The organism is Pseudomonas sp. LAP_36 (assembly GCF_019456785.1).
GTDB lineage: Bacteria > Pseudomonadota > Gammaproteobacteria > Pseudomonadales > Pseudomonadaceae > Aquipseudomonas > Aquipseudomonas tritici.
This window is the reverse complement of record NZ_JAHZMS010000001.1, coordinates 1,086,830-1,142,659: the sequence shown is the minus strand read 5'-3', so window position 1 is coordinate 1,142,659 and position 55,830 is coordinate 1,086,830. Positions and strand designations below refer to the sequence as shown.

The following is a 55,830-nucleotide window of genomic DNA, read 5'->3' as shown; positions in this document are numbered from 1 at the left end:
TGGGCGTGTACGCAGCACGCGCGCTGCCATTGTCCTGCCGCTGCTGGGTGCAGTCGCCGCCTCCTCCATCGGCACCTGGGCTGAGCTGAGCCGCGTGACCGCACGCTTCAGTGAGGAATGGGTGTGGGCAGGTTTGCTGATGGTGTTGAACTTGTTGGTGCTGGCTCACGCCGCGCTGGCTTTGAGCGCGCGGGAAGGCTGGCGTGAGCGGGCGTTCAACTGGCTGGAGCAGCGTGCAGGCTGGCTAGTGGCGATCGCCGGGTTTGCCGGCGCAGTGATGATGTTGGCGTTGGTGTTCGACCCGCGTTATCGCAGCTTCCCGAGTGCGGCGCTGGTGTTGCCTGCCCTGATATACTTGGTACGTCCGGTGACGGGGCCGCGTCGGGAGATTGCGCTGCTGGCTTTTATCATCGGTGCCGGCATTGCGCCGCAGTTGTACCGTGAAGGGTTGTTGAACCAGCAGGCTTGGGGTTGGGCGGTGGCCAGCCTGCTCATGGTTGTGGCTTTGTGGCGTTGCTTGCGGGTGCGTAAGGCTTAAGACCGCTTTCGCGAGCAAGTTGAAGCGTCGAACCGCCGCTTCGACTTACTCGCGAAGAGGCCCTATCAAGCAGCCCGAGGCTTCCTGACCAATCGCAACCCCGCAATCACCACCGCAAACACCGCAAACGCAGTGTTGTACAACGCCAGCGCCGGCAACCCGAACACCATCCCCAGCACTGCCAACCCCCATCCCGCACGACCCGGCACGAAAAACGCCAGCACCGACGTAACCAACGCTGCCCAGCCAAGCACCCTGAAGTGAATCATCAGCCCCAGGTTCGAACGCAGCTGACATTCCCAGCGGCTGGCTTCATCGGCGCAGATGCCAACCCACCGGCCATCTTCCATAAAGCCGTAACGCGCGCCATAACTGGCGGCCAGCCACAACGGCAAGGCAATAAGCAGCAAAATCAGCGGCAAACGACGGGACATGGGGTACTCCGATAGGCAAAAACGGCGCTCAGCTTAATGCTCCGGCGGCCGTTAGCAAGGTGTACGCGCAGATAACTGTTCACCAATGCGCGGCAAAGTGTATCTTCTCGCTACTATTACCCCGATTCCGACGTTATTTTCCGACTTTTCGTGCCGAGAGCTGGCACTTCGGTGGCAACGCGGTGGTCATAGCCTGCGAACTTTATTAAGCACGTTTCCTCCTAGGGATTAAGTCATGCTCCGTTCCTTGCGCTGCGCTGCCTTGTTGGGCAGCCTTTTTTTGAGTGCGTCAGCACTGGCCGTCGACATCGACCAGGCCACCTATGGCTTCCCTTTGACGAATCCGTTCGAAGCGACCATCGCCACTACCCCGCCTGACCTTCGGCCGAAATTGCCGAGCGATGACGAGATCAACCAGTCCGACTACACCCTGAACATGCGCCCCGAGCGCGAGTTCAGCCTGCCGGACAACTTCTGGGCGGTGAAGAAACTCACCTACCGCATCGCCAAGCAGGATCGCGCCGCGCCGTTGATCTTCCTGATCGCGGGCACCGGCGCGCGGTTTGACAGCAGCATCAACGAATACCTGAAAAAGCTGTATTACCAGGCCGGTTACCACGTGGTGCAGCTGTCGTCGCCCACCAGCTTTGACTTCATCAGCGCCGCCTCGCGCTTCGCCACCCCGGGTATCACCCAGGAAGACGCCGAGGACATGTACCGCGTGATGCAAGCCGTGCGCGCGCAGAATGCCTCGCTGCCGGTGACCGACTTCTACCTCACCGGCTACAGCCTCGGCGGCCTGGATGCAGCGTTTGTCGCCAAACTCGATGAGACCCGCCGCAGCTTCAACTTCAAGAAAGTGTTGCTGCTGAACCCGCCGGTCAATCTCTACACCTCGATCACCAACCTCGACAAGTTGGTACAGACCGAAGTCAAGGGCATCAACAACACCACCACCTTCTATGAGTTGGTGCTGAACAAGCTGACCCGCTACTTCCAGCAAAAGGGCTACATCGATCTGAATGACGCCCTGCTCTACGACTTCCAGAACTCCAAGCAGCACCTGACCAACGAACAGATGGCCATGCTGATCGGCACCTCGTTCCGCTTCTCGGCCGCTGACATCGCCTTTACCTCGGACCTGATCAACCGCCGCGGCCTGATCATCCCGCCGAAATACCCGATCACCGAAGGCACCAGCCTCACGCCGTTCCTCAAGCGTGCGCTGCAATGCGACTTCGACTGCTACCTCACCGAACAAGTGATCCCGATGTGGCGCGCGCGTTCCGACGGCGGCAGCCTGTTGCAACTGGTCGACCAAGTCAGCCTGTACGCCCTCAAGGACTACCTGCACACCAACCCGAAGATCGCCGTCATGCACAACGCCGACGACGTGATCCTCGGCCCAGGCGACCTCGGTTTCCTGCGTGAAACCTTCGGCGATCGCTTGACCGTCTACCCGCTGGGCGGCCACTGCGGCAACCTTAATTACCGCGTCAACGCCGACGCCATGCTGGAGTTCTTCCGTGGCTAAATATCTTCTGCTGCTTGCCGCCTTGATGTGCGCAGGCGTGGCCAATGCCGACAACAGCAAGGCTCACGAACCCACCGTGGTTGGCTCAGACGGCTTCAAGGAGCCACTGACCAAGCTCAAGTTCAACCCGGGCCTGGACCAGCGTGAATTCGAGCGTTCAACGCTCACCGCGCTCAACGTCTACGACCCGCTGGAAGCGTGGAACCGTCGCGTGTACCACTTCAACTACCGCTTCGACCAATGGGTGTTCCTGCCCGTGGTCGACGGTTACCGCTACGTCACCCCAAGTTTCCTGCGCACCGGCGTGAGCAACTTCTTCAACAACCTGGGCGACGTACCGAACCTGTTGAACAGCCTGCTGCAGCTCAAGGGCCACCGCTCCCTGGAAACCACCGGGCGCCTGTTGGTCAACACCACCATCGGCATCGCCGGCCTGTGGGACCCTGCTACCGCCATGGGCCTGCCGCGCCAGAGCGAAGACTTCGGCCAGACCCTGGGCTTCTACGGCGTGCCTGGCGGCGCGTACCTGGTGCTGCCGGTCTTCGGCCCCTCAAACCTGCGCGACACCGGTGGCTTGCTGGTCGACTACACCGCCGAAACCCAAATCAACTTCCTCAATGTGGCTGAAGTCAGCTCCAACCACCCGGAAATCTGGGCCCTGCGCGCGGTCGACAAGCGCTACCAGACCAGCTTCCGGTATGGTCAGATGAACTCGCCGTTCGAGTATGAGAAGGTGCGGTACATCTATACGGAATCGCGCAAGTTGCAGATTGCGGAGTAATCAGCGCCACAAAAAAAGGCCATTCGATTGAATGGCCTTTTTTATTGCGATTGGATCAAGCCTTCGCGGTTTTCCAGAGCTTACCCACTGCGCTGACAACGGCCAGCACCACCGCCCCCGCAACAATCCCCGCCACGCCATTCAGCAGCGTCGGCACCAACCATGCCACGCTACCCGCGCCCTGGCTGACCGTCTCGATCCAGTGATGCACCACGGGTACGCCATGGGTGAGAATCCCACCGCCCACCAGGAACATCGCTGCCGTGCCGATGACCGACAGGCTCTTCATCATGTAAGGCGCCGCGCGCAGGATGGCACCACCGATACTGCGTGCCACCTGGCCAGGCTTCTGGGTGAGCCACAAACCCAGGTCATCCAGCTTGACGATGCCGGCCACCAGCCCGTAGACGCCCACGGTCATGACGATGGCAATGCCCGACAGCACAACCACCTGCTGCATCAATGGCGCGTCAGCCACGGTGCCAAGGGTGATGGCGATGATTTCGGCGGAGAGGATGAAGTCGGTGCGGATTGCGCCCTTGATCTTGTCCTTTTCGAAGGCCACCAGGTCGGTCGCCGGGTCGCCAACAGCTTCGACCAACTGGGCGTGTTCAGCTTGATCTTCATCCTTGCTGTGCAGGAACTTGTGCGCGAGCTTCTCAAAGCCTTCGAAACACAGGTAGGCACCGCCAAGCATCAACAAAGGCGTCACCGCCCAAGGCGCAAATGCGCTGATCAACAGTGCGGTGGGCACCAGGATCAATTTATTGATAAACGAGCCCTTCGCCACCGCCCACACCACGGGGATTTCCCGCTCGGCCCGCACCCCGGAGACCTGCTGGGCGTTGAGTGCCAGGTCGTCACCCAGCACGCCGGCAGTCTTCTTCGCCGCCATTTTTGTCATCAGGGCAACGTCATCGAGTACGGCGGCGATATCGTCGATCAACACCAACAAGCTGCTTCCTGCCATGAATCGGACTTCCGTAAGAGTGAGATGGCGCGAGCATAACGCGGCGCACAGCTTTGCGGGCACATTGTTGAGGCTCGCGGATGGCCGGTGCTACCATGCGCAACCGCCTGTACTGGCAAGGAAACCTCTGGTTTATGAGCACCATTCGCGAGCGCAACAAAGAAAAGATCCTGCGGGCGGCCAGCGAGGAGTTTGCCGACAAAGGCTTCGCCGCGACCAAAACCAGCGACATCGCCGCCAAGGCCGGGCTGCCCAAGCCCAACGTGTACTACTACTTCAAGTCCAAGGACAACCTCTACCGCGAGGTGCTCGAAAGCATTATCGAGCCGATCCTGGCCGCTTCCACGCCGTTCAATCCTGAGGGCGAGCCTTCGGTGGTGCTGAGCAACTACATCCGCTCGAAGATCCGCATTTCCCGCGACCTGCCGTTTGCCTCAAAGGTCTTCGCCAGCGAAATCATGCACGGCGCGCCGCACTTGAGCGCTGATCAGGTCGAACAACTCAACGCCCAGGCCAAACACAACATCGCGTGCATCCAGAGCTGGGTGGATCGCGGCCTGATCGCAGCGATTGACCCCCATCACTTGATGTTCAGCATCTGGGCGGCGACGCAGACGTATGCGGATTTTGACTGGCAGATCTCGGCGGTGACCGGGAAGACCAAGTTGGATGAGGCAGATTATGAGGCGGCGGCATTGACGATTATTCGGTTGGTGTTGAAGGGGTGTGAGTTGGACTGAGAGACCGGGGGTGCCTGTGCCATTCGCGAGCAAGTCGAATCGTCGCACCGCTGCTCCCACAGTTGATCCGCGCCAGACACACAATGTATGAACACAGCAGATCCAATGTGGGAGCGGGCTTGCTCGCGAATGCGCCCTCCCAGACACATCCTGCCAAAAGCCTGCCATTCAGCATCAGCCACCTGGATCTAGCCTCTCAGAACCCCCACTGAAGAGAGGCCATGGAATGCCTGATTTAGCTACGTCACATCGCCTGCGTATCGGGCTCTTCAGCGAACCCAACCGCATTTACCTGATTACCACCAATACCCACGAACGTGTGCCGATATTCAGTGACTTTCATCTGGGCCGTTTGGTGGTCTGGCAATTCAGGCTTGCCCAGTATCAAGGATTAGCAAACTCGCTAGCCTGGGTGGTGATGCCCGACCATTTCCACTGGCTGCTCGAACTACAAAAAGGCTCACTGGGGGATCTGATGTGCCAAGTGAAATCCAAAAGCACTCGAAGCGTAAACGGGGCTACCGGGCGCAAAGGTCGGCTTTGGCAAACCAGCTTTCATGATCGCGAGCTGCGCAAGGAAGATGACTTGGTGAAAATGGCCAGGTATGTGGTGGCCAATCCATTGCGCGCCGGGCTGGTGACGCGGATTGGCGACTATGCGTTGTGGGACGCGATTTGGGTTTAGAGCCGGGACCGAGCTGCCGCCTTCGCGAGCAAGCCCGCTCCCACATTTGACCGTATTCACAAATATAGATGTGTGAACCCAATCAAGTGTGTGCGGGCTTGCTCGCGAAGAGGCCATATCAGTCAACCAAAAATCAAGCAGACACCCCCGCATCCGCCATCAACCCCACCCCCTCAATCGCTGTAATCGCACACTGCTCATCAATATCCGACGTATCCCCGCTGATCCCGATCGCCCCCAGCACCACACCCTCGTGACTTCGAATCAACACCCCGCCCGGCGCGGGTACTACGCTGCCCTGCCCCAAACTGTTCAACGCCGCGATAAACGCCGGGCGCTGCTGCGCGTCCAGCGCCAACAGGCGTGAGCCTTTGCCCAGGGCTATCGCGCCCCAAGCCTTGCCGATGGCGATTTGCGGGCGCAGTAGGCTGGCGCCGTCTTCGCGTTGCAACGTGACCAGATGGCCGCCGCTGTCGAGTACTGCGATGGTCAGCGGCGCCGCCGCAATGGTGCGCCCTGCGCTGAGGGCCTGGCTGACCAGTTGGGTGGCGAGTTTCAAGGTTAAAGCGCTCATGGTGCCGTCCTTCTTTTGTTATTGGGAAAGCGGTGGAGGTCTGAGAGATCAGATGCTCGATCAAGAAAATAGAACACAATTATATTTATTTTTGTATACAATATTTTCAAACAAAGTCGCCATACGTCGATAAAACTCGCTCTTAAGGCCATCCGACGAACGCGCAGGCCAGAAAATAAAATGCATTGACCTGCGCGGGCGGCCGTGAATACACTTCAAGCAGAAACCACTTGTATACAATTACAAAACGCAAGAGGCACCAAAACAATGAGCAAAATGAGAGCAATCGAAGCCGCCGTCCTGGTGATGCGCCGTGAAGGCGTGGACACCGCCTTCGGTATCCCAGGCGCCGCGATCAATCCGCTGTACTCGGCCTTGCAGAAGGTGGGTGGCATCGATCACGTCCTTGCTCGCCACGTTGAGGGCGCCTCGCACATGGCGGAGGGGTACACTCGCACCAAGGCCGGTAATATCGGCGTGTGCATCGGCACCTCGGGCCCGGCGGGCACTGACATGGTCACCGGCCTCTACAGCGCCTGGGCTGACTCGATCCCGATCCTGTGCATCACCGGCCAAGCACCCCGCGCCCGTATGCACAAGGAAGATTTCCAGGCCGTCGACATCACCAGCATCGTCAAGCCAGTGACCAAATGGGCGACCATGGTGATGGAGCCCGGCCAAGTGCCTTACGCGTTCCAGAAAGCCTTCTATGAAATGCGCTCCGGCCGCCCAGGTCCGGTGCTGATCGACCTGCCGTTCGACGTGCAGATGGCCGAGATTGAATTCGATATCGATGCCTACCAACCGTTGCCACTGGCCAAGCCACGGGCAACCCGCATCCAGGTCGAAAAAGCCCTGGCCTTGCTGGACCAGGCCGAACGCCCACTGCTGGTCAGCGGTGGCGGCGTGATCAATGCCGACGCCAGCGAGTTGCTGGTTGAATTTGCTGAGTTGACGGGTATCCCTGTGATCCCGACGCTGATGGGCTGGGGCACCATCCCGGACGATCACCCGCAGATGGTCGGCATGGTCGGCCTGCAAACCTCCCACCGCTATGGCAACGCGACGATGCTCAAGTCGGACGTGGTGCTGGGCATCGGTAACCGTTGGGCCAACCGCCACACCGGTTCGGTGGAGGTCTACACCGAAGGCCGCACATTCATTCACGTCGACATTGAGCCGACGCAGATTGGCCGCGTGTTCACCCCAGACCTGGGCATCGTTTCCGACGCAGGCTCGGCACTGACGATGTTCATTGAAGTGGCCCGCGAGTGGAAAGCCGCTGGCAAGCTCAAGGATCGCAGCGCCTGGTTGAATGACTGCCAGCAGCGCAAAGCCACCCTGCACCGCAAGACCCACTTCGACAACGTGCCGGTCAAACCGCAGCGCGTGTACGAAGAGATGAACCAGGTGTTCGGCAAAGACACGTGCTACGTGAGCACCATCGGCCTGTCGCAGATTGCCGGCGCGCAGTTCCTGCATGTGTACAAGCCACGCCACTGGATCAACTGCGGCCAGGCCGGCCCGTTGGGCTGGACCATTCCGGCGGCGCTCGGCGTAGTCAAAGCCGACCCGAGCCGCAAAGTGGTGGCGTTGTCCGGCGACTATGACTTCCAGTTCATGATCGAAGAGCTGGCGGTGGGCGCGCAGTTCAAGCTGCCGTACATCCACGTGGTGGTGAACAACTCCTACCTGGGCCTGATCCGCCAGGCCCAGCGCGGGTTTGAAATGGACTACTGCGTGCAGTTGTCCTTCGACAACCTCAACGCCCCGGAACTCAACGGTTACGGCGTGGACCACGTGGCCGTCGCCGAAGGCCTGGGTTGCAAGGCCCTGCGCGTGTTCGAGCCAAGCCAGATCGCGCCTGCCTTGCGCCGCGCCGAGGAAATGATCGAAGAATTCAAGGTCCCGGTGATCGTTGAGATTATTCTGGAGCGCGTGACCAATATTTCCATGGGCACCGAGATCAACGCCGTCAACGAATTCGAAGATCTGGCACTGGTCGGCAACGATGCGCCGACTGCCATTTCCCTGCTCGATTAAGGAGAACCTTATGCCGCGTTTCGCCGCCAACCTGTCCATGCTGTTTACCGAACAGGACTTCCTTGCTCGCTTCAAAGCGGCCGCCGATGCTGGCTTCGAAGGTGTCGAGTACCTGTTCCCCTACGAATTCAGCTCCGCTGAAATCAAGGCGCAACTCGACGCCCATGGCCTGACCCAAGTGCTGTTCAACCTGCCGGCCGGCGACTGGGCGAAGGGCGAACGCGGCCTGGCCTGCCACCCGGACCGCGTCGAGGAATTCCGAGCTGGGGTCAAGCTGGCGATTGCCTACGCCGAAGTGCTGGGCAATACCCAGATCAACTGCCTGGCGGGCATTCGGCCACAAGGCGTGGATGATGAAACCCTGGAAAAAACCTTTGTCGCCAACCTCAAGTACGCCGCCGACAAGCTGCAAGCGGTGGGCATCAAGCTGGTGATGGAAGCGATCAACACCCGCGACATCCCGGGTTTCTACCTGAACAACACGGCGCAGGCCCTGTCGATTCGCGAGCAAGTGGGCAGCGCCAACCTGTTCCTGCAATACGACATCTATCACATGCAAATCATGGAAGGCGACCTGGCCCGCACCATGGCCGCGCACCTGGGTGAGATCAACCACATCCAGCTGGCGGACAACCCGGGGCGCAATGAGCCGGGGACTGGGGAGATCAACTACCGCTTCCTGTTCGAACATTTGGACCGGATTGGGTACCCGGGGTGGGTTGGCTGTGAGTACAAGCCGTTGACCACCACCGAGGCGGGTTTGGGCTGGCTCAAAACCCACAACGCCATCTAACAGACACAACACAAAACAATGTGGGAGCTGGCTTGCCTGCGATAGCGGTGTAGCAGGCAATCAGTCTGTAACTGAACGATTGCCATCGCAGGCAAGCCAGCTCCCACAGTAGATCTTCGGTGTTTGGCAGACCGAGCTGGGCCTGCCTATCGAATAACAAGAGGATTTTCATCATGGCTAAAATCGGATTTATCGGCACCGGCATCATGGGCCAACCCATGGCCGCCAACCTGCAAAAAGCAGGTCACCAACTGTTCCTGTCCGAGCACCACGGCAAGGCCCCGCAAGCGCTGATCGACGCCGGCGCCGTGGCCCTGGCCAACCCGCAGCAAGTGGCGCAGGAAGCCGAGTTCATTATCGTCATGGTCCCCGATACCCCGCAGGTCGACGACGTGCTGTTCCGCGCCGACGGCGTGGCCGCAGGCCTGTCGCCCAACAAGGTAGTGATCGACATGAGTTCGATCTCTCCCACGGCGACCAAGGCTTTCGCGGCCAAGATCAACGCCGCTGGCGCGCAGTACCTCGACGCGCCGGTATCCGGTGGTGAAGTCGGCGCCAAGGCCGGCACACTGAGCATCATGATCGGTGGCGAGCCACAGACCTTCGAACGCGCCCTGCCGCTGTTCCAGGCCATGGGCAAGAACATCACCTTGGTGGGTGGCAATGGCGATGGCCAGACCGCCAAGGTCGCCAACCAGATCATCGTCGCGCTGAACATCCAGGCGGTGGCCGAAGCGCTGCTGTTCGCCGCCAAGAACGGCGCCGACCCGGCCAAAGTGCGTGAAGCGCTGATGGGGGGCTTTGCGTCATCGAAGATCCTCGAAGTGCATGGCGAGCGCATGATCAAGGGCACCTTTGATCCGGGCTTCCGCATCAATCTGCACCAGAAGGACCTCAACCTGGCGCTGGCCGGTGCCAAGGAGTTGGGGATCAACCTGCCGAACACGGCGGGTACGCAGCAGGTGTTCAGCACGTGCACGGCGATTGGCGGCGGGAATTGGGACCATTCGGCGCTGATTAAAGGCTTGGAGCATATGGCGAATTTTTCGATTCGCGATAAGTAAGACACACAGCTCCCACATTTGATCGCATTCCAATACTCAAGTTTGCTGCACACCTAATAACAAGACCCCCCCGGGAGCCCGCTTATGTCGGTCGATCCGCAACACCTGCTTCGCGAGCTGTTTGCCACAGCTATCGACGCCGCCCACCCCCGGCACGTGCTTGAACCCTGCCTGCCCGACGACCGCAGCGGCCGTGTGATCGTGATCGGCGCCGGCAAGGCCGCCGCCGCGATGGCCCTTGTGGTCGAGAATTGCTGGCAGGGCGAAGTCACTGGCCTCGTCGTCACCCGCTACGGTCACGGCGCGCCGTGCCAAAAAATCGAAGTGGTCGAAGCCGCTCATCCCGTGCCCGATGCGGCCGGCCTCGCCGTGGCCAAGCGCGTGCTGGAGTTGATCAGCGACCTGACCGAAGACGACCGCGTGATCTTCCTGCTGTCCGGCGGCGGCTCGGCGTTGCTGGCCCTGCCCGCCGAAGGCATCACCCTGGCCGACAAGCAGGCCATCAACAAAGCCCTGCTCAAATCCGGCGCGACCATTGGCGAGATGAACTGCGTGCGCAAGCACCTCTCGGCGATCAAGGGCGGCCGCCTAGCGAAAGCGGCATGGCCCGCGACGGTCTACACCTACGCGATTTCCGACGTGCCGGGTGACCAGGCCACGGTGATCGCCTCCGGCCCCACGGTCGGTGACCCGAGCACCTCACAGCAGGCCCTGGCGATCCTCAAGCGCTACAACATCGAAGCCCCCGCCTCGGTGCGCAGTTGGTTGCAGAACCCAGCCTCGGAAACCGTCAAGCCCGGTGATCCGGTGCTCGCCCGCAGCCACTTCCAACTGATCGCGCGCCCACAGCAATCGCTTGAAGCGGTCGCGGTAAAAGTCCGCCAGGCCGGTTTCAGCCCGTTGATCCTCGGCGACCTTGAGGGCGAAGCGCGGGACGTGGCCAAGGTGCACGCCGGCATCGCCCGGCAGATCGTGCAGCACGGCCAGCCACTGGCAGCGCCATGCGTGATCCTGTCCGGCGGCGAAACCACCGTGACCGTGCGCGGCAATGGCCGTGGCGGGCGCAATGCGGAATTCCTGTTGAGCCTGACCGACAGCCTCAAAGGCTTGCCCGGCGTGTACGCCCTGGCCGGTGACACCGACGGCATCGACGGTTCGGAGGACAACGCCGGCGCCATCATGACGCCGTGCAGTTATGCCCGCGCCGAAGCCCTGGGCCTGTCAGCCAGCGACGAGCTGGACAACAACAATGGCTACGGCTATTTCGCCGCGCTCGACGGTTTGATCATCACCGAGCCGACGCGCACCAACGTCAACGATTTCCGCGCCATCCTGATTCTTGAGACTGCCCACCATGACGCCTGACAAGAAGGTCAAAATCCTCGCCACCCTGGGCCCGGCCACCGACGGTATCGATGACATCCGCGAGCTGGTGGAAGCCGGGGTGAATATCTTCCGGCTCAATTTCAGCCACGGCGATCACGCCGACCACGCCCAGCGCTACCAGTGGATTCGCCAAGTCGAACGCCAGTTGAACTACCCGCTGGGCATCCTTATGGACCTGCAAGGACCGAAGCTGCGGGTCGGGCGTTTTGCCGAGGGCAAAGTGCAATTGGTGCGCGGCCAGGCCTTGCGCCTGGATCTCGACGAAACACCCGGCGACCAGTGTAGAGTCAACCTGCCCCACCCGGAAATCATCGCGGCGCTGGAACCCGGCATGGACCTGCTGCTGGACGACGGCAAACTGCGCCTGCGGGTGATCACCAAGCACGCGGACGCCATCGACACCACGGTGCTGAACGGCGGCGAATTGTCTGATCGCAAAGGCGTCAACGTCCCACAAGCTTTGTTGGAACTCAGCCCACTGACCGCCAAGGATCGGCGCGACTTGAGCTTCGGCCTGGAGCTGGGTGTGGACTGGGTGGCGCTGTCATTCGTGCAGCGCCCGGAAGATATCCGCGAAGCCCGCGAGTTGATCGGCGACAAGGCATTCCTGATGGCCAAAATCGAGAAGCCCTCTGCCGTGCAACGCCTGCGGGAAATCGCCGAACTCAGCGACGCGATCATGGTGGCCAGAGGGGACCTCGGCGTGGAGGTGCCGGCAGAAAGCGTGCCGCAGATCCAGAAAGACATCATCAGCACCTGCCGCCAGTTGGGTAAGCCGGTGGTGGTGGCCACACAGATGCTTGAATCCATGCGCTTCTCCCCAGCGCCGACCCGTGCCGAGGTAACGGACGTCGCCAACGCCGTGGCCGAAGGGGCGGACGCGGTGATGCTGTCGGCCGAAACCGCGTCCGGCGAGTACCCGCTGGAAGCCGTGCAGATGATGAGCAAGATCATCCGCCAGGTGGAAAACGGCCCGGATTACCAAACCCAGCTGGATGTCAGCCGGCCCAAGGCGGATGCCACGGTGTCGGACGCCATCAGCTGCGCGATCCGCCGTATCAGCAGCATCCTGCCGGTGGCGGTGCTGGTGAACTACAGCGAGTCCGGCAGCTCCAGCTTGCGCGCGGCGCGGGAACGGCCGGTGGCGCCGATCCTCAACCTCACGCCGAACCTGTCCACGGCGCGGCGGTTGAGCGTGGCGTGGGGCGTGCATTCGGTGGTGAATGATCGGCTGCGCCAGGTGGATGAGGTGTGTTCCACGGCGCTGGAGATTGCCCAGGCGCAAGGCATGGCGCAGCGCGGGGATACCTTGGTGATTACGGCGGGGGTGCCGTTCGGGCAGCCGGGCTCGACCAACTCACTGCGTATCGAGACGTTGATTTAGCGTCTGTAAGGGCCCCTTCGCGAGCAAGCCCGCTCCCACTTTCGACCGCGTTTTACCTGACTGAACGCGATCGAATGTGGGAGCGGGCTTGCTCGCAAAGGGGGCAACTCGGTCTGACTGAATGACCCCAAATGCACAACCCATCCTGCCCCGACTGGGCCGAAGCCCTGCTCAACGGTTTCAGCCAGATCTTCCTGCAGCGCCAGCCGCTGTGTGGCCTGCTGTGCCTGCTGGCCATCCTGATCGGCGCCCCCACTTTGTTCGGCGGGGCGTTGCTGGGTGGCGTCGCGGGATTGCTCACGGCTCAGCGCCGCGGCTATCCCAAGGCTGAGCGCCAGGCCGGCCTTTATAGCTACAACGGCGTGTTGCTGGGCGTATTGATCAGCCATTGCTTCGCCTGGTCGGCCTTGTTGCCACCGCTGATCCTGGCGTGCGGTGGCTTGAGTGCGATCCTGACCCGGCAATGGTTGAAGCGCGCCAGTCAGCCCGATGACTTGCCAGCGTATACCGCGCCTTTTGTCGTACTGGGTTGGTCGCTACTGGGCATGGTCCCGGAGAGTACGCTTACCCTGAACGAACCCGACACCTTGAACATCCTCACGGCACCTTTTATCGGACTCGCCCAAATCATGCTGCTGGACCAGCCCATCGCCGGGGCCCTGATTGCGCTGGGCTTGTGGCTGGCCAACCGCCGCGCCGCCGTGTGGGCCTTGATTGGCGCCAGTGTCGGCGTGCTGATTGCGCTGTGGCTGGACGAACACGCCAGCGCCCTCCTCGGCCTGCACAGCTACAACCCTGCATTGGCAGCGCTGGCATTGAGCCAAGTGCGCCGGCAACCCTGGCTGCCGCTGCTCGGCATCGTGCTGGCGATCCTCCTCACGCCGGGCTTTGCCGCCCTGCACCTGCCCGCGTTGACCGCGCCATTCATCCTTGCTTGCTGGCTGGTGCGCGCAGGCGGTCGCGTGCTACGCAAACCCTGCATGGACAGGCCCTTCGAATCCCCCTAGGCTTGCCCGATATCAGTTTCAGGCGGGATTTATGGACAGCAACAACGACTGGCGCCAGCGGCTCTACGTCATGGTTTTTCAAAGTGACACCAAGGCCGGGCGGCGTTTTGACGGCATCCTGCTGCTGATCATCCTCGCCAGCCTGGTGATCGTGATGCTCGACAGCATCGACCAGATCCACCAGAACTACGCTGACGTGCTGGCCTATATCGAGTGGGGGTTTACCCTCATCTTCCTGATCGAGTACGGGCTGCGGCTGTACTGCTCGCCCAAACCGTTGCGCTATGCCTTCAGCTTTTATGGGCTGGTGGACCTGCTGGCCATCGTGCCCGGCATCCTCGCGCTGTATTACAGCGACGCGCAGTACCTGCTGATCATCCGCATCATCCGGATGCTGCGGATTTTCCGCGTGCTCAAGCTCAGCCCGTACCTCAAGCAGGCCAATTACTTGATGGCGGCGCTGCGCGGCAGCAAGCAGAAGATCGTGGTGTTCCTGGTGAGCGTGTGCACGCTGGTCACGGTATTCGGCACCTTGATGTACGTGATCGAAGGCCCGGAACACGGCTTTACCAGCATCCCCAAAGGTATTTACTGGGCCATCGTCACGCTGACCACCGTGGGCTTTGGCGATATCGTGCCGAAGACGCCGCTGGGCCAGGTGATTTCGTCGCTGGTGATGATCACCGGTTATTCGATCATCGCCGTGCCTACCGGTATTTTCACCGCCGAACTGGCGAGTGCCATGCGCGGCGAACAGCTGCAGACCGACTGCCCGGTGTGCAAGAAAGACAGCCATGAGCCCAACGCCGCGTTCTGCTCGCGGTGTGGGAGTAATCTTTTTCGTAAAGTGGAATAAGCAAAGTGCGTTTTAATCTTTAAACGTCTATGCGGAGCCCGCTATAGTCGCTGGCAAAATGCCCTCACGCATACAGCAACCTTCTCGAATAACAAGGAATGAGCAGTGAAAAAACTCGTTAGCGCCTCTCTTCTGGCCGCCGGCCTTGCCCTGGCGGGCGCCGCACAGGCTGCCCCGGTCACACTGCTCAACGTCTCCTACGACGTGATGCGCGATTTCTACAAGGACTACAACGCCGCCTTCCAGAAACACTGGGAAGCCGAGCACCCAGACGACAAGCTGACCCTGCAGATGTCTTTCGGCGGTTCCAGCAAACAAGCGCGCTCGGTCATCGACGGCCTGCCGGCTGACGTCATCACCATGAACATGGCCACCGACATCAACGCCCTGGCCGACAACGGCAAATTGGTGCCGGACAACTGGGTCACCCGCCTGCCGGACAACAGCGCACCGTTCACTTCCGCCACTGTATTCATCGTGCGCAAAGGCAACCCGAAAGCCCTGAAAGACTGGCCGGACCTGCTCAAGGACGGCGTGCAAGTGATCGTGCCCAACCCGAAAACCTCGGGTAACGGCCGCTACACCTATCTCTCGGCCTGGGGTTATGTGCTGAAAAACGGCGGTGATGAAGAGAAGGCCAAGGCCTTCGTCGGCAAACTGTTCAAACAGGCGCCTGTGCTGGACACCGGCGGCCGTGCGGCTACCACGACCTTCATGACCAACCAGATCGGCGACGTGCTGGTGACCTTCGAGAACGAAGCTGAAATGATCGCCCGTGAATTCGGCCGTGATCAGTTCGAAGTGATCTACCCAAGCGTCTCTGCCGAAGCGGAGCCGCCGGTGTCGGTGGTCGACAAGGTGATCGAGAAGAAAGGCACCCGCGTGGCTGCCGAAGACTACTTGAAGTACCTGTGGTCGCCGGAAGGCCAGGAGATCGCGGCGAACAACTACCTGCGCCCACGTGATCCGAAAGTGCTGGCCAAATACACCGACCGCTTCCCGAAAGTTGACTTCCTGTCGGTGGAGAAGACCTTTGGTGACTGGCGCACGGTGCAGAAGACTCACTTCAATGATGGTGGGGTGTTTGACCAGATCTATTCCGGTCAATAAGCCCTGGTTCAAGAGCCCCTGAGTTCAGGGGCTTTTGCTTTATGCAGGGATACACCACACACCCTCACTGCCTGTACCCTTCCTGGGAAACGGCGCATCGACTTCAAACCCAGCCCCCTTCAACCGCAGTCGCCCGGCCGGACCGTTCGGGAACTCACTCGCGGCGATGGGCACCACCACAAAGCCACTCTTCTCACCGCAGGCCTCGCTGACGGCCAGTGCTACCGTGGCACGATCAAACGTGACACGACCTTTTGATGGTGAGAACTGTGCCGAGAAATCCACGAGCATCTCGTCGGGCGCCTCTTCAACCTGATAGCTGCCGCTCATGCTGATAGACCCGGCCACAGCGCTCATGGGGACCATGAGGCGTACCGTGTCGGGGTGCTTCAGCTGTGTAATGACAGGATCAATGACCCGCGCCAGGTGCCGATTGCGCTCGCTAATCTCCTCGGCGATCCGTCGATTCAGCGCTGCATCAGGCACATCGACGCTCTGCCTCACGTTCGCCAGCAAACGTTGGACGGGAGTTTGCCCCTCGATGATTGACTGCCACCCATTGGCGTCCAGACGGTCCAGGATATAAATGGCCAATGCGCCCAACGCGTAGCTTTCGCCATCCAGAGACAAGGCTGCAGCGCTCGGGAAGCGTGCCATCACGCCTTGCGCCCAGGCTTCAGGCTCATCCGCAGCAACACTCGCAAAAGTCCGAGCAAGCCCTTCTATGTATTCGGCGGTGCCTTCGAGAATGTCGTAGTAGCGAATGTCCTGAGCCTCCAGGGCAAATTCGGTCTGCCAACGGTCATGCCAATAGCGCGCCTTGCCCAACGCCTGGGGATCACCTTGCAGCGATGCATATAAGGCGTTGATCAAGTGTTGCCGGTACTGCCTGGGCTGGGCCTGAAGAGGATAGCGCCCGGCGCGCGAGCCCGAAATCAATTGCCAACCGGCCTGACCAAAGAAATGAAAGGCTTCATGGGTTGCCAGTGCAAACAATGCTGGCACTGCGCTGAGATTGTTGAGCATGTTGCGCGCTTCAACCTCTGGCAAGGTTTGACCCAGGCCCATATAGACGGTGGGTCGCCCCTCCCACAGCAGTTCCTTGAAGGATTTGTAATCCGACGAAAAACCAAGCGCGTGTACAGGTCCCGCCGCAATCGCCCGATAACCGTTTGCATCGATCAGCCAGGCCGAAACGCCGTCGTACACCAGAATCTGCGCCTGAGCATAAAATCCGGTCTGGCCTTTCAGGCGCTCCATTGTCGCCAGCCTCGGCCAGGCGGATGCGGTAGCCGCGGCCATCCGCTCGACGTAAACCGTGTAAGTGATCGTTTCGAGCTGTTTTTCAGCGGCGACTGTGATGACCGGTATGAGCAGGCAAGGCATCAACATCTGGATAATCCGCATAGTGAGGTTCCTGTCTTGATTCAGCCTGCGAGCGTGCATGCGTCGAATCTACGACAGGCAGCCCCTGCGGCCTTGCCAGACAAGTCCTGTAACTGCGTCGGAACCAGCCTATATGAAAAAGCCAACTACATAGGGGGTGTTACGCCATCTTTGCCGGCCGAGATGGCCTGGGCAGTGACCGTCCCATCCGCCCCCTGCGCCGCAAACAACACCACCTTCACCCCCGCCTTGAGCAAGCTGCGATCCCCTGGTTCCAGGTTGACGATCGGCACACCCTCCGGCACCACGATCTTCTTCTCGCCGCCTTTGTACTTCACGGTCAGGGTACGGCCGTTGCTGACCACCAAGTCGCCAACGGTGCCGTTGGTCATGCTGCTGCCTTCTTTCAAATCAAACGCGCGGTGCCCGTCGCCCGTGCCGGCCATGGCCGGTGGGAACACATGCACTTCAAGCGCAGTCAACGTGCCATCAGCATTGGGCATGGCCGCCGAACCGATGTAACTGCCGGGCTTGATCTCGTCGATCTTGGCCAGGGTGACGGCGCGTACTTGAGTGGCCTGTGTCAAATGCACCGTGACGTCTTCGCCGCTGTTGACCTTGACCTGCATCGTATCGCCGTCCATGGCGGTGATGGCGCCGCGCACGCCCACGCGCGGGGCCTCGGCAGCCTGGGCCAGCCCTACGGCCATGGCGGCAGCAAGCGTGGAAGCCAGGAGCATCTTGTTCAACGTGATCTTCATTGCAATGGATTTCCTGTTTCGGCGGTTGTTTCTGAATGTATCATCCCCCTTCGCGCAGAAAGTTAACGATTCACTCATCATTACCGGGCATGGGTGTTATCACTGCCACCAGCCTACCCAGGCTACGGTGTTGTCTTTAGGCTCGCCCCACTTCCTTCGCTTTTATGAGAACACCATGAACGCTACTTCCCACGCTACAAGCACCATGACCCGGAGCATGGTGATGCTGTTTGCGTTTTGCTGCGGCGCCATCGTCGCCAACATCTACTACGCGCAACCGATCATCGAACTGATCGCGCCGGACATCGGCCTCACGCCTGCCATGGCCAGCCTGATCGTATCGCTGACGCAAATCGGTTACGCCCTTGGCTTGTTTTTCCTAGTGCCCCTGGGCGACCTGCTGGAAAACCGCAAGCTGATGATCGCCACTACCGTGCTCGCTATCGCCAGCCTGCTGGGGGCAGCGTACACCGAACAACCCAACCTGTTTTTGCTGGTGTCGTTGCTGATCGGCTTCAGTTCGGTGTCGGTGCAGATCCTGATCCCGCTGGCCGCGCACCTGGCGCCCGCCGAGTCCCGTGGCCGTGTAGTCGGCAGCATCATGGGTGGCCTGTTGCTGGGTATCCTGCTGGCCCGACCGGTGTCCAGCGTGGTCGCGGACCACTTTGGCTGGCGCGCAATGTTCATGGCGGCGGCGGCGTTGATGGCATTTATCAGCGTGGTGCTGATGCTGACCATTCCTAAACGTCAGCCGGATCACTCCGCCAGCTATGGCCAATTGCTGGGTTCATTGGGCACCTTGCTGCGTCAGCAACCGGTACTGCGCCAACGGGCGTTCTACCAGGGCTGCATGTTCGCCACCTTCAGCCTGTTCTGGACCGCCGCCCCACTGGAGCTGGCGCGTAACCACGGCCTGAGCCAAAGTGAAATCGCGCTGTTTGCCTTGGTCGGTGCCCTGGGTGCCATCGCCGCGCCTATCGCAGGTCGCCTGGCCGACGCCGGCCATACCCACCGCGCTTCGTTGCTGGCCATGCTGTTTGCCGCGCTGAGCTTCCTGCCAGCCTTCGTACATCCGTTGTACAGCGTCATCGGCCTGGCCGTGACCGGCGTGGTCCTGGACTTCTGCGTGCAGATGAACATGGTGCTTGGCCAACGCGCCATCTACGCCCTCGACGCCAACAGCCGCAGCCGACTGAACGCGCTGTACATGACCAGCATCTTCATCGGCGGCGCTTTCGGCTCGGCGATTGCCAGCAGCGTGTATGAACACGGCGGTTGGCTGGGTGTGATGCTGGTGGGCAGCGCGTTTCCGTTGCTGGCGCTGTTGCGGTTCCTCAGCGCTTCGCGTCAGGCCACGGCTGCCACCGCTTGAGTGACGGGTTTAAGGCTGGTTTTCCCCCGCGGATGCCTGGCCGGACGGCGAGGTTATCAGGCTTATCAGCTGCGCGAAAAACGCTAACAGGGTGATGGCAAACATTTGGATCAAGCCGGCGGCGCCTTCCAGTGCCTTATCCTGCAACGGGGCGGGTGCAGGCACGGGTACAGGGGCAGGCGTCGGCGTAGGTAAAGGCTGGACGTTAGGTGTCTTGCCGCCCCCCTGCACGTCGGCTGGCTTGATCTCCCCTTTGCTCTTGACTACCAGGTCTGCGTTGCCCGTGCCTTTCAGGTCAATAGCCAGGCTTGAGAGGCCCGTACGGGGGTCATGCTTGAGCATCGCCTCACCCGCTCGCCCGGTGAACCGGTCAGTAAACACCAGGGCCCCCACACCCGCGTCCTTCATGGCGCCCGAAACGTCGATCTTATCGGTGCCGCTGGTGAAGTCCTCGATCATGTCAGGGTCGGATGGCGTGGAGTCGCTGGCCTTGTCGTAGACAAAGGTGTCTGCGCCGCCACCGCCTCGCAGGGTGTCGCCCCTCCCACCCCCCTTGAGCCGATTACCGGCTTCATTCCCCGATATCGTGTCCCGGCCAGAGCCGCCAATCGCGTTTTCAATCGTGCAGCCCTTGGCAATGGACACATTGCCCTTCAACCCACCTACGTCAGAAAACGATTCGGCATTCAGGTTGATGTTCTGGTCCTGGGAAAAGCCGGAGAAATCCAGCGTGTCGACACCACCACCGTCCCAGACACAGAACACGGGTTTGTCCTTGGCGCTATTGAGGCTCATCGCCTCCCGCTCGGTATTGGAATTGAAGCCATAGGTGGTGTCGGTGTTACGGGTTTGGTGGTTGGCCCCGTACAAGCGTTGCGCCGCCGCGATATCGTCCATCATCGGCGCAGAGGGGTTCTGCCCCTTGAAGTCGTGCCCCTTCTGATTCTTCTCCGACCAATAACTCATCACCGTGCGCGCCTTTGTATCCTCGGCGTAGACCGCGCCGTTCTGGTAATTGGAGCCACCGCCGTTGTAGTTCCCCGGATGGTGCAGGCCAATGGCGTGGCCCACTTCATGGATCGCAGTGACTGAAAAGTGACTGCCCAATGCCGGCGACCCGCTCTCTCTTAGCGTGCCGATCGTGGCAGATGTGTTGGCAGTGGAGCGACCGGGAAATGTGGCAACCCCACGATCACCGCGAGGGTTATTGCGGATATTGAGCGTGCCGTCCGAGTTGCCTGACTGCTCGCGAAAATTGATATTGGCTACGTCCTGCCAGGACTGCACCGCCTGGCGGACGCGTTGCTGCTGTGGTTTGGTGAAACTGTTGTCCACCGTGTAATTCACGTCGACCTTCGAGTCGCCGTTACGGTCATGAAATCGCAGGTTGTCCCGCGTGATGTGTTGGGCTGCCTGGTCCGTGGTGTAAGTCGGCTTGTTACCAGCCCCCACACCAAACGGGCCGGGGTCCGATACCGGTAGGTTGTGAAGAGGAATAACGCTACGCAGGTCATAATTGTTCATTGTGCGGCACCTTTGGTTTTAATAAATAGGGCCGGCCAACGGATCGTCGGCCAATCACTCCAGAGGTAAATTCGCACGTTGAAAAATCTGATACCAACGCAGATTTGGTTCTAACCGCAACACCTGTGAGCCCCGAAACACAAGGCGATACACCCAGGAATTCCTTTGCAATTTAAACACTCGACAACACAAATGCCCGGGCGATATCGAGTTGTTTTGGCAAGAGAAAAACAAAATCTAAAAAAGCAGTGGTTACTCAAGTACGCCGTTTTTCCAGCGCTGAGGACACATCCATTAACCCTTCCTCAGGACCGCACCAGCTTCTCAAGCGCAGCATCCGCCAGGAAGGAAGAACGGCTCTTGATCTTATGCTCACGCACATAACGGTCGATGCGCTGGATGACATAACCAGGCAACGTCACATTGACCTTCTCGGTCTTGCCCAGGTAGGGCGAGATGTCCAATTCCAACATCCCCCAACCCATGCCGGCGTAGTCTTCGTGCGCGTGATGATTGGCGACCGACGTTGGCATCGGAATCGGCCCACCCTCTGCGGCAATCTCTTGCAGCCTGATGTGCGCGACTTCCACTGCGGCCTTGTAGGCCTCTTCAAAACTGTCCCCGGCCGTGACCGCGCCTGGGATATCGGGGATCTGGATACCGGTGGCGGTGAAGTCATCGCCCCATTCGATACAGATTGGGTATTGCATGAATATTCTCCTTAAAACTCAAACAGGCCGGCGCGTTTTCTGATGCTTCTGACAGTGCCCAGCGGCAAATCCTTTTTAGGATGGGGAGCGGGGATCGTGTACGGGTTATAGCGGTGGGTGAATATATGATGACTGCCCGTAACTCGATCCAACACCCAGCCTGCCTCTTGCAGTTCCTTGATCAATAACCTGCTTTGCACCTCAGCATCCTTGGCCTGGCCTGAATAAAAATAACCCTAGAGTTATCTTTACTCAAGCATAAAATGACCAATCCTGACTGACGGCTGTTTTACCGGATGTTGAAGGCCCATCTGCTCAACGCTTAAACACATGACACACGCAGGCCATCGCCTTAGGCTTGGGCGCCGCCAACCCAAACAGGAATCACCGATGGACCGCCTCACCGCCATGGAGACCTTCGTCCACGTTGTCGAGACCGGCTCTTTCTCCGCTGCCGCCAAACGCCTGGGCATTGGCCAGCCCGCCGTCTCCAAAAGCATTGCGCAACTGGAGACGCGCCTGGCGGTGCGCCTGGTACTGCGCTCCACACGGGGCCTGACGACGACCGAGGCAGGCCTGGCCTTTTTCGAGAAAGCCAAGCGCGCCATCGATGAAGCCAACGCGGCCGACGACGCCGCCCGTGGCGCAGGCGCGGGACTCACCGGCAACCTGCGCATCAGCGCGCCGGTGACCTTCGCCCGGATGCATATCATTCCTCACCTGGGCCCCTTCCTCTCGCAGTTCCCCGAATTGAATGTGGACGTCGTGCTCGACGACCGCAGCCTCAATCTGGTCGAAGAAGGCATCGACGTGGCCCTGCGCATGGGCAACATGAATGACTCGAGCCTCACGGCGCGCAAGATCGGCGAATCGCCGTGCATCATCCTGGGCACCCCGCGCTATTTCGAACGTTTCGGTGAACCCGCCACCCCGGCGGATTTGCTGCAACACGAAGCAATCATCTACACCCGCGGCGAAGGCTCGCACTGGACCTTCACCCAAGGCGACATCGAATACCCGCTCGTCGCCCACGGCCGCGTACGCGTGACGGCGGCTGAAGGTGTCCGCGCAGCCGTATTGAGTCATCTGGGACTGACCTTGTCGTCCACCTGGATGTTTGCGCCGGAACTGGCCAGCGGCGAAGTGAAGCGGGTACTGACCGACTGGACATTACCGCCCAGGGATTTATGGGCGGTGTTCCCCACCGGCAGGATGGCGAGTGCCAAGGCGCGGGCGTTTGTCGAATATGTGGAGGGATTATTGCTGTAGGACCGTACTGCAGAAGCTGGGGATGCGGCCATTCAACGAGGGCCAATAGCTGAACGGGATTGCGCTGGCGAATAAGCTCGGCTGACGCTGCAACATTGCCAGAATAACGTGCGAGGCGATGGTCAACGCGAGCGTCTGCCCTGGGCAATGGTGTCTCCCCGAACCAAAACTGAAGACTCGCCGATGCGCACGTTCAAGCTGGAACGTGTCAGGGTCCGGGTTCGCATCAGGGTCCCGATTGGCAGCCGCCAGCAATACCAGAATCGTATCCCCAGCCTCTACAACACGGCGGCCAATCGTGCAGCGCCTAGCAACGAATCGCCGCGTGTTTTGCACCGGAGAATCGTAGCGGGCCACTTCCTCCACCAGTGCAGCGACCAGGGTTGGTGCGCGTAGGATCTGCTCAACCAGATCAGGTCGCTGACAGAGCAATACCCGCGTATTGCCGATCAGGCCAGCCGTCGCTTCGCAGGTCTGCGACAACAGTCCAATCAGGTTGGCATTCAGCACTTGCGCGTCCTGCCAGTCACCTCTACGAATCAGTGCCAGCAACCCTATTTCCTCAAGCACACCGTTGAACATCTGACTCAATTGCGACACACCAATGTCGGCCTTCTGCAGTTGAGCGGCGTTACTCAACGGTGAGAGGCAGGCCACGAAATCGCGCGTCAAACCGGCGACGGCTTTTAACTGCGTACAGGGCACGCCCAATAGGTGTGCAACCACCGACACCGGGAGGGTGAACATCCATTCATCCGGGGTTTTCATACGGGTGCTGAGCTGCCTCACCACGGTCGCAACGTGCTGCGCGTCCAGGGCGGCCAGCGCCGGTTCGATGATCGCCCTAGGGCAGCGATGGGCAGCGCCTTCATTCATGCGCATCAACCGCGCAAACACCTGGCCTGCTGCACGTTGCGCGATGGCGGGAGGCACTGGCTCATGGGGCGGGCGTACACGACAGTCGGGATGCGCCAAAACAGCCTCCACCGTCTCTGCGCGGCTGGCGACCCACAGCCCAAGTTCGGCATCGAACAGCAGCTCTTCATTACGCCGCAAACGGGCGTAGTAGGCATAGGGGTCTGCATGGGTGGCGGCTTCAAGCGGCGTCATTGAGTACGTCCTGTTCAAAAAGAACCGTTACTATCGGCGCTCTCGCACGGTGATGATTCGCTCAGGAACGAAGTATGAACGCCCACGACGATGACGCCGCACTCTCACACATCGCCGGCGCAATTGCAGAACCCGCACGCACTCGAATGCTCTGTGCGCTGATGGACGGCCATGCGCGTACCAGCACCGAAATGGCGGTGATTGCCGAGGTCAGCGCATCCACCGCCAGCGCTCACCTGGCCAGGCTCAAGGAGAACGGTTTGATCGAACTGCACACCCAAGGCCGTCATCGTTACTACCGCTTGGCGGGGGCCCATATCGCCCAAGCCATCGAGAGCCTGATGGTGATCAGCCGCCACAGCGCCAAGGCGTTTGTGCCGAACACGCCCAGTCGCCTGCAGTTCGCGCGTACCTGTTACGACCATATGGCCGGCACACTCGCCGTGCAGTTGCACGACCATTTCATAGCAACCGGATGGTTGGCCGGCGACGGTAATTACCAGCTCACCGCGCCGGGTGAGAAAGCCATGCTTGACCTGGGTCTGGATGTCACCGCACTGCGGGCGCAACGCCGTCGCTTTGCCTGTGGTTGCCTGGACTGGAGCATGCGCCGCCCGCACCTGGCCGGCGCATTGGGCGCGGCGTTGCTGCAAAGCATGATCAGCCGTGGATGGGTGACCCAGGACCTGGACAGCCGCGCATTGGGAGTGACGCCCAAGGGGCGCAAGGAATTGGCGGGTCGGTTTGGAATAGAAACAGCAGGGTAATGAAGATCAACTGTGGGAGCTGGCTTGCCTGCTCCCACAGGGTTTAGGGGCCCAGATAGTCAAGCGCATGCCGAGTGCCCGTGGTCGAGGCAGCACAGCAGGCGCTCGACCGTATGCTCCAGCGGGCCGGAATTATCCAGTAGGAACAACCCCGCACCGTTGCCGTCGATCAGCTCGGCGGTGAACTGTGCATTGCGTGCCAGGCGCGCTTCAATATCCGCCAGCGCCTCACGCCCCCGTGCGATCAAGCGCTGGCGCAACACCGCCTGATCCACCGTCAGCAGCAGCACCAGCGACGTCGGATAACGCTCTCGAGTCTGCGCCAAGTGCGCGCGCGAGCCGTTGACCAGCACGTCGTGCCCCGCCGCCAGCCAGTCGTCGATCGCCTTGGGAATGCCATAGGACAAGCCATTCGCCTGCCAACTGAGGGCAAACGCGCCCTCGGCCTGCATCGCGGCAAACCGCTCCGGGCTCACACCTCGCGCGGCCTCGCCCACCGCTTCTGCCGAGCGGGTGATGACGCGGCGCACGATGTGGCAACCGCGCTCGGCCAAACGCGTACGTGCGGCATCCAGCAGGCTGTCCTTGCCCGAGCCGGAAGGCCCGATGAGATAGATCAACCTGCCTGCCATCAGAACACCCTCGTTACTTGTCGCCGGTCACCAGGCCGACGGCGCACACATTACCCCAGGAAGGCCGGTTCGCCACCGGGTATTTCGTTGTTTACAGTAGCGTACCCTGGGCTGATGGCCGAGGAGATCTCCTGTGGCAGCTTCATTGGATGAAGGCAGGCGTTTCAAGCCATGAAAAAGGCGACCCGAAGGTCGCCTTTTGTCATTGCGCGTACTGCTTGCTCAACCCCGGCGGTACACCCTGCACGTCGGTCTCTTCCCACGGCCCGTTCGGGCTGATGGAGCGGCTCCAGCCGTTGCTCCAGCGGTAATACGTGCGCTGGCGGTAGAAGGTGTCGGGCTGCTCTTCCAGCACATACACCTGCATCTTGCCGTCCCAGTGGCTGGCGGCGCCTGGAGGTGGTGCGAAGGTTGGCGATTTGGTTGGCACTGGTTTCGGCGGCGGGGTCACCGGACCGGAAGGCTTGGTGCCTGGCTGGGTCGACGGGCCCGACGGTGGGATGGTCGGGCCGGTAGGCGCAGGAGGTGGCCGGTGGACCGCACAAGCGCTCAGGCCCAATACCAGGCTGAGCAGGGTGATGCGTGCGAGTGCGGTCATAGGCGTTTCCTCAAGTTTACTTATCCGGACTGTCGATGGTCAGCTGCTGCAGCGCAGTGGTGGAGCTGGCCAGGGGTTGGCTGCGGCCGATCCACTCGCCAGCGGTCGGTTGACCGGCCCGGGATATGCGCGCAACCAGTTGGACTTCAGGGAAGTTCGACAGTTTCAACTGCGGCATCATCGCGTCGGCATCGCCCAGTTCGACGGTGATCGGCAGTTCGGCGACGGTGACGCGCTTGGCTGCCAACGGTGCCGGCGGACCTTTCACGGCGCGGGCGAAGATGAATACGCTGTCGGTTGGCAGCGCCTTGGCCTTCACGTCGGCGGACACGTCCACCCGGACGTTCATCACGGATTTTTGAGGGGCGACGGTGCCGCCGCTCTCTTTCAGCTTCTCGGCCGCACGGTCGATGCCGCCTTGCAGCGCCGCACGGGAATTGTCTCCCGGCGGCAATTGCGCCAGCAGACGGTTCCAGTAATCGATCGCTTCCTGATAACGCTGACCTTCAAACGCCGCGATACCCAGCAGGCCAAGGCTGGTGACTTCCTTCGGGTCAAGCTTCAACGCTTCGTCAGTCAGCGCCTGGACCTTCGGCGACCACTGTTTATTGTCTGCAAAGTACTGCGCCTGGGCCCATTGGCCGAGCAGTTCCGGCTGGCGCCCGGCCAGTGCCACGGTGCGTTCGAAGACTTTCGCGGCATCGGCGGAACGGTCCTGAGCCATGTAGGCGCGACCGAGGAAATACAGGCCTTCCGCCGAATCCGGCTGCGCGGCCGCGGCGCGCTCCAGGCGCTGGGTCATGTCTTCCATGGACACTGGCGGCTGGGAGAATTCGCGGGTCAGCTCGACCTTATCGCTCGCGCCGTAATGCAGGTACAGCGCAACGCCCAGGACAGGCACCAAAAAGGCCGCCAACAATGGCAGCGGCTTGCCCAAACGCGATTCGCGAGGCTTTTCCACGCCTTCGGTGTCAGCCAGCAATTCGCGGGCAGCTTCGGCGCGACCGGTGTCGAGTTGCGCGGCATTCAGCACGCCTTCGTCCTGCTGCACTTGCAGCTCGGCGACGCGCTCCTGGTACAGCGCCACGTTCAGCGCGGTGCGGTCCTCTTCACGCTGGGCACGGCGGCCACGCAACACAGGGATCAACAGGAAACTCAGGGCAATCAGTAGCAGCAAGCCGGCTGCGAGCCAGAAATCAATCATCAGTCTTGGTGTCCAGCAATTGGTCGAGGCGTTTACGCTCTTCGGGGGACAGCGCGTCGGAACCATCGGTAGGCGCGGCGCGGCGGCGGCGCACGATCACGGCCATCACCACCACGCCGGCCAGCAACAGCCCGGCAGGGCCGAACCAGAGCAGCGCGGTCTTGCCGGTGAGGGCCGGTTTGTAGCGCACGAAATCACCGTAGCGGTCGACCATGAAGTCGATGATCTGCTGGTCGTCCTTGCCCTCCCCCAGCATGCGGAAGATCTCTCTGCGCAGGTCGGTGGCGATGGGCGCGTTGGAATCGGCGATGTCCTGGTTCTGGCATTTGGGGCAGCGCAGTTCCTTGGTGAGGTCGCGGAAACGCTCACGCTCGGCGTCGTTGGCAAATTCGTAGGTGTCGATGGCGGCGTGGGCCACGCCAGCCAATCCGAGCGCCAGAACAGCGGCGGCTAACAAGCGCTTCATGGCTTGGCCTCATCGACCAGCGCCTGGTACTTGGCGGCCAATTGTTCGCGCCAGACCACCTCATCGATCACACCCACGTATTTGTCGCGGATCACGCCCTTGGCATCGATGAAGAAGGTTTCCGGGGCACCGTACACGCCAAGGTTCAGGCCGAGGTTGCCGTCTTCATCACGGATATCCAACTGGTACGGGTTGTGGAACTCGGCCAGCCACTTCAAGGCCGCTGCGTTGTCGTCCTTGTAGTTGATGCCGTAGATCACCACGCCCTTCTCGGCCAGTTTGTTCAGCACCGGGTGTTCGACGCGGCACGAGATGCACCAGGTGGCCCAAACGTTGACCAGTGCCGGTTTGCCCAGCAGGTCGGCCTGGGTCAGGGTCTTGTCGCCCTGCACCGTCGGCAGGCTGAACGCGGGGAACGGTTTGCCGATCATTGCCGAGGGCAACTCGGCCGGGTCCAGGTACAAGCCGCGATAAAGGAACACCGCCACCACCAAAAACAACGCCAGCGGCACAACCATCAACCAACGCTTCATACCGCCGCTCCCTGGCCGAGGGCTTCACGCACCCGGCTCTTGACCTTGACCCGATAACGCCGATCCAGCGCGGCGAGCAAACCACCGAAACCGGTGAGCAAACCGCCAAACCAGATCCAGCGCACGAACGGTTTCACATGCACGCGCACCGCCCAGGCACCCTCGCCCAGCGGTTCACCCAATGCCACATAGAGGTCGCGGGTGAAACCGGCGTCGATCCCGGCTTCGGTCATCATCGAACTCTGCACGGTGTACAGGCGTTTTTCCGGGTGCAGCACGGCGATTTCCTTGCCGTTGCGGACGACACGCACGGTGCCTTTGTCTGACGTGAAGTTCGGGCCTTCAAAGTGCTTGGCGCCTTCGAAGATGAAGTGGTAACCGGCCAGGTCCATCGACTCACCGGGCGCCAGGCGCAGGTCGCGCTCGGCGCTGTTCTGGCTGGAAAGCACCACGCCCAGGGCGCACACGGCGATACCGATGTGGGCGATCTGCATGCCCCAGTAGCTGCGGGTCAGCGTCGGCAAGCCTTTGAGCAGTCCCTTGTGGCGGGTTTTGTCGAAGATGTCACGCACGCCGGCCAGCAATACCCAGGCAGCGAGCAGGAAGGTCGCGAGCACTGCCCAGTTGAAGTCGCCATAAGCGAAGCCGGCGATCACCGCCAAGGCCACGCTGCCGAGCAACACTGGCATCAGCATGCCGGCCAGCCATTTCACCGGGGTGTCTTTCCAGCGCACCAGCATGCCGACCGCCATCACCACCATCAACAGGCCCATCAACGGGATAAACAACGCGTTGAAGTAAGGCGGGCCGACCGACAGTTTGGCGCCACTGAGGGCATCCAGCACCAGCGGATACAGAGTGCCAAGCAGGATCATCGACGCGGCCACCACCAGCACCAGGTTATTACCCAGCAGCAGGGTTTCCCGCGACCACAGGTTGAAGCCGACCTGGCTCTTGACCACCGGGGCGCGCAGGGCGAACAGCGTGAGTGAGCCGCCCACCACAAACAGCAGGAAGATCAGGATGAACACGCCGCGCTCCGGGTCGGACGCAAACGCGTGCACCGAGGTCAGCACGCCCGAACGCACCAGGAATGTGCCGAGCAGGCTGAGGGAAAACGCCGCGATGGCCAGCAACACGGTCCAGCTCTTGAACACACCGCGCTTTTCGGTGACAGCCAGCGAGTGAATCAATGCCGTGCCGACCAGCCATGGCATGAAGGAGGCGTTTTCCACCGGGTCCCAGAACCACCAGCCACCCCAGCCAAGTTCGTAGTAAGCCCACCACGAGCCGAGGGTGATACCGATGCCGAGAAACGCCCAGGCGACGATGGTCCACGGCCGCGACCAGCGCGCCCAGGCTGCATCGAGACGCCCGCCGAGCAAGGCGGCGATGGCGAAGGCGAAGGCCACGGAGAACCCCACGTACCCCATGTAAAGCATCGGCGGGTGCACGATCAGGCCGATGTCTTGCAGCAGCGGGTTGAGGTCGTGCCCGTTTACCGGGATCTGCGGCAAGATGCGCGTGAAGGGGTTGGAGGTCATGATCAGGAACAGCAGGAAACCGATGCTGATCATGCCCATCACCGCCAGCACCCGCGCCAGCATCACTTGCGGCAGTTGGCGCGAGAACACCGACACGGCGAAGGTCCAGCCGCCGAGGATCAACGCCCACAGCAGCAACGAACCTTCGTGGGCGCCCCACACGGCGCTGAATTTGTAGTACCACGGCAGCGCGCTGTTGGAGTTATTGGCGACATAGGCGACGGAAAAGTCGTCGGTCATGAAGGCGTAGGTCAGGCAGCCAAACGCGAACAGCAGGAACGCGAACTGGCCCCAGGCGGCCGGCTGCGCCAGGCTCATCCACAAGCGGTCACCGCGCCAGGCGCCAAGCAATGGCACCACGGCCTGGACGATGGCAAAGCACAGGGCGAGGATCATCGCCAACTGGCCCAGTTCCGGAATAAACAGTGCGGACGTCATGGCTCAGCCCTCCTTGGCAGGCATTGGCGCGGACTGGCCGCTGTCTTTCAACGCTTTGGTGACTTCTGGCGGCATGTATTTTTCGTCGTGCTTGGCCAGCACTTCATCGGCCACCACTACGCCGTCGGCGTTGAGCTTGCCCAGGGCGACGATGCCTTGGCCTTCGCGGAACAGGTCCGGGAGGATGCCGCGGTAGGTGATGGTCACAGATTTGCTGAAGTCGGTGACCACAAAGGTCACGTCCAGGGAATCGCCGGAACGCTTCAAGGAGCCCTTCTCCACCATGCCGCCAGCACGGATGCGCGTATCGACAGGCGCTTCGCCGTTGGCGATCTGGGTCGGGGTGTAGAACAGGTTGATGTTCTGCTGCAGAGCGCTCAAGGCCAGGGCCACGGCAATGCCGACGCCAGCGAGGATGGCAAGGATGATCAACAGACGCTTTCTACGCAGCGGATTCACTTTTCGGTCTCCCGGCGCAGACGACGCGCCTCTTGTTGCAGGTAACGCTTGCGGGCCAGGATCGGCGCGGCGACGTTGAGGGCCAGCACTGCCAGGCAGATGCCATAGGCCGTCCAGACATACAGGCCGTGGTGGCCCATGGCGATAAACTCGCTGAAAGAAGCAAAACTCATCCACGCGCTCCCAGGCTGCTGTGCACTTCGGCCTTGACCCAGCTGGTGCGGGCTTCACGCTTGAGCACTTCAAGGCGCATGCGCATCAGCAGCACGGCGCCGAAGAAACAGTAGAACCCCAGCACCATCAGCAGCAGCGGCGCCCACATTTCCACAGGCATCGCCGGTTTTTCGGTGAGGGTGAAGGTGGCGCCCTGGTGCAGGGTGTTCCACCACTCCACCGAGTATTTGATGATCGGGATGTTGATCACACCGACAATCGCCAGCACCGCGCAGGCCTTGGCGGCGCTGTCACGATTGCTGATCGCATTGCCCAGGGCAATCAGACCGAAGTACAGGAACAGCAGGATCAACATGGACGTTAGTCGCGCATCCCACACCCACCATGACCCCCAGGTCGGCTTGCCCCAGATCGCGCCGGTGACCAGCGCCACGGCGGTCATCCACGCACCGATGGGCGCGGCGCATTGCAGGGCAACGTCTGCGAGCTTCATCTTCCACACCAGCCCGACCACGCCGCACACGGCCAGCATCACGTAGCAGGACTGGGCCAGCATCGCGGCGGGAACGTGGATATAAATGATGCGAAAGCTGTTGCCTTGCTGATAGTCCGGCGGCGCGAAGGCCAGGCCCCAGACCAGGCCGATGCCGATCAGCAACACGGCAGCGATGCTCAAACACGGCAGCAGTTTGCCGCTGATGCCATAGAACCATTTGGGCGAGCCGAGCTTATGAAACCAGGTCCAGTTCATTGCTGTTTCCATCACGGTTGCTTCTTGTCGTGGCAAGAAGCGTAGGGTCTTTACTGACTGAACGTATAGCGCTCAGTCAGACCTCATTATTCGCCAACGCTGATCTTCAGGCCGGCCGCTATAGCAAAGGGTGTCAGGGTTACCGCCAGGGCGGTCAGGCTACCAAGCCACAGGAGGTAACCGGTCGCCGGCATGCCCATGAGCGCGGCTTGCAACGCACCGCTGCCCAGGATCAGCACCGGGATATACAAAGGCAGAATCAACAGGGCCAGCAACAGGCCGCCGCGCTTCAAACCCACGGTCAATGCCGCGCCCACCGCGCCCAGCAAACTGAGCACCGGTGTACCGAGCAGCAGGCTCAGGAGCAGGATCGGCAGGCATTCGGTGGGCAGGCCCAGCATCATCGCCAGCAGCGGCGAGAGCAAGACGAGCGCCAGGCCGGAAAAAGCCCAGTGTGCCAGTACCTTGGCCAGTACCAGAAGTGGCAAAGGGTGCGACGAAAGGACCCACTGTTCCAGGGAACCGTCTTCGAAATCACTGCGAAACAGCCCGTCCAGCGAGAGCAGGACGGATAAAAGTGCGGCGACCCACACCAGTCCCGGGGACAAGGTTTGCAACAGTTTAGTCTCGGGGCCGACCGCCAACGGGAACAACGCGATAACAATGGCGAAGAATACCAGCGGGTTGGCCAACTCGGCCGGGCGACGACACAGCAGCCGCGCTTCGCGGGCAACCAGCAGGGCGAATACGCTCATGCCGACCACCGCCCCAGGTCCAGGTCACGGTAACCGGCGGGCATGCGATTTAGCGTGTGATGAGTGGTGAGCACAACCAGGCCGCCCCGCTCGCAGTGTTGGGCCAGGTGTTCTTCCAACTGGGCGACGCCTTGTTTATCGAGGGCGGTGAACGGTTCATCGAGAATCCACAACGGCGGGCCGGGCAGATACAAACGCGCCAGGGCCACGCGGCGCTGTTGGCCGGCGGACAGGGTGTGGCAGGGCACGTCTTCGAAACCCTTGAGACCAACAGCGGCCAGAGCCTGCCAAATGGCATCGCGCGCAGCAGGATGATGCAGGGCGCTGAGCCAACTGAGGTTTTCTTCGGCGGTGAGCACGTCCTTGATGCCGGCGGCGTGGCCGATCCAGATCAGGTTGCGTGCCAGTTCGGTGCGTTGTTCGTTGAGGGGCTTGCCGTTGAGGCGTACCTCGCCGGCCGTCGGCTGCATCAGCCCGGCCAGCAGGCGCAGCAAACTGGTCTTGCCGCTGCCGTTGGGGCCACTGATCTGCACCATGTCACCGCCCGCCAGCCGCAGTTCGAGATGCTCGAACAGCAGGCGCAGGTCGCGTTCACAGGAGAGCGCTACGGCTTCAAGAAGAGGGCTGGTCAAAAGATCGCGGGCCTTTACGGTTCAAGTCGGCGGTGCAGCGGCCGTTAAAGAGAAATGCACAATAACGGCTTTGGCGACCGATTTTAGAGAGCTGGATCAAATAGTTGTGAGGTTTTTAGCGCTCTCTTTGCAGACGGGCGGCATTATACATGTGATGCCCTACTCTAAAGAGGGCAATTTCCCCAGAGACGACGCGCGCGATGACCGGTGAGATCAACCTTCCTACGCTTCCACCTGCTACTGCGGCCGGGCCCAGCCTTGCGCCTGCGGCCGGTGAATTGCTGAAACTGCTGGAGCCGCAGATCGGCTTGATCGACCCCGGGAAAACCGCAAACGCCGAAGTGATCGCCCTGAAGCAAGGCGGTGAAGCCTTTCAGTTGCTACTCAAATTGACCTTGGAAGGTGGCCGCCAGACCCTGGTGCAAGCCAGCAGCGCCCAACCCTTGCCGCTGGGCAGCAATGTCGCGGTCAGCCAGACGCCCGCCGGCAACCTGACGCTCAGCCTGCAGCAGGCCTTGAGCGCGAATGTAGCCGCCCTCACCCGCATCGATACCAATCAGATGCCGGTGGGCACGCTGTTGCAGGCCAAGGTGCTGACCACTCAAATGCTGCCCCAAGGCACGGCGCAACCGGCGATCTACCGCTCACTGGTGACCGTCCTCAACAGCGCACTGACGGGCGCCACCCTGACCGTGGAAAGCCCGCAGCCGTTGCGCGTCGGCAGCCTGCTCAGTGCCGTGGTGCAGAACGCGCAGACCTTGAATTTTGTACCCTTGAGCGGGCTCAAGGATCAGTTGGCCGTCACGCAGCAACTGTCGACCCAACAAAGTCGCCAAGGCTCGCTGGATGCGGTGTTCACTGCGCTGCAAAACCTGCCGCGCGGCGACAGCACCTCCGCCAACCTGCGCGCCGCCGCCGACCGTTTGCTGGCCGCCTTGCCGGATTTGGCCCAGGTCAGCAACCCCAAGGTGCTAGCGCAAGTCATCCAGAACAGCGGGGCGTTTCTTGAAGCCAAGCTGCTTGCCGGGCAAAACCCGCAAGTTCCCCCACTGGACATGAAAGGTGCCTTGCTGCGCCTGGTCGCGGACTTGTTGCCCGCCCTGCCCGCCAGCACCAACCTGAACGCCATCCTCGCCGCCAATACCCTGGCCCAGGTGCTGCCCAACTTCGTACGCAGCCCGCTGAACACCCTCGGCCAAGTCAGCGCCCGACAGCTGCCCGCTGGCTTTCCGCTGCCCGAACGCCTGATGGCCAAACTGGAAGGCGAAGGCGACCTGGAAAACCTGCTGCGTCTGGCCGCCGGGGCTATCTCGCGCTTGCAAAGCCATCAACTGTCGAGCCTGGAGCAGACCGGCACCACCGCCGACGGTCGCCTGCAAACCACGTGGCAGTTGGAAATCCCTATGCGCACCCTGCAGGACATCGTGCCCTTGCAGGTCAAGTTCCAGCGCGAAGAACCGGCGCCGGACAAAGACCAGCCCGAACGCAAAGACAAGAAGGACGCCAAACAGATGCTCTGGCGCGTCGAGTTGGCGTTTGATATGGAGCCACTGGGGCCGTTGCAGGTCCAGGCGCAACTGAGCCAGGGCAAACTGTCCAGCCAGCTGTGGGCGACCCGGCCATTCACCGCCAGCCTGATCGAAAGCCACTTGGGCAACCTGCGCGAACGCCTGGTGACCTCGGGCCTCAACGTCGGCGACCTCGACTGCCACCTCGGCACCCCGCCGCGCGGGCCCAAAACCGGATTGGAGCAACGCTGGGTGGATGAGACCGCATGAAAAACCCAAGCCCTCCGCGCCAGGCGATTGCCCTCAAGTACGACGGCCAGCAGGCACCCACCCTGACGGCCAAGGGCGATGATGCCCTGGCCGAAGCGATCCTGAAGTTGGCGCGGGAAAATGAAGTGCCCATCTATGAAAACGCAGAGCTGGTGAAGCTGCTGGCGCGCATGGAGTTGGGCGACAGCATTCCGGAGGAGTTGTACCGCACGATTGCCGAGATCATTGCGTTTGCCTGGACGTTGAAAGGCAAGTTTCCGGTGGGGTATGACCCGCATGCGGGGCCGGTGGAGCGCGACGTGACCGAACGTGGGGATGACTACTGAATCAGCCGGGCATCACACCGGCCAACACGCGGGCCGCGACCGACGTGGCAACGGGCTTGCGCTGCGCATGCTGCTTCAACGCCTGCTCGAACGTCTGCCCCTCGTACCGCCGCAATGCTGCACCGAACGCGCTGGCCTGAGCCGGCGGAAGTGGAGCAGTGAAGGCCTTGATGAACTGCGCGTTAATGACGGTGTTGCGAACATTGTCTATCTCCGCCTTGATGGAACGGCTATCTCGGGCAGTAACATGATCGAACAGGACCTGATCCTTGATCACAAACGCCTTCGTACCTGGTGCGCGCTGGGCGACGAGCACGTTTTGCTGACCGTCCCAGGCCGACAGTGAATACTCTTTGAGCCTGCCCTGATTGCTCTTGACCGACTCGATACTCTGGCCACGATGCTCCAGACCCGCACTGAAAAACTGGCTCAGGACATTGAAGTCCATCACCGCCTCATCCGTCCCACGTTTGAGAATCCGGCAGCACAAGGTCGCCAGGTCCACCTGGATATCATGGAAATGCAGCTTGGGCGCTTGGCTCAAACGTGCGACATCGGCGATCTTCTGATTGAAGTCATTTGGCCACAGGTACAACGCGTCCCGCGTCAATGGCTGCCCCAAGCGCTTTTCCATAGGCCCCATGAACTGCTGAACCAGTGCCGCGCCCTGATCATGCACTTGCAGCATGCTGGTACCGGGCATACGGTTCTGGATCATATTCTTCACAACATCGGTGTTGAGCGCGAACTGGCCAGTCAGAAAGGTGGTTTTACCCGCTGACGGCGCACCGCGAACTATCGAGACATCTTGCGACACGGCAGGTGCCTGGTCGTGGAGGATTGACTGGAACTGCGTCAGGTACTTCTCTGCCAACTGCGCCGTCAGATTTTTCAGGATGTTGGCATTGAGGCTTTCCACCTCAGGCAGCCAGACGTTTCTTTTGCCCAGAGCCTGCGCCAGTGTTGGCATACTGCTGTCAGCCGCAGCCGGGTTGGACCAGCCCAACCGCTCGTTATCCTGCAGCCGTTGCAACTGCCCTGGGTTGCGCGTCAACGCCTGCCAGGAAGTAATATTCGGATCGGCGATCATGCAGGCAAGTCGCTCTCGATAATTGTCCTCGGAAGGCGGCCGGCCAATCAATTCGCTCAAGACCCTACGCGCATTGGTTGAATTGATTGAGGCTGCAGTGGACATGCCGGGCTCGGCGTAAACGGGCGCCTCCACGCTATTAATGGATGTAGCACGTTGGATAGTCATCGTCAGTCCTCCAGTTAACCAGAACTCGGCAAATTAGCCTGCCCGCTCAGGTTTACTCATAGGACTTTTCTTGAGCGTCAGTCAGCCACCGATGAACTGCGCGTCAGCCCATTACTTCACTCAAAGGAATGAAGTTGACCCGGTCGCCAATCGTCAACGTCGTGCCTTCCAACACCTCCACAAACCCTTGCGCCCACGCCGCACTGCGCAGCACGCCGGAACTCTGGTTGCGATAGATGATCGCCTGGCCCTGCTCGATACGCCCGCGCAGGTATTCGCGACGATTGCCCGGTTTGGGCCACACGAACCCCGCCGGCACTTCAAAGCGCAGCGGCTCGACATCTTGCACGCCTTGACGGCGCAACAAATAAGGGCGCGCTAGCAGCGCAAACGTCACCAGCGTCGAGGCCGGATTGCCCGGCAGGCCGATCACCGGCACGCCTCGGAAGTGGCCGAAGGTCAGCGGCTTGCCTGGCTTGATCGCCAGTTTCCACAGCGCCAGCTCACCCTCTTCACGCAGGGCAATGCCGAGGAAGTCCGCCTCGCCTACCGACACACCGCCGGTCGACAGGATCAGGTCGACATTGCCCAGATCGGCCAGGCGAGTGCGGGTCCGGTCCAGGTCATCGGGCAGGATGCCGGCGTCGATCACTTCGCAACCCATGCGCGCCAGCCATGAGCAGAGCACGCGACGGTTGCTGTTGTAGATCTGCCCCGGCCCGAGCGGCAAGCCCGGCTCGATCAATTCATCGCCGGTGGACAACACCGCCACACGCGGTCGGCGTACTACTGCCAGGCAATCACGGCCAAGGGAAGCGGCCAGGCCCAGCTCAATCGGGCCCAGGCGCGTGCCGGCCGTTAACACAAGCTCGCCTACGGTGGTTTCCTGGCCTTGGGGGCGGATGTTCTGATCGATGTGCAGGGCTTCGGTGAAGCTCACGCGCTCGTCGGCGTGAACCACAGCGTTTTCTTGCATTTCCACACAGTCAGCACCTTCGGGAACCGGCGCGCCGGTGAAGATCCGCGCGCAGGTGCCGGTGGCCAGGGGCTGTGGCGACTGACCTGCGAAGATGCGCTGGCTCACTGCCAACGGTTCACCGGTCCAGTCCGCCAAGTGCACGGCGTAACCGTCCATGGCGCTGTTCGGCCAAGGCGGCAGGTCGAGCGTAGAGATCAGGTCCTGGGCCAATACACGGCCATCGCAGTCAGCCAGGGGCAGCGTTTCCTGCTCGCGGATCGGCGCGGCTTCGGCCATCGCCAGCAGTGGTTGCAAGGCCTCTTCCACCGGCATCAGGGCGCCGGTCTTGCCAGGCTTACCCACGGGATTCACAAGGCTCGGCCTGCTTCAGGTGCGGCACGAAGTTGCACGGGCGATGACGGTTGTCCAACTGCTCGGCGAGGATGCCATCCCAACCGGTACGCACCGCATTGGTGGAACCCGGCAGGCAGCACACCAGGGTGCCATTGGCCAAGCCTGCCAATGCGCGAGACTGCACGGTAGAGGTGCCGATATCAGCCACGGATATCTGGCGGAACAGCTCGCCAAAACCGTCGACCTGTTTATCGAGCAGGCAACTGACGGCCTCAGGCGTGCTGTCACGGCCGGTGAAGCCGGTGCCGCCGGTGATCAACACCACTTGCACCACGTCTTCGGCGATCCAGTGGGCGACTTGGGCGCGGATTTTGTAAAGGTCGTCCTTGAGCAGCACGCGCTCGGCCAGGGTATGGCCAGCGGCGGTGAGACGGTCGACGAAGACCTGGCCCGAGGTGTCGGTGTCCAGGGTGCGGGTGTCACTGACGGTCAATACAGCGATATTCAGGGGTACGAAGGGCGCATCTGCCTTGGCGTTCATGGCACGGTCCGGTTGTCGAAGGAACAGCCCGATGTTATATCACAGGCCCCCCTTTTGCTGCCGCTGCGGAACCGCCATGCCTATCGACTCATCCCCCCTGCCGTGTTCGATCCTGCTGCTATCCGGTGGGCGCGGGCAGCGCATGGGCGGCCAGGACAAAGGCCTGTTGGATTGGCGTGGCCAGCCCTTGATCGCGCATCTACAGAGCCTGGTGCGACCGCTCACGGATGACCTGATCATCTCGTGCAACCGCAACCCGCAACAGTACGCCGTCTATGCCGACCAACTGGTGAATGACGACAGCCCGGACTTTCCCGGCCCGCTCGCCGGTATCCGTGCGGGACTCGCCGCCGCGCGCCACGCGCACCTGCTGATATTGCCGTGCGATGTACCGCATATTGACGCGCGATTGCTCGCCGACCTGCGGCAGACAGCGCAGCGCAACCCGCTACTGCCAGTGATGGTGCGCCATGGTGAATTCTGGGAACCCTTGATCTGCATCATCCCTACCCACCTGCAAACTGAGGTAGAACAGGCATGGCGTGCGGGTGAACGCAGCCCACGCAAGATCTTCCTGCAACTGGGTGGCGTGGGACTGGAGTGCCCGGCGGATGACCCGCGACTGGCCAACCTTAATACGCCCGAGCTGTTACAGACGCTGTCGGGCATGTCAGAATGAACCTCGCATCAGGAACTTTGTCGGCGCCGCACGCGTCACAAGGTCAGCAATTAAAAAGTATTCTCTCGGAGACAAACTCATGACTCAACGGACCATCGCCGCTCTCATGCTTGCACTGGGCCTCGCCACCCTCGCCGGTTGCGCCTCGCCGACAGTGATCACCCTGAATGACGGTCGCGAAATCCAGGCCGTCGACACCCCGAAATACAATGAAGATTCGGGTTTCTACGAATTCGAACAACTTGACGGCAAGCGCACCCGCATCAACAAAGATCAGGTTCGCACCGTTAAAGACCTGTAAGTCTTAGCGTTTGCCACAAGGCCCGCCTCGCGCGGGCCTTGTCGTTTCCGAGGGGTTACCAGTCCAGGGTGATCTCGCTGCGGAAGCTGCGCTCTACGCCGGTGACCGGGTCGATAAAACGCACGCGCTGGGCCAGCAGCTTGAGTGGGTTGGCGTAGTCGTCCACCGCGTCCTTGATCACATCCGGGTAGAACGGGTCGTTACAGATACTCGCGCCAAGTGCGGTCATGTGCACACGCAACTGGTGCTTCTTGCCGGTCACGGGAAACAGGCCGTAGCGCCATAGATCGCCATTCTTTTCGCGCACTTCCACAGCCGTTTCAGTGTTGGCGGCGCCAGACCCCTCCTGCATACGAAAGAACGGCTCGCCATCGACCAGGCGGCTTTTATGCACCCTGGGGAACGCCAGTTCAGGCAAGGCCGGTGCGATGGCCTCGTAGAATTTATCGATCTTGCGCGTGGGAAACAGTTGTTGATACGCGGAGCGGCTGGCCGGGTTGGCCGAGAACAGCACCAACCCCGCCGTATGCCGATCGATGCGATGCAAGGGCACCAGCGATGGATTGTCGAGGCGGCGAATCAGGCGCCGCAGCAGGGTTTGCTCGACATATTCACCGGCCGGGGTCACGGGCAGGAAATGGGGTTTGTCTGCCACCACCAGGTGCTCGTCGGCGTACAGGATGGTTTCCTGTACGGGGATGATTTTCTCGTTGGGCACTTCGCGGAAGTAATAGATGCACAGCCCTTCCTTGTAGGCCAGGTCCTGGCTGATCGGGCTGCCGTTGATATCCAATACGCGGCTGCGGGCGATGCGGTCCAGCCAATGTTCACGGCTGATCGCCGGGAAGTGTTCGCACAGGCAATCCAGCACCGTCGCCCAAGGGCCCGGTGGCAAGTACAACGTACTGGCTTGATGCTCGGAGGCGATAAAAACAGAAGTGGACATGCAGATGCTCAAGCCTTGGGAAAACCGGCAGGCATTATCCCGCATTGCGCGGGATTGAGCCTAGGGCGAATCTCAGGCCTTGGCCAACGCGGCCCGCAGAACCTTCGAGGCACTGGCGGCGTCGGTGAACTCCTTGAGCCAGCGCAGCACGTCCACCGCTTCCCAGCGGCCCGGGTCGTACAACGCGTACAACAAGCCCTGGTAACCCACCACATCCAGCTGCTTGTGATAACCGGCGCGCTGGAACAGCGCCTCGATCTCGGCGAAGCAAGTATTGAAATGCACTTTATTAAACGGCGTCTTGCCTTCCGTGACCAGGCCGTCAAGGCGCAGCTCGTTCACCGCGTCGCGCACGACATCGGCGGACATGCGATTGACGCTGCTTTTCAGTTGTTCAACATTCACCACGGGCGTTCCCTCTATTCAATCGCTGTACAAACATACAGTAACGTAATAATCGGAAACCTGCCATCGCATAAAACTCAGCGAAGGAAGGCGACAACCTGTTGTGTGTCGAATGGCCAATCCAGTTCCGCCCCGGTGTCTACCCGGCGAAGCACCGGGATCCGCAGGCCGTAGGCTTCGGTCAGGTCTTCGGGGTCGGTGATATCCACCAGTTCCACCAGCAACCCGTGTTCGACGAGCGGCATGATTTCGGCTTCGGCGATTTCACAAAGATGGCAACCCAGGGTGCCGAATAACTGGCATTCAGGAAGCATGGCAATGGACCTGGTCAGAAAACAGGCCACCATTCTAAGCTCGGTTACGGCCTCTCGCCCACCCTCACTAAAACCCTGACCCAGGTCACCATGGCGTATAACTGATTCGGCGATTCTCGCGGCTTTTTGCCTGCCCCCTAGCAACGGAGATGCGTGTGTTTGCCAACCTGCTGATCATTTTGGCCTCATCCCTGGTGGTGATTGCGCTGTTTCGCCGGTTGCGATTGCCGCCCGTGCTGGGCTACCTGTGCGTCGGCCTGGCCGTGGGGCCCACCGCGCTGGACTGGGTGAATGACAGCGAGGACCTGCCCGACCTCGCCGAACTCGGTGTGGTGTTTCTGCTGTTCTCCCTGGGCCTGGAATTTTCCCTGACCAGGATGCTCGCCTTGCGCCGTGTGGTGTTTGGCCTGGGCAGTTTGCAGGTGCTGGGGTGCGCAGTACTGCTGGGCGGATTATTGATGGCCTTTGGTGTGGCGCCGGGCATCGCCCTGTTGCTGGGGGCCGGGCTGGCGTTGTCATCCACGGCGATTGTCAGCAAGGAGCTGACCAGCCTTGGTGAAATCTTCAGCAGCCACGGCCAGAACGCGATTGGCGTGTTGCTGTTTCAGGACGTAGTGGCGGTGTTGCTGCTGACCCTGGTGCCGGTGTTTGCCGGCACCGGTGAGCAAGCCTGGTACCTGGCGCTGCCGCTGACACTCGGCAAAACCGTGTTCTTGTTTGTCGGCCTGCTGCTCGCCAGCCGTTGGCTGTTGCCGCGTTTGTTCCGCGAGGTCGCCGCCTCCCATTCGGCAGAGCTGTTTGTGCTGCTGGCGCTGGTGATTGTGTTGCTGACCGCCTGGCTCACCCACCTGCTTGGGCTCTCCCCTGCGCTGGGTGCGTTCCTCGCCGGCATGTTGTTAGGGGAAAGCCACTACCGCCATCAGATCGAGGCGGATATCCGCCCGTTTCGCGACATCTTGCTGGGGCTGTTTTTCGTCAGCATCGGCATGCTCATCGACCTGCAACTGTTCGTCAGCCATAGCCTGCTGATCCTCGGCATGACCCTGGCATTGATGGTGGCCAAAGGCTGTGTGGTCGCCGCGCTGGTCAAGCTGCGTGGCAGCGACAGTGAAACCGCCTGGCGCAGTGGCCTGGCCCTGGCCCAGGGTGGCGAGTTCTGTTTTGCGTTGATGGCGCAGATGCAGCAAAGCCGTCTGATCCCGGATGAATTCAACGGCCTGCTGCTCGCTGCCACGTTCTGTTCGATGTTGCTGACGCCGCTGCTGTTGCGCGCCGCACCACGCATTGCCCTGCGCCTGCACCGCAAGCCCAACCAGCAAGTGCAGTTGGAAGAAATCACCGCGCTGAACGCCGAGTTGCGCGGGCACGCAGTGATTTGCGGGTATGGACGCGTAGGCCAATCCATCGGACGTTTCCTGCGCAATGAGCAACAGGCGTTTATCGCCCTGGATGACGACCCGGAACGGGTCCAGGAAGCCACCACCGAAGACAGCAGCGTGCATTACGGCGATTGCCGGCGTGGTGCCCTGCTCAGTGCAGTCGGCCTGGAGCGTGCACGGTTGGTGGTGATTGCGGTGGACAACAGCGACGTTGCCTTGGTGGTGTTGAAAGAAGCGCGCCGGATCAACCCCGAAGTGCCGATTCTGGTGCGCACCCGCGATGACAGCCAACTGGCCGAACTGAAAGCCGCGGGCGCCAATGAAGTGGTGCCCGAGCTGTTGGAGTCGAGCCTGATGCTCGCCTCCCATGCCTTGATCCTGCTAGGCCTGCCGGACCAACAGGTACAGGCGCGTGTCGATGAAGTGCGGCAGAACCGCTATCACCTGCTGCACGGTTTTTACTCGCACCCGAACAACGCAGAAGAGGCGCCGATCAATCCTGACTGACCGCGCCGATCTTGTGGATCGACAGGTCCGCGCCGTAGTACTCCTCTTCCTGGCTCAGGCGCAGCCCGGTCACGCGCTTGATCACGCCGTACACCAACAGGCCGCCGGCCAGCGCCACCAGCACACCGAGGGCGGTGCCGATCAACTGGCTGATCAGGCTGACCCCCCCCAGCCCACCGAGGGCGGTCTGGCCGAAAATGCCACAAGCGATGCCGCCCCACACCCCGCACAGGCCGTGCAACGGCCACACACCCAGTACGTCGTCGATCTTCCAGCGATCCTGGGCCGCGATGAAGAACCACACGAACACACCACCGGCGACTGCCCCCGTGACCAGCGCGCCCACCGGGTGCATCAGGTCGGAGCCCGCGCAGATCGCCACCAGCCCGGCCAATGGACCGTTATGCAGGAAGCCTGGGTCATTGCGACCGATGACCAGGGCCGCAACCGTGCCACCGACCATGGCCATCAGCGAATTGACTGCCACCAGGCCACTGACGCCGTTGAGGGTTTGCGCGCTCATCACGTTGAAGCCAAACCAACCGACGATCAAAATCCACGAGCCCAACGCCAGGAACGGAATGCTCGACGGCGCAAACGCTACCAGGCGCCCGTCGCGGTAGCGCCCATTGCGCGGGCCAAGCAACAACACCGCCGCCAGCGCCAGCCAGCCGCCCATGGCGTGCACCACCACGGAACCGGCAAAGTCGTGGAAGCTGGCGCCAAAGGTCGCGAGCAGCCACGCCTGCAGGCCGAAATTGCCGTTCCACACCATGCCTTCGAAAAACGGGTAGATAAACGCCACGATCAACGCCGTTGCACAGAGCTGCGGCGCAAACCGCGCACGCTCGGCGATACCGCCGGAAATAATCGCCGGGATCGCCGCCGCGAAGGTCAGCAGGAAAAAGAACTTCACCAACCCATAACCATGATCGGCACTGATCACAGCGGCCGGTTGCATGAAGCTCACACCGTAGGAGATCCAATAGCCTATAAAGAAATAGGCCAGCGTGGAAATGGCGAAGTCGCTGAGGATCTTCGACAAGGCGTTGACCTGGTTTTTCTGGCGCACGGTGCCCACTTCCAGGAACGCGAAGCCGGCGTGCATGGCCAGCACCATGACCGCACCGATCAGGATAAACAGGGTATTGGAACTATGGACGAGGGTGTCCACTGCACTTTGCAGATTTTCCATGGAGGTTGGCAGGCCTGTAATAAAGGCAAAAAGCACCAAAGCGGTTCAAGCCAGGGTTGCGCGCACTAAATTGGCACCGCCGGCCCCACCCCTCTACAGAGGATGTGAACCGCTTTAGCGCAGCGATCAACACAACAGGCCGTTGCCGAAAGGGTTTTTCCGCGGGTTTCAGTTATTTAGGGTAAGGTTTTTCAAGGCATTGCCTAAAGCCGCCCGGATTCAGCGCAAGCCCCGGGGCCTGCGCACCAAGGCAAAGCAAAAGCTGTACCAGACAATTGCACTGAACCTTCACCGATGCCGGTGACTCGAAACCACTACGTATCGAACCGACGTACCGATCAGCCAATCACGGAGATAACCATGGCCAGAAGAACTGCAAAGACTGCTCAAGAAATATTGATGGCGGATTTTCAAACCTTGGTGACTGACACCGAACGGTTGCTGGATGACACCAAGGTGCTTGCCGGTGACCAGGCCGATGAGCTGCGCGCGAAGATTCATGACACGCTGCTGCAGGCCCGCGAAACCCTGAAACAGACCGAAGAGTCCCTGCGCGAACGTGGCCAGGCGGCGGTCACCGCCACTGAAGATTACGTGCAGGCCAACCCTTGGCAGTCGGTGGGCATTGCCGCCGGCGTGGGCTTTCTGATCGGCCTGTTGGCCACAAGGCGCTAATCATGTCTATCGGCGAAACTGGCTCGTCCACGGGCACTACCTCAAGACGTTTGGGCGCGGCCGTGTTGGGCTTGCTGCACAGCCACGTCGAATTGTTTGGCATTGAATTGCAGGAACAGAAGGCCCGCACCGTCAGCCTGCTGCTGTTTGCCGGCTTGGCGCTGGTGTTTGCGCTGCTGTTGCTGGTGGGGCTGTCGACCTTGGTGATGATCCTGGTGTGGGACACCGGCTACCGCCTGACCGGGATCATCTGCCTCTGCGTGTTCTACACGCTGGCCGCAGCGTTCTGCGGGGTACGCTTGAAAGCGGCGGTGTTCGATGAGTCCACGCCGTTCCACGCCACCCTCGAAGAGCTGGCCAATGACCGGGAGCGCCTGCTGCCATGACTCAACTACCGACAAACACCTCACGGCGGGAAATGCGCAAGGCGTTGATTCGCCTGCGCATGGAAATGCACCGCCAGGAGATTCGACACGAATCCCAGCAATTGATGTCGCCCTTGAACAAGGTGCGCAACCTGGGCCAGAACTTTCAGGACGGCCTGGGCATCAAGCACGCGCCGCTGTGGGGCGTGGCCGCTGTGACGCTGATGGGCTTCTTTACCGGTAAGGGCGCCAAGGGCGGCGGTATCGGCAGCCTGACGCGCATGGTGCGCCTGGGCGCCGGCTTGATCCCGCTGATCAAACTGGCCATGCAGGGTTCATCGCGCAAAGGTTGAGCCTGGCTGGCTGCATTCTTGCTAACAGAATCGGCCCGACCCTCGTTTTCGAGGGCCGGGCCTTTTTTTCGCCACCTCGCTTAAGGAGGCCCCGTGATCGACGGGCAACCGCTCGCCTGCTTCCAGCCATTTATCGACACCGCCACCGGCCGCATCGCCGGCGTTGAGGCCCTGGGCCGTCTGCGCCAGGCTGACGGCCGCTTGCAGTCCGTGGGCCCGCTGTTCGCCGACCCACGCACGCCGGGCGTGACCTTGCGCCGTCTCGACCGGCAGATCCGTGACAACGCACTGAGCCGCTTGCACGAAGCCCCCGAAGATTGGTTCCTGAGCTTGAACATCTCGCCGCGCTGGATCAATCGCCTGCGCCCGGGCCAAGCCTTGCCGAGCCTGAAGCAGATCCACAGCCATGGCGTCGACCCACGACGCATCGTGTTCGAGATCACCGAACTGGGCGGCGACATCCAGCGCCTGGCCGACGTGGTGGTGCGTTATCGCGAGGCCGGCGCGCGAATCGCCATCGATGACTTTGGCGCTGGCTATTCGCAGCTCGACCGGGTGCTGGCATTGCAGCCGGATATTCTCAAGCTGGACATGCGCCTGTTCCAGGCCGCCGCCCGCGGCGGGCCGAGCAGCGAAGTGGTCAGGGCATTGGCGCAAATGGCGGAGAAGACCGGGTGCTGGATCATCGCCGAAGGCGTGGAAACCGAGGCGCAGTTAAGCTTCGCCCTGGAGTGTGGTTCGCGCTATGTGCAGGGCTATCTGTTTGCCCAGGCGCAGCTGGACTGGTTCGCCGCCGACGCCTTCGTCTCGCGTTTCGCCCAATTGCGCACCGCGTACGTCCAACAAAAGCTCGCAGAGCGTGGGCGCATCATGCAATTGCGCCAGCAATTGGCAGAGCTGATGAACATCCTGCAAACCTGGGCGCAGGCCCAGGCGCCGCTGAGCGAGTTGCCGCAACTGCCGGCCTTTCCCTGGCTGCTGCGTTTCTACCAGTGCGACCGGCATGGCACGCAGCTGACCCCCAACTTCGAGTGGCGCCAGGACGCCTGGCAGGCCGACAGTCGCTACCTGGGCCATAACTGGTCGTGGCGCCCGTACTTCTATCACCTGCTGGCCGAGGGGTGGGAGGAGCGGCGCCTGACCCTGTCTTCGACCTACCGCGACGCGACCACCAATCAGTATTGCCTCACGGCCGGACAATTCTTCGATAACGGTCAGCGTTTGCTGTTAATCGATATCGACGCGGCCGGGCTGTAGATTTTCGCTTGCCCAGGCCGCGCTGAACCGGGAAGCTGGGAAGGTCATTCACCGTACGGAGAGTACCCGCCTTGGATTGGCCCACCCTGCTGACTCGCGAACGTCTTGGCAAACCGCTGCACAGCCCCGAAGAACTGGGGCGTAGCCCGTTTCACAAAGACCACGACCGTATTATCTTCTCCGGCGCATTTCGCCGCCTGGGCCGCAAGACCCAGGTACACCCGGTCTCCAGCAACGACCACATCCATACACGCCTGACCCACTCCCTGGAAGTGAGCTGTGTGGGCCGCTCCCTCGGCATGCGCGTCGGCGAGACCCTGCGCAGCGCCCTGCCCGACTGGTGCGACCCGAGCGACCTGGGCATGGTGGTGCAATCGGCCTGCCTGGCCCACGACATCGGCAACCCGCCATTCGGGCATTCCGGCGAAGACGCCATCCGCCACTGGTTCCAGCAGGCTGCAGGGCGCGGCTGGCTGGACGACATGAGCAGCGCCGAACGCAATGACTTCCTCAACTTCGAAGGCAACGCGCAGGGCTTTCGTGTGCTCACCCAACTGGAATACCACCAGTTCGACGGCGGTACGCGGCTGACCTACGCAACCCTGGGCACGTACCTGAAATACCCCTGGACCGCCCGGCACGCGGACTCGCTGGGGTACAAGAAACACAAGTTCGGCTGCTACCAGAGCGAGCTGCCGATCCTCGAGCAGATCGCCCACAAGCTCGGCCTGCCGCAACTCGAGGATCAGCGCTGGGCCCGGCATCCGCTGGTGTATCTGATGGAGGCGGCAGACGACATTTGCTACGCCTTGATCGACTTGGAAGACGGTCTGGAAATGGAGTTGCTGGAGTACACCGAAGTCGAGTCGCTGCTGCTGGACCTGGTGGGCGATGACCTGCCACAGACCTATCGCCAACTCGGCGCCCAGGACTCCCGTCGACGCAAGTTGGCGATCCTGCGTGGCAAGGCCATCGAGCATTTGACCAACGCGGCGGCACGGGCCTTCGTGGAACAGCAAGACGCTTTGTTGGCCGGCACCCTGCCCGGGGATCTGGTGGAGCACATGCACGGCCCGGCCAAACGCTGCGTCCTGGATGCCAAAGACATGGCGCGCAAGAAAATCTTTCAGGACAAGCGCAAGACCCTGCATGAGATCGGCGCCTACACCACCCTCGAGATTCTCCTGAACGCCTTCTGCGGTGCCGCGCTTGAGCAACATGGCGGGCGCACGCCGTCGTTCAAGAACCGGCGCATTCTCGACTTGCTTGGCAACAACGCGCCGAACCCCGAGTGGCCGTTACACGCGTCGTTCCTACGCATGATCGACTTTATCGCGGGCATGACCGACAGCTATGCCACCGAGATGGCGCGGGAAATGACCGGACGCTCCAGCCCTCAATAACGAGCACGATCACGTCGCCTGTTTCCTGAAAGGAATCTGCCTACAAAGGGAACAGAGCGGCCTGATCGAATTCGCACAACCACCCGATGAATAATCACGCACGCTCCCGGCGACCCTGGCGATCTGTTCCTACGCGCCCCCATCGACGCTTGACTCACCGCGTGGCCCCCAATGCCCAACTACCCACTTCGTATCCTGCTGGTGGAGGATCATCCTTTTCAACTTCTCGCCACCCAGTGCCTGCTCAGAAGCTTCGGCTTCGCCCGGCTGACGCCAGCCGAAAACGCCGAGCAGGCAATCTGTTTGATGTCACGGGCCGAGGAGCCTTTCGACATCATCCTCTGTGACCAATGCTTGCCTGACCTGCCCGGACTCGAACTGATTGATATCGCCAGCCGCCGACGCTTTACCACGACCGCCATCCTGCTGAGCGGATTGCCCGTGGCGGAACTCGCCAGCCTGATATCCCAAGCGGCAGATCGTGGCCTGCCACTACTCGGTTACTTATCAAAGCCACTGAACAAGAATGAACTTGCGCACTTGCTGTGCCCTTTACTTAAGTTACAAATGTAGGAATTAAACATCATGGACTGGCGAAAAACGTCGGCGCCGCACCCGTTAAATCCATGACAGCAGCATTTAGTTCACTCACTGCCACCGCACTGACATATCGCTTCACAACGCCTTAGCAGCCGGTAGGCATTTACCTTTTCTCATGTAGGACTTTTCCTGTTTTATATCTACTTCCCCCTCGACTCATGCTCCTCCCTCCTCTTCTAAGCTAATGTGCCCGCTTTATTTGCACTTGCATGGAATGTGATCATGAACTCAGTTTTTATTATCGATGACCACCCTGTTATACGACTTGCCATCCGAATGTTACTGGAGCACGAAGGGTACAAAGTGGTGGGCGAAACGGATAACGGCTGCGACGCCATACAAATGGTCCGCGAATGCCTGCCTGACCTGATTATCCTGGACATCAGCATTCCCAAGCTGGATGGGCTGGAAGTGCTCTGCCGCTTCAACGCGATGAACACGTCAATGAAGACCCTGATCCTGACAGCCCAGTCCCCCACCCTCTTCGCCACACGCTGCATGCGCTCGGGCGCCGATGGCTACGTGTGCAAGGAAGGCGATTTGAGTGAGTTGCTGAGCGCCATTCGCGCGGTGTTGTCCGGCTACAACTATTTCCCGAGCCAGGCACTGAACAGCAATGGTGTAGAGGGTGTGGAATCCCAGGAACTCGAATTATTCAAGACCGTCAACGACCGCGAACTAATGGTATTGCAACTTTTTGCACAAGGTCGCACCAACAAGGAAATCGCCAAAGGTATGTTTCTGAGTAATAAAACAGTAAGCACTTATAAAAAGCGGCTGATGCAAAAACTTCAAGCCAAATCCTTGGTAGAACTTATCGAGATGGCAAAACGAAACGCGCTAGTGTGAGAAAGCGGATGCCCAGGCGTATAAAGGACTATCTGATTACATTGAGTGCCGGCTTGTGCTTCAGCACGGTCGTGCTCGCGAACCACCCAGCGAGCCCGGAACATTTCACCTTGTTGAGCCGTGCAGGCTCGGTTCAACTGGAAACCCACCTCAACAAGGCCCAACGCCAATGGCTGCAAAACAAGCGGGAGTTGGTGCTGGGCACTGCGTCCCCTGATTATCCGCCCTTTGACCTCACGTCCAGCGGCCGCGACTACGAGGGACTCACCGCTGATTACGCCGGCCTGCTGTCCAAGGCACTGGCACTGCCGGTGAAAGTGTTGCGCTACCCCTCCCGAGAGGCCGCGATCCGCGCCCTTGAAGCGGGGGATATCGACCTGCTGGGCTCGTCCAACGGCTTTGAGGCGGCAAACCCGAATCTCACGCTGTCCGAACCCTATGCAGTGGACCAGCCGGTACTGGTCACCCGCGAAGGTGAGACCCGCAGCCTGAAGGATGGCCTGGCCGGGATGCGCCTGGCTCTGGTCTACCACTACCTGCCACTGGGCGAGGTGGAAAAGCTTTACCCCGAGGCGCGCATCCGCGTCTATCCCTCTTATCAAAATGCCTTGAATGCGGTGGCATTCGACCAGGCGGACGTGTTTCTCGGCGATACCATTTCCACCCATTACATGATCAACAAGGGCTACCTGAAGAACATCCGCATGGCCAATTTCGGCAAGCACGAGGCCTATGGGTTCAGCTTTGCCATGCCCCAGCAGCAGCGCACCCTCTTGAGTATCGTCGATGCGGTAATGACGGCCGTGCCTACCGCTGAACGGGACGCGATCGCCAAGCGCTGGAGCGCCGGCAGCGACATCCTGCTGACCGACGAGAAGCTACAACTGACTCAACGTGAGGAGCGTTGGCTGAAGGACCACCCGGTGGTGAAGGTGGCGGTGAACGAAACCTTCGCCCCCCTGACGTTCTTCGATACCGACGGCAATTTTCGTGGCATTACCGCCGATCTGCTGGAGTTGGTTCGCCTGCGCACCGGGCTGCGTTTCGACATTGAGCGCGGGCGTGACGTGAATGCGATGATCGAACAGGTGGACGCCGGCAAAGTCGACATCATCGGCGCAATCGTGCCCAGCGTTGAACGGGAAGCGCAGCTGAATTTCAGCCGACCTTACCTGGAAAATTCCTATGTGCTGCTGACCCGGAAAGAGCCCGATGCGCCCTCGAACCTGGAGCAGATGGCCGGCAAGCGCCTGGCAATTACGCCGGGTAACCCGCTGGAAACCGTCCTGCGCCGCGACTTCCCAGAGGTGCATCTGGTCAACGCCAGCGACACGTTCAAGGCCTCGGAAATGCTGGCCCAAGGGCATGTCGAAGGCGCAGTGAACTCACTGGTAGTCGCCAACTACTTCCTGTCGTCCCAGATGTTCCAGGACAAACTTCAGATCAGCACCAGTATCGGCACCTTTCCCGCCACGTTTGCCCTGGCAACCGCACGCAGTGCCACCGAACTCAGCTCGATTCTCGACAAGGCCTTGCTGAGCATCGCCCCGGATGAACTGGGGGTGATCAACAGTCGCTGGCGAGGCTACACCTCCGCCTCCGATAGCTACTGGCGCAACTATCATCAACTGATCGCACGCATCATCATTGGTACGGGCCTTTTGCTGTTGGTCTCCCTGGGCTGGAACGCCTATATGCGTCGCCAGATCAAACACCGCAAGATGGCCGAGCGCGCGCTCAGTGACCAGTTCGAGTTCATGCGTGCGCTGGTCAATGAAACCCCGCATCCGATCTACGTGCGAGATCGTAAAGGCTTGCTGCAGACCTGCAATGACAGCTACCTGCAGGTATTCGACGTCAAACGCGAGGATGTGATCGGCAAAAGCGCCATCCAGATGAGTGAGGCCCTTGAAACCGACGCGGTTCAATATCACGCCGATTACCAGCGGGTGATGGCCGAAGGCAACCCGCTGATCCTTGATCGCACCCTGCATATCCACGGAAAAAAACTGACGATCTACCACTGGATCCTGCCATACCGCGACTCTACCGCAGAGGTGCAGGGCATCATTGGTGGCTGGATTGACATCAGCGAGCGACGCCAACTGTTCGACGAAATCCGCGCCGCCAAAGAACGCGCCGACGAAGCCAACCGGGCCAAGAGCACGTTCCTCGCCACCATGAGCCATGAAATCCGCACACCGATGAACGCGGTGATTGGCATGCTCGAACTGACCCTCAAGCGTGCCGACCAGGGCCATCTTGATCGCCCGGCCATCGAAGTGGCGTACAACTCGGCCAAGGACCTGCTGGAGCTGATCGGCGATATCCTCGACATCGCGCGCATCGAATCCGGGCGCCTGAGCCTGGCGCCGGAACGCGTCAACCTGCGAGAGGTGATCGAGTCGGTGGTGCGTGTGTTCGACGGCCTGGCCCGCCAGAAAACCCTCAGCCTGTCCCTTGAGTTCAAGCCCAACCTGGATGACACCGATGTGTTGATCGACCCGCTGCGGTTCAAGCAGGTGCTGTCCAACCTCGTCAGCAACGCGATCAAGTTCACCGAGCGCGGCGAGGTCAAAATCAAGGTTGAGGTATTGCCCACCGAGCTGGCGCAGCAAGTCGAGATGAAACTGGTGGTCGAGGACACCGGGATAGGTATCAGCCGGGATGACCAGTTACGCCTGTTCGAACCCTTTGCCCAGGCCGACAATTCCGGGCAGCTCGCCAGGAGCGGTGCCGGCCTGGGGCTGGTGATCTGCCGCAGCCTGTGCGCAATGATGGGCGGGCAACTGAGCCTGAGCAGCGTGCCTATGGTGGGCACTCAGGTGCATGTCAGCTTGAACATGACGCGCCTGCAGCCGGAACAGGCAACGGTCGAACCGAAACCCGAAGCCCCTGCGACCGCGCCAGTGCTCAATGTGCTGGTGGTGGACGATCATCCCGCCAACCGCTTGCTGATGTGCCAGCAACTGGGTTACCTGGGACACCAGTTCACCGCCGCCCAGAACGGCGCCACCGGTTTCCAGGCCTGGCGCCAGGAACGCTTCGACCTGATCATCGCCGACTGCAACATGCCCATCATGAATGGCTACGAGCTGAGTCGCTCGATCCGGGAATACGAACAGCGTGAGCAACTCGCACCGTGCGTGGTACTGGGTTTTACCGCCAATGCCCAGCCCGAAGAGAAGCAACGCTGCGCCGAAGCCGGTATGAACGATTGCCTGTTCAAACCGATCAGCCTGACGGCATTGGAGCGACAACTGGCGAAGATCGCCCCTCAACCCAGCGACCTGTACCTGGACCTCGGCAACTTCGAGGCCCTGACCGGCGGCGATCCACAGTTGAGCTGGCGTTTGCTGGAGGAACTGTTGAGCAGCAGCCGACATGATCGCCAGGAACTGACGGCGCTGATCAGTGCACATGCCCCGCTCCAGGAAATCATCGAGCAAGCTCACAAAATCAAAGGCGCTGCCCGTATTGTTCAGGCGACCCCATTGGCCAGGCAGTGCGAAACCCTTGAACAAGCCTGTGCCCGCGGTGATGACTGGGCGTTGATTGAAGCCAGTGCGAAATCCTTGGAAAAGCTCATGATGGAACTGGAGAGGTTACTGCAGATGCAGCTTCAAGCACTCGATGCCAGCAAGGGGCGGCTGCCGCCCCTTACGTGATCAGCAGTTGGTCAAGCGCAGGAAAATTGCTGCCAGCCGTTCAATGCCCGCCTGGTCCTGGGGGGTAAAACGCGCCAACGACGGGCTATCGAGGTCAAGGACGCCGATCAATTTGCCGTCCTTGACCAGGGGTACCACCAGCTCGCTGTTCGATGCGCTGTCACAGGCGATATGCCCTGGGAACGCATGCACATCCTCCACACGCTGGGTCTGCCGCGTCGCCGCCGCCGCACCGCACACCCCGCGGCCGAACGGTATGCGCACGCAGGCGATCTGGCCCTGGAACGGGCCAAGCACCAGCTCTTCGTCACGGTTAAGGTAAAAGCCGGCCCAGTTCAAATCGTCCAGCTGGTTGAACAGGAAGGCAGAAAACTGCGCACTGTTGGCGATGAAATCTCGCTCATCGGCCAGCAGCGACTCCAGTTGCGCGCAGAGCATGGCATAGCCATCAAGGCCAGTACCGGCGCTTTGTAAATCAATCATGGTTGACGTTCCAGTAATTTGAGGCCGACCCAGTAACGAGCGAATTGGTACGCGCAACGACCGTTGCGGTTGCCACGTCCGGTAGCCCAGCGTACCGCAAGAATGTCGAGCGCTTCATCGCGCTGCCACTGCAAACCGGCCTTGCTCGCCAGTTCGCCGATCCAGTGCTCCACGACATCTAGGAAGTGCTCCTGGGTAAACGGGTAGAACGACAGCCACAAGCCAAAACGGTCGGACAAGGCGATCTTGTCTTCCACCGCTTCGCTTGGGTGCAATTCACCATCCACGCGTTTCCAGTTGTCATTGTCGCTCTGGTTTTCCGGCACCAAATGGCGGCGGTTGGAAGTGGCGTACAGCAGCACGTTCTCCGGGGCCTGTTCGAGAGAGCCGTCGAGCACGCTTTTCAGCACACGGTAATCGCCTTCACCGGCCTCGAATGACAGGTCGTCGCAGAACAGGATAAAACGCTGCGGCAGCTTGAGCAGTTGCTCGACCACACGCGGCAGGTCGGCCAGATGGTCGCGTTCGATCTCGATCAGGCGCAAACCGGCCTTGGCGTGCTGTGCCAGCAAGGCGCGCACCATCGACGATTTACCCGTGCCACGCGAGCCCCATAGCAGCGCATGATTGGCGGGCAGGCCATCGATGAATTGTTGGGTGTTGCGCGCCAGTGTTTCACGTTGCTTGTCGACACCGATCAGGTCCGACAGGCGCATGTCCAGGCTCACGTCCAACGGCAACAGGAAACCACTGCGGCCTTCGCGCTGCCAGCGGGCAGCCAGGCACTGGTTCCAATCAATGGTTTGGCGTGGTGCAGGCAATAAGGGTTCGAGGCGGGCGAGCACTGCATCGGCCCGCTCAAGAAAGGCACTCAATCGAGAATCCACAATTATTCCTCTGGCAAGTTCTTGCAAAAGATGGCGTATTGGCAGCCCTGCGGCAGACCGCACGAGGCTGCGTAAAAAACGATTCATGCCGGGTAAGCCAGAGCCTGTGGATGTTCAGCTATGCTTGCCGGGCGAAGGGAAACGTAAAGTGGTTCAACACTCAATGGATATCAAGTTCGCCCACCGCTTGTCTTATAAACAAGCCAGATTGACTGTGCTGGTCGGTTTCGTGTTGGGAACCTTGCTCAGCCTGATCCAAATCGGCATTGATTATGCCAGCGAAGACGCATCCATCAACCGTGAAATTCGCTCGCTGATCGAAATCAGCCACAACCCCGCGTCACGCATCGCCTACAACATCGACGCCGAACTGGCCCAGGAACTGACCCTGGGCCTGCTGCACTCCCCCGCCATCATCCATGCCCAGTTGATCGACAATAATGGCGTGGTACTGGCCGATGTCGACCGGCCGCGCAAAGAAAGCACCTACCGCCCCCTCAGCGATTTTCTGTTTGGGGCCAACCGCCAGTTTGAAGATCGGCTGTTCCTGAACCCTATGCCCAACGAGTCCCTCGGCGTGCTACGGCTGGACGTGGACACTTATGCCTTTGGCAGCCGCTTCCTGCGCCGTGCCGAGATCACCCTGCTCAACGGGTTTGCCCGCAGCCTGCTGCTGACCGGCATCCTGCTGGGTCTGTTCTACGTCATGCTGACCCAGCCACTGGTGCGTATTATTCGCGAGCTGAGCAACCGCAGGCAGGCACGCCTGGATTGCCCGCCGGGCCATGAACACGACGAAATCGGCGTACTGGTGAACGTTGCCAACCAACAGTTCGAAAACATGGAGACGGAGATCCAGCAACGCCGCCACGCGGAAGACCGACTGACCGAATACCTGGGGCAATTGGAGGACATCGTCTCCGCGCGCACCTTGGAGCTCAAGGCCAGCAACCAGCGGCTGAGCCAGTCCAACGACGAATTGGAAGCGGCGAAGATGCATGCATTGGGCATGGCCCAGGCGCGTGCGGCGTTCCTGGCCAACATGAGCCATGAGATTCGCACCCCGCTCAACGGCCTGTTGGGGATGATCGCGCTGTCGCTGGACAGCCCGCTCAATGCCGAGCAGCGCCAGCAACTGTCTATTGCCCATGACTCGGGCAAAGTGCTGGTGGAGTTGCTCAACGATATCCTCGACCTGTCCAAGTTCGATGCTGGCCAGTTGGAGCTGGAACACATCCCCTTCGACCTCGGCTCGCTGGTGGAGGACACCGCTAACCTGCTGTCACAAAACGCGGCACCCAGTGTCGAACTGACCTGCCTGATCGACCCGCAGTTTCCCGCCCAGGTGCTGGGCGACCCGACCCG

General features: G+C 60.9%; 59 protein-coding genes (2 of these 59 only partly in view). 30 read left to right on the top strand and 29 right to left on the bottom strand.

What is annotated here, in order from left to right; genetic code table 11:
- Positions 1-538 carry the end of a glycosyl hydrolase family 17 protein gene (locus JBO08_RS05370; protein WP_220074443.1) on the top strand. The gene continues 1,016 nt to the left of window position 1, outside the view, so the window shows 538 of its 1,554 coding nt (coding positions 1,017-1,554); the start codon falls outside the window, past its left edge; the stop codon is at positions 536-538.
- A gap of 65 nt (positions 539-603) precedes the next feature.
- Here the strand turns inward: JBO08_RS05370 and JBO08_RS05365 are convergent, their stop codons facing one another.
- Positions 604-972 (bottom strand): hypothetical protein, encoded by a 369-nt coding sequence (locus tag JBO08_RS05365; protein WP_065872675.1) that lies wholly within the window; start codon positions 970-972, stop codon positions 604-606.
- A 235-nt stretch (positions 973-1,207) separates the two neighbouring features.
- On the opposite strand from JBO08_RS05365, the gene JBO08_RS05360 reads away from it, so the two are divergent.
- Both JBO08_RS05360 and JBO08_RS05355 read left to right on the top strand, forming a co-directional pair.
- Positions 1,208-2,506, top strand: a complete 1,299-nt coding sequence (locus JBO08_RS05360; RefSeq protein WP_065872676.1) for a serine/threonine protein kinase — start codon at positions 1,208-1,210, stop codon at positions 2,504-2,506.
- Entirely contained in the window at positions 2,499-3,287 is a 789-nt protein-coding gene (locus JBO08_RS05355) for a VacJ family lipoprotein (protein ID WP_065872677.1), read from the top strand. Before JBO08_RS05360 ends, JBO08_RS05355 begins: the two co-directional genes overlap by 8 nt.
- A gap of 55 nt (positions 3,288-3,342) precedes the next feature.
- On the opposite strand, the gene JBO08_RS05350 is transcribed toward JBO08_RS05355, so the two are convergent.
- Positions 3,343-4,257: a DUF808 domain-containing protein gene (locus JBO08_RS05350; RefSeq protein WP_065872678.1), complete on the bottom strand. Its 915-nt coding sequence runs from the start codon at positions 4,255-4,257 to the stop codon at positions 3,343-3,345.
- A gap of 134 nt (positions 4,258-4,391) precedes the next feature.
- On the opposite strand from JBO08_RS05350, the gene JBO08_RS05345 reads away from it, so the two are divergent.
- Positions 4,392-4,997: a TetR/AcrR family transcriptional regulator gene (locus tag JBO08_RS05345; RefSeq protein WP_065872758.1), complete on the top strand. Its 606-nt coding sequence runs from the start codon at positions 4,392-4,394 to the stop codon at positions 4,995-4,997.
- A gap of 226 nt (positions 4,998-5,223) precedes the next feature.
- A complete protein-coding gene (locus JBO08_RS05340; RefSeq protein ID WP_065909884.1) occupies positions 5,224-5,682 on the top strand; it encodes an REP-associated tyrosine transposase in 459 nt (152 codons plus the stop codon).
- 133 nt (positions 5,683-5,815) lie between these two features.
- Here JBO08_RS05340 and JBO08_RS05335 read toward each other — a convergent pair whose 3' ends face one another.
- Complete coding sequence (locus JBO08_RS05335; protein ID WP_065872680.1) at positions 5,816-6,256, bottom strand: heme-binding protein; 441 nt, start codon at positions 6,254-6,256, stop codon at positions 5,816-5,818.
- A 267-nt stretch (positions 6,257-6,523) separates the two neighbouring features.
- Here JBO08_RS05335 and gcl point away from each other — a divergent pair, with 267 nt between their 5' ends.
- The 8 genes from gcl to JBO08_RS05295 all read left to right on the top strand — a co-directional run bounded on the left by gcl (position 6,524) and on the right by JBO08_RS05295 (position 15,899).
- A complete protein-coding gene (gene gcl, locus JBO08_RS05330) occupies positions 6,524-8,299 on the top strand; it encodes a glyoxylate carboligase (protein ID WP_065872681.1) in 1,776 nt (591 codons plus the stop codon).
- Positions 8,300-8,309: 10 nt separating this feature from the next.
- Positions 8,310-9,092 (top strand): hydroxypyruvate isomerase, encoded by a 783-nt coding sequence (gene hyi / locus JBO08_RS05325; protein WP_065872682.1) that lies wholly within the window; start codon positions 8,310-8,312, stop codon positions 9,090-9,092.
- A 173-nt stretch (positions 9,093-9,265) separates the two neighbouring features.
- The gene (locus JBO08_RS05320) at positions 9,266-10,156 is read left to right on the top strand and encodes a 2-hydroxy-3-oxopropionate reductase (RefSeq protein ID WP_049709245.1); all 891 of its coding nucleotides are present in this window, start codon (positions 9,266-9,268) and stop codon (positions 10,154-10,156) included.
- 84 nt (positions 10,157-10,240) lie between these two features.
- On the top strand, positions 10,241-11,521 hold the full coding sequence (locus tag JBO08_RS05315) for a glycerate kinase (protein ID WP_220074444.1): 1,281 nt from the start codon (positions 10,241-10,243) through the stop codon (positions 11,519-11,521).
- Positions 11,511-12,926: a pyruvate kinase gene (gene pyk, locus JBO08_RS05310; RefSeq protein WP_049709247.1), complete on the top strand. Its 1,416-nt coding sequence runs from the start codon at positions 11,511-11,513 to the stop codon at positions 12,924-12,926. Before JBO08_RS05315 ends, pyk begins: the two co-directional genes overlap by 11 nt.
- 131 nt (positions 12,927-13,057) lie before the next feature.
- Positions 13,058-13,933 (top strand): urea transporter, encoded by an 876-nt coding sequence (locus JBO08_RS05305; RefSeq protein WP_186752975.1) that lies wholly within the window; start codon positions 13,058-13,060, stop codon positions 13,931-13,933.
- Positions 13,934-13,964: 31 nt separating this feature from the next.
- A complete protein-coding gene (locus JBO08_RS05300; RefSeq protein ID WP_049709249.1) occupies positions 13,965-14,789 on the top strand; it encodes an ion transporter in 825 nt (274 codons plus the stop codon).
- Positions 14,790-14,894: 105 nt separating this feature from the next.
- Positions 14,895-15,899 (top strand): sulfate ABC transporter substrate-binding protein, encoded by a 1,005-nt coding sequence (locus JBO08_RS05295; protein ID WP_186752976.1) that lies wholly within the window; start codon positions 14,895-14,897, stop codon positions 15,897-15,899.
- Between the two features lie 39 nt (positions 15,900-15,938).
- Here JBO08_RS05295 and JBO08_RS05290 read toward each other — a convergent pair whose 3' ends face one another.
- Entirely contained in the window at positions 15,939-17,306 is a 1,368-nt protein-coding gene (locus JBO08_RS05290; RefSeq protein WP_220074445.1) for a hypothetical protein, read from the bottom strand.
- A gap of 125 nt (positions 17,307-17,431) precedes the next feature.
- Positions 17,432-18,046 (bottom strand): DUF5666 domain-containing protein, encoded by a 615-nt coding sequence (locus JBO08_RS05285; RefSeq protein ID WP_065872688.1) that lies wholly within the window; start codon positions 18,044-18,046, stop codon positions 17,432-17,434.
- 175 nt (positions 18,047-18,221) lie between these two features.
- Here JBO08_RS05285 and JBO08_RS05280 point away from each other — a divergent pair, with 175 nt between their 5' ends.
- Complete coding sequence (locus tag JBO08_RS05280; protein ID WP_083207090.1) at positions 18,222-19,418, top strand: MFS transporter; 1,197 nt, start codon at positions 18,222-18,224, stop codon at positions 19,416-19,418.
- A 9-nt stretch (positions 19,419-19,427) separates the two neighbouring features.
- Here the strand turns inward: JBO08_RS05280 and JBO08_RS05275 are convergent, their stop codons facing one another.
- The 3 genes from JBO08_RS05275 to JBO08_RS05265 form a co-directional block, all read right to left on the bottom strand.
- Positions 19,428-20,942 (bottom strand): M10 family metallopeptidase C-terminal domain-containing protein, encoded by a 1,515-nt coding sequence (locus tag JBO08_RS05275; RefSeq protein ID WP_220074446.1) that lies wholly within the window; start codon positions 20,940-20,942, stop codon positions 19,428-19,430.
- A 305-nt stretch (positions 20,943-21,247) separates the two neighbouring features.
- Positions 21,248-21,652 (bottom strand): type II toxin-antitoxin system HicB family antitoxin, encoded by a 405-nt coding sequence (locus tag JBO08_RS05270; protein ID WP_065872691.1) that lies wholly within the window; start codon positions 21,650-21,652, stop codon positions 21,248-21,250.
- 11 nt (positions 21,653-21,663) lie between these two features.
- Entirely contained in the window at positions 21,664-21,852 is a 189-nt protein-coding gene (locus tag JBO08_RS05265) for a type II toxin-antitoxin system HicA family toxin (protein WP_065872692.1), read from the bottom strand.
- Positions 21,853-22,042: 190 nt separating this feature from the next.
- Between JBO08_RS05265 and JBO08_RS05260 the strand changes: the two genes are divergently transcribed.
- A complete protein-coding gene (locus JBO08_RS05260; RefSeq protein ID WP_065882447.1) occupies positions 22,043-22,921 on the top strand; it encodes a LysR family transcriptional regulator in 879 nt (292 codons plus the stop codon).
- Here the strand turns inward: JBO08_RS05260 and JBO08_RS05255 are convergent.
- On the bottom strand, positions 22,910-24,031 hold the full coding sequence (locus JBO08_RS05255; RefSeq protein ID WP_065882445.1) for a cytochrome P450: 1,122 nt from the start codon (positions 24,029-24,031) through the stop codon (positions 22,910-22,912). The two genes, JBO08_RS05260 and JBO08_RS05255, sit on opposite strands and share 12 nt — an antisense overlap.
- A gap of 74 nt (positions 24,032-24,105) precedes the next feature.
- Here JBO08_RS05255 and JBO08_RS05250 point away from each other — a divergent pair, with 74 nt between their 5' ends.
- Complete coding sequence (locus tag JBO08_RS05250) at positions 24,106-24,798, top strand: helix-turn-helix transcriptional regulator (protein WP_065872695.1); 693 nt, start codon at positions 24,106-24,108, stop codon at positions 24,796-24,798.
- Positions 24,799-24,857: 59 nt separating this feature from the next.
- Here the strand turns inward: JBO08_RS05250 and phnN are convergent, their stop codons facing one another.
- The 11 genes from phnN to ccmA form a co-directional block, all read right to left on the bottom strand.
- Positions 24,858-25,430, bottom strand: coding sequence for a phosphonate metabolism protein/1,5-bisphosphokinase (PRPP-forming) PhnN (phnN, locus tag JBO08_RS05245; protein WP_220074447.1), 573 nt, complete (start codon positions 25,428-25,430; stop codon positions 24,858-24,860).
- A 202-nt stretch (positions 25,431-25,632) separates the two neighbouring features.
- Positions 25,633-26,028, bottom strand: a complete 396-nt coding sequence (locus tag JBO08_RS05240) for a hypothetical protein (RefSeq protein WP_065872697.1) — start codon at positions 26,026-26,028, stop codon at positions 25,633-25,635.
- Between the two features lie 16 nt (positions 26,029-26,044).
- Positions 26,045-27,232 (bottom strand): c-type cytochrome biogenesis protein CcmI, encoded by a 1,188-nt coding sequence (gene ccmI, locus JBO08_RS05235; protein ID WP_065945653.1) that lies wholly within the window; start codon positions 27,230-27,232, stop codon positions 26,045-26,047.
- A complete protein-coding gene (locus tag JBO08_RS05230; protein WP_043050428.1) occupies positions 27,225-27,698 on the bottom strand; it encodes a cytochrome c-type biogenesis protein in 474 nt (157 codons plus the stop codon). Before JBO08_RS05230 ends, ccmI begins: the two co-directional genes overlap by 8 nt.
- Positions 27,695-28,231: a DsbE family thiol:disulfide interchange protein gene (locus JBO08_RS05225; protein ID WP_220074448.1), complete on the bottom strand. Its 537-nt coding sequence runs from the start codon at positions 28,229-28,231 to the stop codon at positions 27,695-27,697. The genes JBO08_RS05230 and JBO08_RS05225 overlap by 4 nt, the downstream gene beginning before the upstream one ends.
- Positions 28,228-30,213, bottom strand: a complete 1,986-nt coding sequence (locus JBO08_RS05220) for a heme lyase CcmF/NrfE family subunit (protein ID WP_065889464.1) — start codon at positions 30,211-30,213, stop codon at positions 28,228-28,230. Before JBO08_RS05220 ends, JBO08_RS05225 begins: the two co-directional genes overlap by 4 nt.
- Before the next feature lie 3 nt (positions 30,214-30,216).
- Positions 30,217-30,672, bottom strand: coding sequence for a cytochrome c maturation protein CcmE (gene ccmE, locus JBO08_RS05215; RefSeq protein WP_065872700.1), 456 nt, complete (start codon positions 30,670-30,672; stop codon positions 30,217-30,219).
- Entirely contained in the window at positions 30,669-30,845 is a 177-nt protein-coding gene (gene ccmD / locus JBO08_RS05210; protein WP_049709263.1) for a heme exporter protein CcmD, read from the bottom strand. Before ccmD ends, ccmE begins: the two co-directional genes overlap by 4 nt.
- Positions 30,842-31,597 (bottom strand): heme ABC transporter permease, encoded by a 756-nt coding sequence (locus tag JBO08_RS05205; protein WP_065872701.1) that lies wholly within the window; start codon positions 31,595-31,597, stop codon positions 30,842-30,844. Before JBO08_RS05205 ends, ccmD begins: the two co-directional genes overlap by 4 nt.
- A gap of 86 nt (positions 31,598-31,683) precedes the next feature.
- A complete protein-coding gene (gene ccmB, locus JBO08_RS05200) occupies positions 31,684-32,352 on the bottom strand; it encodes a heme exporter protein CcmB (protein ID WP_017734375.1) in 669 nt (222 codons plus the stop codon).
- A complete protein-coding gene (gene ccmA, locus JBO08_RS05195; RefSeq protein ID WP_065872702.1) occupies positions 32,349-32,984 on the bottom strand; it encodes a cytochrome c biogenesis heme-transporting ATPase CcmA in 636 nt (211 codons plus the stop codon). The genes ccmB and ccmA overlap by 4 nt, the downstream gene beginning before the upstream one ends.
- A gap of 200 nt (positions 32,985-33,184) precedes the next feature.
- On the opposite strand from ccmA, the gene JBO08_RS05190 reads away from it, so the two are divergent.
- Positions 33,185-34,762 carry a flagellar hook-length control protein FliK gene (locus JBO08_RS05190; RefSeq protein WP_065872703.1) on the top strand — a complete coding sequence of 526 codons (1,578 nt, stop codon included), beginning with the start codon at positions 33,185-33,187 and terminating at the stop codon, positions 34,760-34,762.
- The gene (locus JBO08_RS05185) at positions 34,759-35,088 is read left to right on the top strand and encodes an EscU/YscU/HrcU family type III secretion system export apparatus switch protein (RefSeq protein ID WP_065872704.1); all 330 of its coding nucleotides are present in this window, start codon (positions 34,759-34,761) and stop codon (positions 35,086-35,088) included. The genes JBO08_RS05190 and JBO08_RS05185 overlap by 4 nt, the downstream gene beginning before the upstream one ends.
- 1 nt (position 35,089) lies before the next feature.
- Here the strand turns inward: JBO08_RS05185 and JBO08_RS05180 are convergent, their stop codons facing one another.
- The 3 genes from JBO08_RS05180 to moaB all read right to left on the bottom strand — a co-directional run bounded on the left by JBO08_RS05180 (position 35,090) and on the right by moaB (position 38,199).
- Positions 35,090-36,346 (bottom strand): hypothetical protein, encoded by a 1,257-nt coding sequence (locus tag JBO08_RS05180; protein ID WP_220074449.1) that lies wholly within the window; start codon positions 36,344-36,346, stop codon positions 35,090-35,092.
- A gap of 103 nt (positions 36,347-36,449) precedes the next feature.
- The gene (gene glp / locus JBO08_RS05175; RefSeq protein ID WP_220074450.1) at positions 36,450-37,676 is read right to left on the bottom strand and encodes a gephyrin-like molybdotransferase Glp; all 1,227 of its coding nucleotides are present in this window, start codon (positions 37,674-37,676) and stop codon (positions 36,450-36,452) included.
- Positions 37,660-38,199, bottom strand: coding sequence for a molybdenum cofactor biosynthesis protein B (moaB, locus tag JBO08_RS05170; RefSeq protein WP_048729884.1), 540 nt, complete (start codon positions 38,197-38,199; stop codon positions 37,660-37,662). Before moaB ends, glp begins: the two co-directional genes overlap by 17 nt.
- Before the next feature lie 76 nt (positions 38,200-38,275).
- On the opposite strand from moaB, the gene mobA reads away from it, so the two are divergent.
- A complete protein-coding gene (mobA, locus tag JBO08_RS05165; RefSeq protein ID WP_065872707.1) occupies positions 38,276-38,878 on the top strand; it encodes a molybdenum cofactor guanylyltransferase MobA in 603 nt (200 codons plus the stop codon).
- A 79-nt stretch (positions 38,879-38,957) separates the two neighbouring features.
- A complete protein-coding gene (locus JBO08_RS05160) occupies positions 38,958-39,179 on the top strand; it encodes a YgdI/YgdR family lipoprotein (protein WP_010211805.1) in 222 nt (73 codons plus the stop codon).
- 55 nt (positions 39,180-39,234) lie between these two features.
- On the opposite strand, the gene JBO08_RS05155 is transcribed toward JBO08_RS05160, so the two are convergent.
- From JBO08_RS05155 to JBO08_RS05145, 3 genes are all read right to left on the bottom strand, one after another.
- Positions 39,235-40,125: a pseudouridine synthase gene (locus JBO08_RS05155; RefSeq protein WP_065882430.1), complete on the bottom strand. Its 891-nt coding sequence runs from the start codon at positions 40,123-40,125 to the stop codon at positions 39,235-39,237.
- 72 nt (positions 40,126-40,197) lie between these two features.
- Complete coding sequence (locus JBO08_RS05150) at positions 40,198-40,533, bottom strand: transcriptional regulator (RefSeq protein WP_065872709.1); 336 nt, start codon at positions 40,531-40,533, stop codon at positions 40,198-40,200.
- A 74-nt stretch (positions 40,534-40,607) separates the two neighbouring features.
- Positions 40,608-40,844 (bottom strand): glutaredoxin family protein, encoded by a 237-nt coding sequence (locus JBO08_RS05145; protein ID WP_065882540.1) that lies wholly within the window; start codon positions 40,842-40,844, stop codon positions 40,608-40,610.
- Positions 40,845-40,993: 149 nt separating this feature from the next.
- Between JBO08_RS05145 and JBO08_RS05140 the strand changes: the two genes are divergently transcribed.
- Positions 40,994-42,730 carry a monovalent cation:proton antiporter-2 (CPA2) family protein gene (locus JBO08_RS05140; RefSeq protein ID WP_083207091.1) on the top strand — a complete coding sequence of 579 codons (1,737 nt, stop codon included), beginning with the start codon at positions 40,994-40,996 and terminating at the stop codon, positions 42,728-42,730.
- Here JBO08_RS05140 and JBO08_RS05135 read toward each other — a convergent pair.
- Positions 42,717-43,925, bottom strand: a complete 1,209-nt coding sequence (locus JBO08_RS05135) for an ammonium transporter (protein WP_065872710.1) — start codon at positions 43,923-43,925, stop codon at positions 42,717-42,719. The two genes, JBO08_RS05140 and JBO08_RS05135, sit on opposite strands and share 14 nt — an antisense overlap.
- Positions 43,926-44,285: 360 nt before the next feature.
- Between JBO08_RS05135 and JBO08_RS05130 the strand changes: the two genes are divergently transcribed.
- The 8 genes from JBO08_RS05130 to JBO08_RS05095 all read left to right on the top strand — a co-directional run bounded on the left by JBO08_RS05130 (position 44,286) and on the right by JBO08_RS05095 (position 53,095).
- Positions 44,286-44,600: a YqjD family protein gene (locus JBO08_RS05130; RefSeq protein ID WP_065872711.1), complete on the top strand. Its 315-nt coding sequence runs from the start codon at positions 44,286-44,288 to the stop codon at positions 44,598-44,600.
- Positions 44,601-44,602: 2 nt separating this feature from the next.
- A complete protein-coding gene (locus JBO08_RS05125) occupies positions 44,603-44,986 on the top strand; it encodes a phage holin family protein (RefSeq protein ID WP_033901397.1) in 384 nt (127 codons plus the stop codon).
- Entirely contained in the window at positions 44,983-45,318 is a 336-nt protein-coding gene (locus JBO08_RS05120) for a hypothetical protein (protein ID WP_065882429.1), read from the top strand. The genes JBO08_RS05125 and JBO08_RS05120 overlap by 4 nt, the downstream gene beginning before the upstream one ends.
- Positions 45,319-45,411: 93 nt before the next feature.
- Positions 45,412-46,575 carry an EAL domain-containing protein gene (locus tag JBO08_RS05115; protein WP_065872713.1) on the top strand — a complete coding sequence of 388 codons (1,164 nt, stop codon included), beginning with the start codon at positions 45,412-45,414 and terminating at the stop codon, positions 46,573-46,575.
- 71 nt (positions 46,576-46,646) lie between these two features.
- Positions 46,647-47,978, top strand: coding sequence for a deoxyguanosinetriphosphate triphosphohydrolase (locus tag JBO08_RS05110; protein WP_065872714.1), 1,332 nt, complete (start codon positions 46,647-46,649; stop codon positions 47,976-47,978).
- Positions 47,979-48,149: 171 nt separating this feature from the next.
- Positions 48,150-48,551: a response regulator gene (locus tag JBO08_RS05105; RefSeq protein WP_065872715.1), complete on the top strand. Its 402-nt coding sequence runs from the start codon at positions 48,150-48,152 to the stop codon at positions 48,549-48,551.
- A 249-nt stretch (positions 48,552-48,800) separates the two neighbouring features.
- A complete protein-coding gene (locus JBO08_RS05100) occupies positions 48,801-49,427 on the top strand; it encodes a response regulator transcription factor (protein WP_065889472.1) in 627 nt (208 codons plus the stop codon).
- An 8-nt stretch (positions 49,428-49,435) separates the two neighbouring features.
- The gene (locus JBO08_RS05095) at positions 49,436-53,095 is read left to right on the top strand and encodes a transporter substrate-binding domain-containing protein (RefSeq protein WP_065889474.1); all 3,660 of its coding nucleotides are present in this window, start codon (positions 49,436-49,438) and stop codon (positions 53,093-53,095) included.
- Here JBO08_RS05095 and JBO08_RS05090 read toward each other — a convergent pair whose 3' ends face one another.
- Entirely contained in the window at positions 53,096-53,578 is a 483-nt protein-coding gene (locus JBO08_RS05090) for a GAF domain-containing protein (protein WP_065872718.1), read from the bottom strand.
- Positions 53,575-54,465: an ATP-binding protein gene (locus tag JBO08_RS05085; protein WP_049709281.1), complete on the bottom strand. Its 891-nt coding sequence runs from the start codon at positions 54,463-54,465 to the stop codon at positions 53,575-53,577. Before JBO08_RS05085 ends, JBO08_RS05090 begins: the two co-directional genes overlap by 4 nt.
- Before the next feature lie 163 nt (positions 54,466-54,628).
- Between JBO08_RS05085 and JBO08_RS05080 the strand changes: the two genes are divergently transcribed.
- Positions 54,629-55,830, top strand: partial view of a response regulator gene (locus tag JBO08_RS05080; RefSeq protein WP_065872719.1) — the 5' portion only. Its footprint extends 1,108 nt past the window's final position; only the first 1,202 of its 2,310 coding nucleotides appear in the window; the start codon lies at positions 54,629-54,631; its stop codon lies off the right edge, out of view.

What these genes read in the sequence shown, in the direction of transcription:
- JBO08_RS05230 (WP_043050428.1), bottom strand. Translation starts at nt 27,698, where the DNA reads ATGAAGCGCTTGTTAGCCGCCGCTGTTCTGGCGCTCGGATTGGCTGGC.
- JBO08_RS05220 (WP_065889464.1), bottom strand. Translation starts at nt 30,213, where the DNA reads ATGACGTCCGCACTGTTTATTCCGGAACTGGGCCAGTTGGCGATGATC.
- moaB (WP_048729884.1), bottom strand. Translation starts at nt 38,199, where the DNA reads ATGAACGCCAAGGCAGATGCGCCCTTCGTACCCCTGAATATCGCTGTA.
- JBO08_RS05290 (WP_220074445.1), bottom strand. Translation starts at nt 17,306, where the DNA reads ATGCGGATTATCCAGATGTTGATGCCTTGCCTGCTCATACCGGTCATC.
- JBO08_RS05345 (WP_065872758.1), top strand. Translation starts at nt 4,392, where the DNA reads ATGAGCACCATTCGCGAGCGCAACAAAGAAAAGATCCTGCGGGCGGCC.
- JBO08_RS05255 (WP_065882445.1), bottom strand. Translation starts at nt 24,031, where the DNA reads ATGACGCCGCTTGAAGCCGCCACCCATGCAGACCCCTATGCCTACTAC.
- JBO08_RS05095 (WP_065889474.1), top strand. Translation starts at nt 49,436, where the DNA reads ATGCCCAGGCGTATAAAGGACTATCTGATTACATTGAGTGCCGGCTTG.
- JBO08_RS05190 (WP_065872703.1), top strand. Translation starts at nt 33,185, where the DNA reads ATGACCGGTGAGATCAACCTTCCTACGCTTCCACCTGCTACTGCGGCC.
- JBO08_RS05275 (WP_220074446.1), bottom strand. Translation starts at nt 20,942, where the DNA reads ATGAACAATTATGACCTGCGTAGCGTTATTCCTCTTCACAACCTACCG.
- JBO08_RS05105 (WP_065872715.1), top strand. Translation starts at nt 48,150, where the DNA reads ATGCCCAACTACCCACTTCGTATCCTGCTGGTGGAGGATCATCCTTTT.
- JBO08_RS05250 (WP_065872695.1), top strand. Translation starts at nt 24,106, where the DNA reads ATGAACGCCCACGACGATGACGCCGCACTCTCACACATCGCCGGCGCA.
- JBO08_RS05315 (WP_220074444.1), top strand. Translation starts at nt 10,241, where the DNA reads ATGTCGGTCGATCCGCAACACCTGCTTCGCGAGCTGTTTGCCACAGCT.
- JBO08_RS05360 (WP_065872676.1), top strand. Translation starts at nt 1,208, where the DNA reads ATGCTCCGTTCCTTGCGCTGCGCTGCCTTGTTGGGCAGCCTTTTTTTG.
- JBO08_RS05280 (WP_083207090.1), top strand. Translation starts at nt 18,222, where the DNA reads ATGAACGCTACTTCCCACGCTACAAGCACCATGACCCGGAGCATGGTG.
- JBO08_RS05240 (WP_065872697.1), bottom strand. Translation starts at nt 26,028, where the DNA reads ATGACCGCACTCGCACGCATCACCCTGCTCAGCCTGGTATTGGGCCTG.
- JBO08_RS05130 (WP_065872711.1), top strand. Translation starts at nt 44,286, where the DNA reads ATGGCCAGAAGAACTGCAAAGACTGCTCAAGAAATATTGATGGCGGAT.
- JBO08_RS05155 (WP_065882430.1), bottom strand. Translation starts at nt 40,125, where the DNA reads ATGTCCACTTCTGTTTTTATCGCCTCCGAGCATCAAGCCAGTACGTTG.
- JBO08_RS05120 (WP_065882429.1), top strand. Translation starts at nt 44,983, where the DNA reads ATGACTCAACTACCGACAAACACCTCACGGCGGGAAATGCGCAAGGCG.
- JBO08_RS05260 (WP_065882447.1), top strand. Translation starts at nt 22,043, where the DNA reads ATGGACCGCCTCACCGCCATGGAGACCTTCGTCCACGTTGTCGAGACC.
- JBO08_RS05285 (WP_065872688.1), bottom strand. Translation starts at nt 18,046, where the DNA reads ATGAAGATCACGTTGAACAAGATGCTCCTGGCTTCCACGCTTGCTGCC.
- JBO08_RS05125 (WP_033901397.1), top strand. Translation starts at nt 44,603, where the DNA reads ATGTCTATCGGCGAAACTGGCTCGTCCACGGGCACTACCTCAAGACGT.
- JBO08_RS05340 (WP_065909884.1), top strand. Translation starts at nt 5,224, where the DNA reads ATGCCTGATTTAGCTACGTCACATCGCCTGCGTATCGGGCTCTTCAGC.
- JBO08_RS05090 (WP_065872718.1), bottom strand. Translation starts at nt 53,578, where the DNA reads ATGATTGATTTACAAAGCGCCGGTACTGGCCTTGATGGCTATGCCATG.
- JBO08_RS05350 (WP_065872678.1), bottom strand. Translation starts at nt 4,257, where the DNA reads ATGGCAGGAAGCAGCTTGTTGGTGTTGATCGACGATATCGCCGCCGTA.
- JBO08_RS05270 (WP_065872691.1), bottom strand. Translation starts at nt 21,652, where the DNA reads ATGCAATACCCAATCTGTATCGAATGGGGCGATGACTTCACCGCCACC.
- ccmD (WP_049709263.1), bottom strand. Translation starts at nt 30,845, where the DNA reads ATGAGTTTTGCTTCTTTCAGCGAGTTTATCGCCATGGGCCACCACGGC.
- JBO08_RS05100 (WP_065889472.1), top strand. Translation starts at nt 48,801, where the DNA reads ATGAACTCAGTTTTTATTATCGATGACCACCCTGTTATACGACTTGCC.
- JBO08_RS05365 (WP_065872675.1), bottom strand. Translation starts at nt 972, where the DNA reads ATGTCCCGTCGTTTGCCGCTGATTTTGCTGCTTATTGCCTTGCCGTTG.
- ccmI (WP_065945653.1), bottom strand. Translation starts at nt 27,232, where the DNA reads ATGATTGATTTCTGGCTCGCAGCCGGCTTGCTGCTACTGATTGCCCTG.
- JBO08_RS05320 (WP_049709245.1), top strand. Translation starts at nt 9,266, where the DNA reads ATGGCTAAAATCGGATTTATCGGCACCGGCATCATGGGCCAACCCATG.
- mobA (WP_065872707.1), top strand. Translation starts at nt 38,276, where the DNA reads ATGCCTATCGACTCATCCCCCCTGCCGTGTTCGATCCTGCTGCTATCC.
- gcl (WP_065872681.1), top strand. Translation starts at nt 6,524, where the DNA reads ATGAGCAAAATGAGAGCAATCGAAGCCGCCGTCCTGGTGATGCGCCGT.
- JBO08_RS05180 (WP_220074449.1), bottom strand. Translation starts at nt 36,346, where the DNA reads ATGACTATCCAACGTGCTACATCCATTAATAGCGTGGAGGCGCCCGTT.
- ccmB (WP_017734375.1), bottom strand. Translation starts at nt 32,352, where the DNA reads ATGAGCGTATTCGCCCTGCTGGTTGCCCGCGAAGCGCGGCTGCTGTGT.
- pyk (WP_049709247.1), top strand. Translation starts at nt 11,511, where the DNA reads ATGACGCCTGACAAGAAGGTCAAAATCCTCGCCACCCTGGGCCCGGCC.
- JBO08_RS05135 (WP_065872710.1), bottom strand. Translation starts at nt 43,925, where the DNA reads ATGGAAAATCTGCAAAGTGCAGTGGACACCCTCGTCCATAGTTCCAAT.
- JBO08_RS05300 (WP_049709249.1), top strand. Translation starts at nt 13,965, where the DNA reads ATGGACAGCAACAACGACTGGCGCCAGCGGCTCTACGTCATGGTTTTT.
- JBO08_RS05140 (WP_083207091.1), top strand. Translation starts at nt 40,994, where the DNA reads ATGCGTGTGTTTGCCAACCTGCTGATCATTTTGGCCTCATCCCTGGTG.
- JBO08_RS05185 (WP_065872704.1), top strand. Translation starts at nt 34,759, where the DNA reads ATGAAAAACCCAAGCCCTCCGCGCCAGGCGATTGCCCTCAAGTACGAC.
- JBO08_RS05160 (WP_010211805.1), top strand. Translation starts at nt 38,958, where the DNA reads ATGACTCAACGGACCATCGCCGCTCTCATGCTTGCACTGGGCCTCGCC.
- JBO08_RS05335 (WP_065872680.1), bottom strand. Translation starts at nt 6,256, where the DNA reads ATGAGCGCTTTAACCTTGAAACTCGCCACCCAACTGGTCAGCCAGGCC.
- JBO08_RS05145 (WP_065882540.1), bottom strand. Translation starts at nt 40,844, where the DNA reads ATGCTTCCTGAATGCCAGTTATTCGGCACCCTGGGTTGCCATCTTTGT.
- hyi (WP_065872682.1), top strand. Translation starts at nt 8,310, where the DNA reads ATGCCGCGTTTCGCCGCCAACCTGTCCATGCTGTTTACCGAACAGGAC.
- JBO08_RS05305 (WP_186752975.1), top strand. Translation starts at nt 13,058, where the DNA reads ATGCACAACCCATCCTGCCCCGACTGGGCCGAAGCCCTGCTCAACGGT.
- JBO08_RS05225 (WP_220074448.1), bottom strand. Translation starts at nt 28,231, where the DNA reads ATGAAGCGTTGGTTGATGGTTGTGCCGCTGGCGTTGTTTTTGGTGGTG.
- phnN (WP_220074447.1), bottom strand. Translation starts at nt 25,430, where the DNA reads ATGGCAGGCAGGTTGATCTATCTCATCGGGCCTTCCGGCTCGGGCAAG.
- JBO08_RS05205 (WP_065872701.1), bottom strand. Translation starts at nt 31,597, where the DNA reads ATGAACTGGACCTGGTTTCATAAGCTCGGCTCGCCCAAATGGTTCTAT.